Genomic DNA, 57671 nt, shown 5'->3' on the forward strand with positions numbered 1-57671 from the left:
TTACAAGTAGGACATCCACCAGGAGCACCATTATTTCAAATGTTTGGAGCTTTTTTCTCCATGTTTGCTCTAGAACCTTCGCAGATTGGAGCCATAATGAACATGATGAGTGGTGTTGCAAGTGCATTTACCATTCTTTTTATGTTTTGGACAATTACTCTATTGCTTGTAAAACTTACCAAATACAACGAAGACAAAAACACGAGCAAAGCTTATGCTATTTTAGGAAGTGCTTTAGTAGGCAGTTTAGCTTTTACCTTTACCGATTCGTTTTGGTTTAATGCTGTAGAAACAGAAGTGTATGCTATGGCAACCTTAATAATGGCAGTTTTATTCTATTTAGGATTACGCTGGGAACAAGACATGAATGAGCCACGAGGTAACCGTTGGTTAATCCTAATTGCTTTTGTTATTGGTTTATCCTTTGGAGTTCATTTTATGGGATTATTAACTATTCCTGCAATTGGTCTGCTTTATTATTTTAAGAATTATAAAACTATTACGGTTAAGAATTTCATTATTGCAAATATTGCCTCAGCCGCAATTCTACTTTTTATATTTAAATTACTATTGCCTTCAACCCTAAAGCTTTTTGGTTATTTAGAAGTGTTTTTTGTAAATTCTATAGGATTACCGTTTAATTCCGGAACTATTATTACCGGTTTAATGGTTATCGCCTTATTTTATTTTGGTCTGAATTACACGCGTAAAAAAGGCATGAAGCATACCAACACATTAGTGTTATGTCTAATGTTTATTTTTATAGGTTTCTCATCTTGGATGATGCTTCCTATTCGTGCGAATGCCCAGGTTGTTATTAATGAAAATAACCCTTCGGATGCTAGAGAACTTTTAGCGTATTACAACTTAGAACAATATCCTGAAACGCATTTATTCTATGGCCCATTTTTTACAGAAGTATATTCTGGTGCAGATAAAGATGAACCATTTATTGATGATAAAAAGAATTATGAACGCGATGATGAAGCTGGCAAATACGTTATTATAAACGATTGGGAGAAAAGCAAGCAGAATTACAATCATGAACATGCGTCTGTATTGCCACGTATGTGGAGCTCAGAGCATGCTGAAAACTACATGATGTTTACCGGATTAATAGACTTTAAAGTTGATCCAAGTTTACAAACACGCGCATACAATGAAGCACTTAATGCAGGTTTAACAGAAGAGCAATCTGCACAATATGCCCTTGGTGAAAAGCAACAATTTGACCAACTAGTCAACGAATTTAGAAGAAGTGTTGCTAATGGAGAAGTAGACTATAACGGTTATAATCAATTTTTAAAGCGTTATGGCCAACAGTATCTGATTATAGAGAAACCTACCTTTATGGACAATATTATGTACATGTTCCAATACCAATTTGGTTATATGTACTGGCGTTATTTTATGTGGAATTTTACGGGACGACAAGATGACATCCAAGGAAGATACACTCATAAAAACGGAAATTGGATTTCAGGAATTAACCTTATAGACTCAATGCACTTAGGTGTATCTCAAGATAATTTACCAACTGATGTTTTAGACAATAAAGCCAGAAACACCTATTACTTCTTACCCTTATTATTAGGATTAGCAGGTTTCTTTTCTTAATGTATTCGGATTTAAAGCGTTTTTGGGTACTATTAGTATTCTTTTTGCTGACAGGTTTAGCCATTCAGTTTTACACTAATGTAAGACCTTTTGAACCTAGAGAACGTGATTATTCTGTTGTAGGCTCGTTTTATGTTTTTGCTATCTGGATTGGTTTTGGAGTGTACGCTATTTATGATCTCTTACAATCGCGCATAAAAACAAAACTTTTAGCTCCTGTAGTAACATTAGCTTGTCTTATAATTGTCCCTGGCGTTTTAGCAGCAAACAATTGGGACGATCATGATCGTTCTGGTAAGTACACCACAAACTCTATGGCTCGTAAATATTTAGAGTCTTGCGCACCAAACGCTATTCTATTTACCATTGGAGACAACGATACCTTCCCTTTGTGGTATTTGCAAGAGATAGAAGGTGTGCGTACAGACGTGCGTGTTGTTAATACTAGTTTGTTTCAAACAGATTGGTACATTGACCAAATGAAACGTAAAGCTTACGAAAGTGATCCGATTCCTTCACAGCTTACACACAATCAATATAGAGGTGGTACGAGAGATGTTATTATTAGAAGAGAAATCACTAAAGATACGTTACCTATTAAGGATTTTATGGATTTCGTTTCCAGTGAAAGACCTGACACCAAATTTAAGTATGTAGCAGAAAAACAAGGTGAAGATTCTAGTCAGTACCCAAAGCATTTATTGAATTCTAATTATTTCCCTACACGCAGTATCAGTATTCCTGTGAATAAGGAAATGGTTCTAAAAAATGGAGTTGTAAAGCAAAAAGATGCCGATAAAATAGAAGATAACCTCTACACTCAAATTGAAGGTAGTTATATCTATAAAAACCGTCTTTTAATGTTAGATATCATTGCTAACAATAATTGGGAGCGTCCTATTTATTTTACCGGAGGAGCATTTGGATCGGAAGACTACATTTGGCTAAAAGATTATTTACAGCTCGATGGCATGTGCTACAAATTAGTACCAATTAAAACAGCCGTAAATAAGGCAAATCCTTATGATATGGGACGTGTTGATCCAGATCTTATGTACGATATGGTTAAGAACTGGGAATGGGGAGGCAGTGGAGAAGACATGTACTACGATATTGAAACCAGAAGAAATGGGATTACTTATAGAGGTAATTTAGCACGTTTAATAGAGCAACTTATCAATGATAAAAAACTAGATAAAGCTGAAGAAATAGCAGATATCGCTATGGCGAAAATGCCAGTAGATAAATTTGGTTTTTACTCGTTATTGGAACCGTATGTTAGTGCGTATTACGAAATAGGAAACGTTGAAAAAGGCCGTGCCCTATACAAAGATGTTGCGAAGAAGTACCAAGAAAATTTAGTGTACTATAGTAGCCTTTCAATAGAGAATCAAGATCGTATGGTTGGTGAGGATATTTACTTAGATATACAGCGTTACAGAGCATTGATTGATCTTTTAGTCATCTACAACGATGAAGAATTTGCTTTACAAGAAACAAAAACATTTAATAGTTATTTGAGCTTGTTTGATGAACTTATGAATCGTTATAGTCAAGATGAGTTACCAGAAATACCAACTGATTTAGATTTTAATGAAGCTATTAAGGATACTATAGACCGAATAGCACCAGAGAATTAATAAGGTATGCAGATTATTCCAGCTAAAACGCCAGACTTTGTAAAAACAGTGTTCCCTAATTTTATCTGGAATATCAATACCAAAAGTAAAGAACTCTATTTAACCTTTGATGACGGCCCAACTCCTGAGGTTACGGATTGGGTACTTTCAACGTTAAATGATTACAACGCAAAAGCTACTTTTTTTTGCATTGGTAATAATATTGAAAAATATCCTGAGATCTTTCAAACTATTATTAATGAAGGCCATGCTATCGGTAATCATACTTACAATCATTTAAAAGGCTGGAAATATAAAGCCAAGGATTATCTCGATGATGTTGAAAAAACACAAGATCTTATAAATTCCAAATTCCAAAAATATCACACCGAGCGCAGTCAAAGTGCCTGTGATAACAATTCTAGTTTGAAATTATTCCGTCCTCCCTACGGCAAGTTTAAATCTAAGCAAAGCAAACAACTTCAAGAATTAGGTTATAAGATTGTTTTATGGGATGTTTTACCCTATGATTGGGATAATTCAGTAACTGAAGGTACGTGTCTTAACAATGTAACTTCTACTGCTGAGGAAGGAAGTATTATTGTATTTCATGATAGCATAAAAGCCGCCCGAAACTTAAAATATGTGCTCCCTAAAGTTTTAGAATATTACAGTAAGAGAGGTTTTGAATTTAAAAGTATAAATTAACATCTATTAGATTCTAATTAAAAATACAAAGAAGCACTTAGATATACTCTTGAATAATATTAATCAAAGTATTAGCATCTTGCTCTCCGCTATGACGCCATTTCATTTCCCCATTTTTATAGATAATTAAGGTTGGCAAACCTTTAACGCGTAATGCTTCTGCGAGTTCTTTGTTTTTCTCTACATCAATCTTAATCACTTTAGCTTTATCGCCTAATGCAGCCGCAACATCTCTAAGTATAGGATGCATAGCTATAGATTGATCTTCTCGGTCGGTGTAAAAATCCAGAAGTACTGGAATTTCAACATCTATTAATTCCCCAAATTTTGACATATGTTTTAGTTTTAGTCAAATATATAAGTACTTCAAACTTGCCTTCGTTTAATCCGTATCCACTGCAAGTAAGATACTCATATCATAAAAATAAGCAATTCTTTACAATTACGCACTTTTCGACCCCTTTTTGAGTTCAATCACTGTAATTTCTGGCCAAATACCAACGCGTCCAGGATATCCTAAATAGCCAAAACCTCTATTTACATTGATGTGCTGACCTAACTCTGTATAGATTCCGGCCCATTGCTTATAACGCCATTTTGCAGGACTCCATTTTATCCAACCCGGAATTTCAATCCCAAATTGCATACCATGTGTGTGTCCACTCAATGTTAAATGATAGTGATAAGGGTCCTTTAGTACCTTTGCTTCCCAATGACTAGGATCGTGTGTCATTAATATTTTAAAATCATCTGCCTGAATTTGAGATGCGGCTTTACCTAAGTCTCCTACTTTTATAAAACCTCCCTTTCCCCAATTCTCTACTCCAACTAATGCTATGCGTTCGCCATTCTTTTCAATGTAGCGACTTTCATTTAATAATAAATCGAATCCTATATCTTTTTGAATCACTTTTAAATCTTTAAGATTTTGTGCTTTTTCTTCAGGTGAATTCCAATCGACATAATCTCCATAATCATGATTTCCTAAAACAGAAAATTTACCATCCTTAGCTTTCAATCTTCCGAAGGTCTCCAACCAAGGCAACATTTCAGAGGCTTTATTATTCACCATATCACCTGTAAATAATAACACATCAGAGTTTTGTTCATTGATTAAATCTACAGCATATTCAACCTTTTCACGATTATCAAAACTACCAGAATGAATATCACTAATTTGAGTTATTCTATAACCATCAAAAGCTTTTGGCAAGTCTTCATAATACAATGTATACTTAAGGACTCTAAAGTTATATTTACCTTGGAACATACCATAAAGTAGGGATGAAAACGGAATTGCCGCTAAACCTAAGGCAACTTGACTCACAAATTTTCGACGTGACGGCACATAAAATGTATCGTTTTTAGTAACAAACTTATCATATAAACCAATGATGCCTCTAATAAAATCTTCACCTATTAAAAACGGCAACAGCACCATATTAAAAGCCATAAACGCCAATAAAAATCCGAAGGCAAAACTTTTACCTGTTGTTAATACACGACCTTCACTAGCCATTGCAAACTGGTAAATAAAATTACCAACAACAAGAATTGCAATACCAAAGAACAGATAATAAACCCAAGTTTGTTTAGTTACAGTCCTTACAGCTTGAAAACCATAAAGAGTAAGTATGACAAATAAAATAGCAAATAGTAGCCAACGAATCATTTTGTATTTTTTGAGTTTACAAATTTAATAGATATGACGAGCGACTTATCTTATGAAAGTGTTAAAGGTTTTTCTTTAAGGACTTTAAACTCATCTAAACTTTGCTATTTTAAATTTACACTAACAAGATCTATAATGCAAAAAGGAATATTGTAAGAACGTTCTTGGCCTGTATTTTACTATATTAGATGTATTGAAATAAGATTTTTTTTGATGAACTTTAAACTAAACGCCTTTTTATATGCTTTTATTTTTGTAATAGTTTGCTATAGTTATAACTTTTGGTATGGTAACAGGAATTCTAAAAGATTAAAATATGAAGCGTAGAAAGTTTATAAAAACAGCGTCTATAACTAGTGTTGGTTTAGCTGTAGGAGGTTCATTGATGAGTTGTAACGAAGCAATTTCTAAAGAATCAACAGAACTAAACAAAGTTGTTATTACTGATGTAAAAGGACTACCACTGGTCGTTGCTACATGGCATGTTAAAGCTGCTACTGCCAAAGCAATGGAAATTCTCCAAGGCGGAGGAAACGCTCTAGATGCTGTAGAACAAGGTTGCAGAGCTGAAGAAGCCAATGAAAAAAATCAAACCGTTGCCAAAGGTGGCTTACCCGATAGAGATGGTAACGTTACTTTAGATGCCTCTATAATGGATAAGCATGGTAATTGTGGCTCGGTGGTGTACCTTCAAAATATTACACATGCCGTTTCAGTTGCGAGAAAGGTGATGGAAGACACTCCACACGTCATGCTTGCGGGTGAAGGAGCCAAACAATTTGCCATTTCAAAAGGTTTTGAACCCGAAGACTTATTAACGGAAGCTTCAAAAAAAGCGTGGGAAAAATGGAAAATTGAAGCCAAATACAAACCCATAATTAACATAGAAAACCACGATACTATAGGAATGCTTGCCATGGATAAAAATGGAGATATTTCTGGTGCTTGTACAACTAGTGGTTTAGCCTATAAGCTCGAAGGACGAGTTGGTGATTCTGCTATTATTGGCTCCGGATTATTTATAGATAATGACATTGGAGGTTGCGTAGCCACAGGATTAGGAGAAGAGGTTGTAAAAACTGTTGGCAGCTTTTTAGTTGTGGAATTAATGCGACAAGGCAAATCACCTCAACAAGCTTGTGAAGAAGCGATTGGCAGAATTGTAAATAAACCTAATAGTAATTTTAAGGACTTCCAAGTGGGTTATGTTGCCGTTAATAAAAAAGGCGAAACGGGATGCTACTCAATTCACCAGTGGTTTAGCATCACCAAATTTCAAGATGGAAAAAACGAGCAAATTCAATCGGATTATTTTAATAAAGCCTAAAACCACTTTATAGTCAGTTGCGCCAACTTCTCCTTAAACCCAGTATAAGGCGGAAACAACAACTCCGTAACTCCAAACGTATGTTGTTTCATTACAGATCGTGCATTACTAAACGCTTGAAATCCATAGAATCCATGGCTTTTACCAATACCACTATTATTAACCCCTCCAAAAGGTAGATTGTGGTTGGTATAATGCAGTACACTATTATTAATACAGGTTCCTCCTGCTCTAGAGTTATTTAAAATCTTATTAATATTGGCCTTATTTTTACTATAGATATACAGCGCTAATGGTCTTGGTTTTGAGTTAACATAAGCAATTGCCATATCTAAACTTTCATAAGTTACAATCGGCAAAATAGGTCCGAATATTTCATCCTCCAGCAATTGCGCTTCTGGTTTTAAATCTGAAATTATAGTCGGTTCTATATATTTTGAATCACTATCAGTTTCTCCACCCACTTCAAATTTAGCATCTAATTTTTTTGCATTTTCGAGATGAGAACTTAAACGCTCAAAATGTTTATCAGTAACTATTCTACCATAAGAATCTGATGCTTTTGGATTATCGTTGTAAAACGTTTGGAGCCATTTTTTACAAGCGTCTATAAATTGAGTTTTTACGCTTTCATCAATCAACACATAATCTGGTGACACGCAAATTTGACCACAGTTTAAAAACTTAGCCCACATGATTTTCTTTGCGGCTTTGTCAATATTTGCTGTTTTATCAATTAGGGTTGGCGACTTACCTCCCAATTCTAAGGTTACAGAAGCCAAATGTTCGGATGCGGCTTTCATTACAACCTTACCAACATTTGGAGAGCCTGTAAAAAAGATATGATTAAAAGGTAATTTTAATAATTGGGTAGAGACTTCAACTTCACCTTGTATTACTGCAACTTCATCTTCAGAAAATAGATCCGCAATAATTTTAGCCATGAGTTCTGACGCATTAGGCGTCATCTCAGAAGGCTTAATAATAACGGTATTTCCTGCTGCAATAGCCGAAACTAATGGTCCAAAGGTGAGATTGAAAGGGAAATTCCATGGCGAAATAATTAAACACACTCCTTTAGGTTCGTATTTTATATAAGAACTAGAACCCAACATCGCTATTGGTGTGTCTACCGTTTGTTTTCGTATCCATTTGTGCAAATTCTGCTTAGCAAATTTTATATCTCCAATAATAGCATAAATTTCTGTGAGCTCTGTTTCTACAACTGGCTTTCCTAAATCTTTTTGCAAGGCCACCTGAATTTGAGTTCTATAAGTAACCTCAATTGCTTGCTGAAGTTTATTTAAAATTTTGAGTCGTTCTTTATAAGTACGATTACCTACGGCATACTGATTTATGCTTTGTTTCGAAAACAATTCATAATATGGACTACTACTAAAATCATTCATAATTAATTGTCTATTTATAGGTGCTTCAAGCTCATTTTAAGCACTTCATCGATCTTTTTTAGCTAGAAGTGTTTTTCATCTAACAAATCACATCGTTTAACTTAAAACGCAACGCATTTAAAGGGACACAAGCGCACATAGTGTATTTCATCGATATTTTTTACGAGCGTTTTCCACTTAACAGTTTATCGACCTATTTCATCTAAAAATTTCAATCACACTAAATATGTTGCGTTTCTTTGACTCGAAGTTAAAACAAATATAGCTTCCTACGATTATGAAAAAAGGTTTATTCATCATATTATTTTTAACAATGTCTCTAACAAGTTTTGCACAACAAGATGTAAAAGCTAATAACGAAACTACAATTGTTGAAACTACTAAAACTGAAAAGCCTGAAACTAATGAAGCTGCTATTTCTCCTGAAATTAAAGCTAAGGTTTTAAAAATGAATCGTAAAAAGAATAACGAAATCATCAGTATCAAAGCTTTCAGAAAAAGTCTTCAAATTAGAGTAAAGACTGTAAAGCTTTGTTAATACATAACAAAAAACGCTATTAACCATATTAAAAAAGCCGAGACTCACGTTTCGGCTTTTTTATGTTTATATCATTACTAATGAATTAATCTGCATAGTTTAATTCACCATTCGCTTCTTGCTCTTTAAATTTCTTTACCAATTCTAAAGCATCAGGTATCACATCACTACATAATATAATCAATGAACCTTTGACTGCGTTTCTAACGGCAAATTTAATCGCTTCTTTTTCTGATGGAATTATAGTCGTTTTCTTATTAGGATCTCGTTGCTTAATCCCATCATCTAGCATCTTAATTAATTCTTGCTCTGTTTTACCTCTTAAACGTTTATCTTGTCTAATAATAATTTCATCAAACATGTCGGCTGCAATCGCTCCCATTTCATTATTATCTTCTACACGTCTGTCTCCAATACCTGCAATGATGCCAACTTTTACGGTGGCTTCTAGTTCATTTGTAAACGCTTGCAAGGCTCTCATTCCTGCAGGATTGTGCGCGTAATCTAAAAGAATAGTAAAATCTTTAAATTCAAATAAATTTAAGCGTCCAGGTGTTTGTGAAGCCGAAGGAATAAACGTTTCCAAGCCAGCTTTCATATCTTCAATACTAATACCTTGTACATGTGCCCCTAAAACTGCTGCTAGCACGTTCTGAATCATGAATTTTGCTTTCCCACCATAAGTCAACGGAATATTTTCAGCCTTCATTAAGCGCATTTTCCATTCTCCTCTACAAATAGTAACATAGCCATTTTCATAAACTGCAGTAATACCATTTAAGCGCTGTAAAGCTTTAATATGAGGATTATTCTCATCCATAGAAAATAAAGCGACATTACAATCTAAACTACGTCGCATATCGTAAACCAAATCGTCATCAGCATTTAAAATCGCATAGCCATCTGGTAAAACCGTTTCTGGCACTACTCCTTTTACTTTTGCTAATTGCTCAATAGTGTGAATTCCTTTTAAACCTAAATGATCTGCAGCCACATTAGTTACAATAGCGACATCACATTTTTTAAAGCCCAAACCTGCCCTAAGCAAACCACCGCGTGCACATTCTAAAACGGCAAAATTCACTGTAGGATCTTTCAACACAAATTCTGCACTTGCAGGACCTGTACAATCACCCGTCATTAATAAGCGATTCTGAATATAAACACCATCACTAGTGGTATAACCCACGCGATAGCCATTCATTTTGGCAATATGAGCCATTAATCTAGACGTCGTTGTTTTTCCGTTAGTTCCTGTAATGGCAATAATAGGAATACGACCTGTGTCTCCCTTGTTTGGAAATAATTTATCAATTACTGGAGCGGCTACATTTCTTGGCAATCCGGATGTTGGTGCTAAGTGCATTCTAAATCCAGGACCAGCATTTACTTCTAACACCGCTCCACCTGTTTCGGATAAAGGCTGTGAAATATCAGTGGTCATAATATCAATTCCACAGATATCTAAATCAATAATTTTAGAAATGCGCTCTGCCATACTCACGTTTGCAGGATGTATAATATCCGTAATATCTTCAGCGGTTCCTCCTGTACTTAAATTGGCGGTGTCTTTTAATATTAAACGTTCACCTTCTGCAATAATAGATTCTAAAGTATAACCAGCATCTTTTATAATGGTTAGTGTTAATTCGTTCGTAGTGATTTTTGTCAATACATTTTCATGACCAAATCCACGACGTGGATCGCTATTCACTTTATCTATTAATTCTTGAACTGTAGATTTTCCATCTCCAATCACATGTGCAGGAGTCCTAATCGCCCCAGCGACCAATCTATTATTAATAACTAATAATCTATAATCTTGACCGACAATAAACTTTTCAACGATAATCGCTCCACTTTTAGAACTTTCTTTTGCATGGTAAAAAGCCGCTAGTGCATCCTCATAATTTTGAATATCAACAGTAATCCCACGACCATGATTACCATCAATGGGCTTAATTACCAAAGGATAACCAACATAATCACAAGCCTCTTGTAAACTGCGTTCACGACGAATAATATCTCCACGTGGCACTTCAACCTCAGCTTGCTCTAATAAAAATTTAGTATCTTCTTTATCACAGGCCAATTCTACACCTATACTACTCGTTTCAGAAGTAACCGTTGCTTGAATTCGTTTCTGATTCGCACCGTAACCCAACTGACAAAGCGAATATTTATTTAGTCGTATCCAAGGAATACCTCGCGCTTCCGCTTCTTCAACAATAGACCCTGTACTTGGTCCTAAACGATCGGCTTCACGCAATTCTCTCATTTCCTGAATATCATCAGTCATATCGTAATCCTCTCCAGCGATTAAAGCTTCACAAATTCTTACGGCGGACTTCGCAGCAAACCGTCCAACAGATTCTTCCATATAAGAAAAAACCACACTATAAACGCCATGCTCTCCGTAACCTCTAGTTCTTCCAAAGCCCGTATCCATTCCTGCAAGGGTCTGAATCTCTAAAGCAATATGCTCTATAATATGACCCATCCAGGTGCCTTCATCAACACGCATAAAAAAACCACCTTCGCAACCTTCAGAACAGCGGTGCGAATACATTGTAGGAAACATAGTTTTTAATCGCTCCGGGAAACCTTCAATTTTATTAGAAGGTAATTCTTCCATCTCTTCAAGATCGAGAACCATTACAATTAATTTATGTCGTCTTACAGACCAGTAATTAGGTCCTCTCATCGCATTAATTTCGCGTATTTTCATGTTCGTTGGTTTGTTTTAGTTATTGAAAGATTCTAAATATAGTATTTTTCACTAAAAAAATTGGCTTATTTTTGCCCAATATTTTTAGATACAAATTATGCAGAAGATAAAGGGAACTTTAATACCTATTGGAGGAAATGAAGATAAAGGGATTGAAGAAAGCGAAATCTATACACTAGAGTTTATTGACGAAGGTATTTTGTACCACGTTGTTAAAGAAGCTGGAGGGGTTGACGCCAAAATTGTGGTGATACCAACAGCATCTAGTATTCCTGTTGAAGTTGGCGAAAATTATTTAACCGCATTTACGACTTTAGGTTGTAAAAACGTTACCGTTTTAGACATTCGTTCTAAAGAAGATTCTGAAACGGAACATGCTATTGAACTTATAAAAAGTGCGAACTGCGTTATGTTTTCTGGTGGTGATCAATCTAAGATTACCGATAAAATTGGCGGGACTATAATACACACCATTCTGGCGGAACGCTTCGTTAATGAAGCTGGTTTTGTTATTGCGGGCACAAGTGCTGGCGCCATGGCAATGGCTAATGAAATGATTGCTGGCGGAAGTGCTTCGGAATCGTTTATTAAAGGTGCTGTGAATATGTATAAAGGTTTAGGCTTGATCCCTGAATTGATTATAGACACCCATTTTATTCGTCGTGGTCGCTTTGGAAGACAATCGGAAGCTGTTGCAAAATTCCCGAATCTTATTGGGTTTGGACTCGCTGAAGATACAGGCATGATTATTAAAAACGGAAATGATTGTACTGTAATCGGCTCTGGAATGGTCATTGTTTTTGACGGAAGCACGTTAACACATAATAATGAAAAAATATTAGAAGAAGGGACGCCGATGACTATGGCAAACCTTACCATTCATGTATTATCGAATGGTGATGAGTACAGTATTAAAACTCGAAAAGTAAAAGTGTTGCCTATTGAAGCTCCTTTTATCTAACACACACACATCCCTTTGAAAAAAGGGATCTCATTACTATATACTAGATCTTACTGAGTTGTAAAAACGTTTTGCATAATTATACTTTGCGTCTTAGCGTCTTTGCGAGAACATTTCACAGAGATAAACAGAGATTTCACAGAGATACACAAAGAGAAAGATCTCAACATAAAACAAACTTCACAAACCTTTTAGACAATCACACTTTGCGCCTTAGCTCCTTTGCGAGAATATAACACAGAGATAAACAGAGGTTTCACAGAGATACGCAGAGAGAAAGACCTCAACAAAAACAAATTAACAAATAACTAAATATCAATTTTCAAAAACCTGTTGAACAACCAAACTTTCCTCCTTTGCGTCTTTGCGTCTTTGCGTCTTTGCGAGAAAACCATACAGATATCATTAACTTACCCAAATACCCATTGGAAGCAATATCTTAATCGTTTTCAACTCTGAAACTTTGAAACTTTGAAACTTTGAGACTTTGAAACCTTGAGACTTTAAAACCTCACAAACCTATCCATAAATAGAAACATCATCAATCCCATTCGAAGATTTCTGCCCTCTGTACATTCCTTCAGTATTAAATGGCATCGCAATGTTTCCGTTAGTATCCACAGCAATTAAGCCACCATCTCCACCAATGTCTAGAATACGTTTATGAATGACTTCACTTGAAGCGTCTTTTACCGACATGCCTTTGTGCTCCATTAAACAAGCCACATCATAAGCCACAACTCCTCTAATAAAAAACTCACCGCTTCCGGTGCAACTGATGGCGCAAGTTTTATTGTTGGCATAATTCCCAGCTCCTATCATTGGCGAATCACCAACACGCCCCCATTTTTTATTGGTCATACCACCAGTAGATGTTGCTGCAGCAATATTGCCATCTTGGTCGCAGGCTACCGCGCCAACGGTTCCGAATTTAGAATCTTTCTGACTTCGACTACGCTCAGCCACCGATTTTTCATTTTTATCTGATGCATGATCTAACTGAAAACTATCGGTATCCTTAATGTCTAACCATTGTTTATGCCTGAATTCATCATAAAAATAAGACGCATCTTTCAACTTATAATTGAGTTCTTTCGCAAACTGCATCGCTCCGTCTCCCGCTAAAAACACATGTTCACTTTTTTCCATCACGTCTCTCGAAAGCTTCACCGGGTTTTTTATACCTGTAATTAAACTCACCGCACCGGCATTTAACGTTTTGCCATCCATAATAGAGGCATCCATTTCATGTGTTTCTGTAGCCGTAAATACAGCTCCTTTTCCGGCATTAAATAAAGGTGAATCTTCTAAGACGCTCACCGCTTCTTCAACCGCATCAACAGCCGTTTTACCATCTTCTAAAAGCGCATAACCAGCATCTAAAGCATTTTGTAATGCTAATTTATATTGGGCTTCTAACTCTGGAGTCATCATCCCTTTTACTAAAGTACCTGCCCCTCCGTGAATGGCGATTGAAAATGTTTTCATTTGTCTAAATTATGTGTTTCAAAGATACATCTAGAATCATAAAAACAGAGACCTTTTAAGGTTTTAAAACATTGAAATGTACTTAAAAAAACAAATACGGAGTATCTCTGAAGTATCCATAAAGGCATATCTATTAATGACCCGTTCTAAAATAACTATACAGGTTATTGAATAAATCTTGATATAATTATGCAAATCCCTTTTCCAAATTAATGGAAGTGAAGCACCCAAAAGACATATTCGATATGATAACTTTTTCGTAGCTTTGATCTCCTTACAAAAACAATCCAATGTCAGACCAAAAACGCCTATTTCTCGTTGATGCTTACGCCCTTATTTTTCGTGGGTATTACGCTTTTATAAAAAACCCAAGAATCAATTCAAAAGGGGAAGATACTTCTGCCATTATGGGCTTTATGAATTCCCTTTTAGATGTGATTAAACGCGAACGACCAGATCATTTAGCCGTTTGTTTTGATAAAGGAGGTAGCGCAGACCGTGTGGAAATGTTCGAAGCTTACAAAGCCAACAGAGACGCAACACCAGAAGGCATTAAAACGGCCATTCCTCATATTTGTAATATTCTTGAAGCCATGCACATTCCAATTATGGTAAAAGAAGGATACGAGGCTGATGATGTCATTGGTACCTTAGCTAAAAAAGCTGAAAAAGAAGGTTATAAAACCTTTATGGTGACTCCAGATAAGGATTTTGCACAACTCGTTTCTGAAAACATATTTATGTACCGACCAGTTTTTGGTGGTGGTTACGAAACTTGGGGAATCCCAGAAGTCCAAAAGAAATTTGAAGTTACAGATCCATTACAAGTCATTGACTTTTTAGGGATGATGGGAGATGCCTCTGATAATATTCCTGGATTGCCTGGTGTTGGTGAAAAAACAGCTAAGAAATTTTTAGCGGCTTACGGCAGTATGGAAAACCTTTTTGCGAATTCGCATGAGCTAAAAGGGAAAATGAAGGAGAAAATTGAAGCCAATCAAGAACTCGGTTTGTTATCAAAGCAATTGGCGACCATTATGCTCGACGTGCCTGTAGAGTTTAATGCTGAAGATTTTGAAATGTCAGAACCCGATATTCCAAAAGTGACTGAAATTTTCCAAGAGTTAGAATTTAGACGTTTAATTGATAATTTTAATAAAACCTTTACTGCTGAAGCCATGCAGTCTGCCGGAACTTCTACTCCAACTTCAGATAAAAAGGAAGCACCGAAAACCACTCCTACGGAAGAAAAATCAGCAGGAGCTGGTCAATTCTCTTTATTTGGAGGTGGTGAACCATCAACCACTGAAACTATTTCACAAAATACTAGAAAAACCTCAGCCACTTATTCACATTTTTATCAAAGCGTCGCACCTGGTATGGCAACCAAATTGTTTGTCAAAAATCTAATGAGCCAAACCTCAGTGTGTTTTGATACGGAAACGACTGGACTAAATCCATTAACCGCAGAACTCGTTGGCATCGCCTTTTCATGGGAAGTCGGCAAAGGATTCTATGTGCCATTTCCAGAAGATAAAACAGAAGCACAAGAACTTATAGAAACCTTTAGACCTTTTTTTGAAGACGAGAACATCGAAAAAATCGGTCAGAATTTAAAATACGACATCAAGGTTTTAGCCAAATACAATATTGAGGTAAAAGGCAAACTTTTCGATACCATGTTAGCGCATTATTTGATCAATGCAGACATGCGTCACAATATGGATGTCTTAGCTGAAACCTATTTAAACTACACCCCAATTTCTATCACAGAACTCATTGGTAAAAAAGGAAAGAATCAATTATCTATGCGCGATGTGCCCTTAGAAAAGCTCACCGAATACGCCGTTGAAGATGCTGATATTACCTTACAATTAAAAGAACATTTCACAACCGAATTAGGAGAAGCTAATACCCAAAAATTATTCGATGAGATTGAAATTCCGTTACTACGTGTGTTAGCAGCTATGGAATTAGAAGGTATTAATCTCGATAAAGACTTTCTATACTCTTTATCTGAAGATTTGAATAACGACATCGCAACACTCGAACAAGAAATTTATGCCACAGCAGGCGAGGAATTCAACATTGCCTCTCCAAAACAGTTAGGTATTGTGTTGTTCGAAAACATGAAATTGGTCGATAAACCAAAGAAAACCAAAACAGGTCAATATGCAACTGGCGAAGATATCTTATCCTATTTAGCAAAAGACCATGATATCATTCAGAAAATATTAGATTTTAGAGGCCTTTCAAAATTAAAGAGCACCTATGTAGATGCCTTGCCTTTACAAGTAGAATCATCCACAGGTCGTGTGCATACTGATTATATGCAAACCGTTGCAGCAACTGGGCGTTTAAGTAGTAACAATCCTAATTTACAAAATATTCCAATTCGTACCGAACGTGGTCGTCAAGTACGAAAAGCCTTTGTACCAAGAAACGAAGACTACACCTTACTGGCTGCCGATTATTCGCAAATAGAATTACGAATCATTGCCGCATTAAGTGAAGAAGAAACCATGATTGAAGCCTTTAAAAATGGCGAAGATATTCATGCTTCAACCGCATCCAAAGTATTTAACGTGCCATTGACTGAAGTCACCAGAGAACAACGTAGCAATGCTAAAACCGTTAATTTCGGAATCATCTATGGGGTGTCTGCCTTCGGATTAAGTAACCAAACCGATTTATCACGTGGTGAAGCCAAAGAACTTATTGACACCTATTACGAAACCTATCCAAAATTAAAAGCCTACATGAGTAAGCAAGTCGATTTTGCAAGAGATCATGGCTATGTGCAAACCGTTTTGGGCCGTCGTCGTTATTTAAAAGACATCAACTCGCGTAACGCTGTGGTGAGAGGTGCTGCAGAACGAAATGCTGTTAACGCACCCATACAAGGAAGCGCTGCCGATATTATTAAAATTGCGATGATTAATATTTATAACAAGCTAGAAGCCGGACACTATAAATCGAAGATGCTCTTACAAGTACATGATGAATTGGTCTTTGACATCTACAAGCCAGAACTCGAAGAACTCACTACCTTAATTAAAACCGAAATGGAAAGTGCATTTATTATGGATGTGCCTTTAGATGTTGAGGTGGATACAGGTTTGAATTGGTTGGAGGCGCATTAGGATGAACAAAATGATGTTAGTGGGAGTAAGTTACAAAAAGACTCTCTTTAAGTAAATTTATTAACATCTTTTTAAGCTATGCCTATTTTCTAAAAACACAGTCTCTATGGTATTCTAAATAAGGCTTATGCTCTTCATTAAGTTCAATTTTCATATCTGAATTTATTCCTAGATCCAATGGGTTGTTAAACAAAGTAGACGTAATAATTGTTCCATCACTTTTAAATGTAATTAAACCGTTATCAAATACTTTGTCAATGTTTGGGATCAGAAGCAGCCCATTGAATACATCTAATTTTTCAAAGTTATTAGATTTTCTCCATGGTTTTATATGCGAAGCTATAAGAAGTGGAACTTCTGGATATTTAGTAACCGAACAACATCTCCAATATTCAATCAGTCTTTTACGATATTTTCCTTGTCCAATTCTACTTAAAATTAAATTTTGTTTTTCAGTTTCTGAATCTTGCGACTGATTATAAATGTTTATAATGTCATCTGTAATAGACTCAGATTTATAGGTATCATTTAAAAACTCAATATATAAATCAAAAGCCCGACTATACATGTTATTACCCTTGATATTCTTTTGTAATAATTTTGAGTTTTCAAAATATAACTCTTTAAGTTTTCTTGATTCACTAGGACTGTCTATTAAAAACAGATCTGTTTGACTTATATCGTTTTTCTTTAAATGATTACTGAGCGTTGTTATTACTTTAACATACTTATCCGGAGCAGATATTTGTGTGTGGTTTTTTGTAAGCCAAGATTTGAATATAAGTTCTTTAATAATCAAAATATAGGTTTCTAATTATGATAAATGAGGAAGATCAATTCCGACTCTGTAACCTTGGCCAAAGGAATTATTTGAAATTCGCTGAGCATAATTCTCTTTTAAACTACATACAAACTCAAGATCATATGTTATACCCGAATATGAAATTGATTTATCATTAGATTCATTCATTTTATTAGGAATATGTGAAGTAAAAGGTTTGCACGCCCATTCTATTGCTTCTGTTTTTTTACCATTTGAGATGAAAGTATAAAAACCTTGTTCAGCATTTTTTAAAGCTACAGCTAGCTTTGTTATAGAATCAGTTTTTTTTATAAAACTAAACTCATTATTGATTTTACTTGGTGTAAAACAGTCGCAATGTGGTGTTATACATAAAAAATATTCATTACCAGATTTAAAAACATCTCCAAATCCTAACTTTTTATTGGTCTTATTCGCTAAATGAACACAAGAAACCATAGATGCGTATTTAGCAAGTGAAATCTCAAGTTCACTACCTTCTTTTGGTATATATATAGAAAGCTCTTTTTCAATTAGTTTAAAAGAATCTAAATTAAGGTCTAAATTTTTTTGAAGTAACTCGTGAATCCAAGATCGTACAACAAAATTCTTGAAAGATGTCTTTTGAAATACTTCAACACCATCCTCTGCGTCTTTCTTATAGTAATTTTTCCCATGATGCAAAAATGCATTTTTTTCGATAGTATTGAATTTAGTGCCAATTTTAGAGAAATCTTCTCTAAATTTATCTTTTAACTCAATACTTATTAAATTAATAATACTATGAGGATTATTAGTGATACTTTGACTAAACACATCAAATAGTTTATCTGGTTTTACTCCGCCAGTTCTATCTTCTTTATGAAGAATAAGCACTACTGTACCGTTTATAGAATAACATAAACGTTCGATATTTATTCTTTCATTTTTAAAAATTAATTTGCTTCTCCTATCTTTTGATAAACAAATATTACTCAACAATAATACTGCATCTTCTATCGATTCGACATTATTAAAATATTTCATCCCAGAAATAATTTTCTTTGGAAATTTTTCAAGGTGTTTAGTTTCAATTTCTAAAAAAGAATAGAATGAATCTAAAATCTCTTTTCTAATGTCATTTCTTCTCGATGGAAATAATATATATTCATGAAATCTATTAATTTGTGTATCATCTTCAAAATAATTATATATTTCTTCACAATTAGTAGACATACGCGAAAATTTCGCTTTAAACTCCTCAATCATTATTTCAAAGTCCTCAGAATTATGTGCGTTGAAATTATTTAACAGAACCTTAGATACATCAGATAAATCTTCTCTATTTGTATAAATAACAATAAATGGAACTATATTATTCTCAAATATATCTTTTATAATAGTTAGAGTATAATCATATTTCGTTTCACCAGCTCCAGGTTTGGAATTTAACTCCCAATCTTGAATTAATAAATCTTTATTATGTAACAAATACTTATGTTTTTCCCATTCTACATTATCAGTAAATTGGTAAATATCTAAATCACAATGACCATCCTTTCTAAAAGAATAGAAAAGTTCTTTAGGATCATCAAAATTTAAACCTTCAGTAGCAAGAGAATAAGGTGCAGCATATGCATCATCAATACAAATAGCACTTCTAATAGAACTCTGAATTATTCCTTTAGCAACATCATCTGTTCCTTCAAGTATTTCTACAGTTTTAACTGAAACTTTATTTTCTTTTTCCAAATCTTCCATTTTACTTGAGCTTAGAAATAACGAAGCACGCTCCTGCCAACTTATTATATTCTTTTTCATTTGTTGCATAAATGTCATAACCTATAGCATTCAGGTTCTTCTTAGCTAGGTATAACCCAATGCCTCTTCCATCTCTTTTTCTTGTATAAAACAATGTGAATATATCATCTAATTGAGAGTCATCAATACGCTCACCAGAATTCATTATTCTTATTTCATGATTAATAAGTTCAATTTTAATTTTCTATCGGAGGCTGGTATTAGCCAATAATTGGCATTATTGATTAAATTTAAAAAACTGGTTTTACAATGGAATCAAATGAGAAAAATTCATACTCTCTAAAAGGATCATTTACAATAAATTCTATTTTATATCTTTTGAATTCGTTTTCAAAAAATTCTCGAATGTATTTTTCTATTTGATAACCTGTTATTACTTCTCTAGTTCTTCTACTTGTTCTATATAAGGGTTTTAATAACTTATAATTTCCTTCAAGATGCTGAAAAGCATTTTCTAATTGCTTAAAACTAAATTCTATTCCTGGATTCTGTCGAGAATATGTTTTAATTTCATTTACTGCATCGTTCATTTGAGAATACATCACATTAAATTGATGATCAATTATTTCAATAGCCATTCCTAATTGAGCTAATTCCTCGTAATCACCAAGTCTTTTCTCTAAATTTTCATTCTGTTCTTGATACCATCCTCTTAGAAAATCATCGTCAACATCAATTTGCAAATTTGATATATGCTTAATAAAACCTTCAAAAGAATTCTCTATTTCTTTTTTATGCTCTTCTATTAAGCTAGAAAGACCAATGATTTTTGAAGATATGTCTTTTTTAGAATCGGATTCTGTAACCTTATGTGGTTCCGATTGATTTATGAAAGAATCAGTTTGAGTTTCTTTTTCTTCTCCTAATAGATCATTTATTCTATTAAATGAAGTTTTTGAGACTGATTGGAAATCAGAAAACTGTTTCTCTATATATTTAATGTGAGATCTAAATTTATCATTAAATTCGAGTTTGAGGTTTTCTAAATTTATTCGCTCTCTAGTTTTATCAACTAAGGCAACTATATCACGGACTTTTGAATCAGCCGCAAAATACTTTTTTTGATAACTTGTATATTCTTCTTCTTGTTTTTTTGTAATACGTACTGCCTGAGGCTTTTGTATTCTTATTTCTCTTAACTTACTTTTTTTGAAATCTAATTTATCTAAAAGTTTATTATAGTCATTATAATTGATTTCGATTTGATCAGCCTCTTTTTTTAATTCTACTTCTAAAAGATTAATTTCAGTACTTAATCCATCTATCAATAACTTACTTTCTTTTAAGTTTTCTAAAAAAGCCTTTTTGTTTTTGAATTTTTACGCTTTGCAGCTGTAAGCTGCCTGTCATATTTAGCTTGGATTTCTTTTAATTGAGTTCCTCTAAATGTATCATACTTACCTTCATCTTTAGAATAACGCATATATCGCTTAGCGATATCAACAAAAAACTCAACTAAATCATCTTTAAATTCTCTAAATGCTTTGTTTTGAATAAATCCTTCACGCCCAGCTTTATCTATAAGACTAGTATTCCTTTCTCGAGATAAATCTATATATCCAATAAATCTTCTGTGACTAAAAAAATACTGTCCTGCACTCAATGATCTTCTCTTTTCAAACTCTAAAAAGTCATACTCAGTTCTGCCGTATGGTAATACTCTAAAATCATCTCTATATATATATAAACCCCCAAACGATTCTAATTTAGAATTTATATTATTATACTCTTCTTTATTTAAAGTTGAGCTTTTCTGTTCTCCTTCAAACGCTCCCCATTCAATTACAAAAGGTCCATATCCTGTTTTTCCAGGTGGTCGATTAGGTTTGAAAGTGTACTTCTCCCTTTTATCAAAAACTTTGATTTCCCCAGAGAAAAATCCGTTTTCATCAAATTCTCCCTTTAACCAATGATCTGCATTACGCATCTCATCTTGAGTAAAAAAATCATCTATTAAGTTATATTTACCAGACGCATCATATATAAAGAATCTAGTTTCAAAATCTTTTCTAGTTGTCTTTAAATCATTGTGTAAGCCACTTAGTGATGTCCTTAAATAAGTTAATGAATCATCTTTTTTAAGAGCTATTCGATCCTTATCAGATAATTCTAATAATTGATCATGTGGTGTGAAAATTATAAATGATGTACCATGGGAATCTTCTTCACAATATTTTTCAATTACTTCTTCTTTTATAAAATTAGGAATTTTTAACGACGCTAAATCGTTATGTATAGCATTTCGAAGTTGAGATTGTTCTCCCCATTTTTTCTCGTCAAGGTTAGATTGAAATTCTGTTTTCGCTGATTCAATATACTCTTTAAATAAATCAACACTATCAAAGGAAAACAAAGGAATATTTAAATCTTCAAGGAAAAAATCATAATTATCTAGAACACGCCAATCTATTAAAAAAGCATTTGCTTTTTCTCCCTTTTGCTTGGAAATCATTAACATTTGAGACCCTAAATAGGAAACCGAAAGGCGACCTATTCCTTTTTCTCCCATTGGAATCCTCCGGTTAAGATCAAACTGCGGATTTATTTTCCCCCCTCTTGCTTTAGAGTCCGTACCTAGTACAAACCACTTATTTAATATATCATCTTCAGACATACCAAAACCATCATCTGATAGTAAAAAAACTGGCTTACTATTATCCTTATATGTGTCTAGAAATAATTTACACTCTAAGTTTTCAGCATATGCATCATAGCCATTTTTCCATAATTCTGAAATTGCAGTTGGTAAATCTGCTATTTGTCCTTTCCCTAATAATTCAATCGCTCTCGCTTTTGCTCTGAATTTAGCCATTTATATGGTTTTTAGTTATTGCTAATCCTATTCGCTTAGCATACTCAGGTGGGACAGCATTTCCAATTAGTCTAGCTATTGAAGCATGGCTTGTTCCTATAAATTTATAATCTTTGGGAAAAGACTGTAAAGTTGCACCCTCCCTAATTGATAACGCTCTATTTTCTTCTGGATGAACAAAACGTCCATTAGAAACACTAAAAAATTTAGTGGTAATTGTTGGTGATGGTTTATCCCACCATAATCTTCCAAATGTATCTTTATGAGAAGAATCTCTTCCTATAAAGCAGTTTAATTGTAATTCAGGGTCATTTGCGAAAATCAACCTATTTCCTCCATCACTTTTTACTTTTTTATTCTTCTTAATGTAATATCGGTAATCCCTGCTGCCGTATGATTAAAATCTGAATAATCTTTATGTCCAGCTTTAATTTTTGAAAAGCCATTTTCTTCTCCAAGAACATCTCTTACAGTTAATTTTTTATTTGCTTTAATAGGTTCTAATTTATTATCGGTGATTCTATTGGCAATTAAAGTAAAACGTTTTCTATTTTGTGGCACACCATAATCGGAAGTATTATGGACTTTAAAATGCACAGTATATTTATTTGATTCAAGCCAATTGATGAATTTTTCTAAACCACTTTCTCCTTTTTTACGAAGTACTCCTGGAACATTTTCAACAACCACATAACCAGGATTAAAATACTTAACAAACCGTTCGAATTCGACTAGTAAATTTTTTGATTTTTGAGATTTATTTTTGTCAGTATTTATAATACTCCAAAATTGACATGGACTACAACCAATTAGCAATAATTCGTCATCATTACGCTTTAGTTTCAGAGTTTTTTCTAACTCTTCTTCTTTCAATTCAAAAACATCTGCTTTAACGAATTTGTCCTTACCGATGTTTGCATTATAAGTTGCTCTGCAGTTCTCTTCATAATCAACTCCTGCTAAAACCTGAATACCAGCCTTTTGCATACCAAAACTCATTCCTCCACCGCCACAAAAGAAATCTACAGCTTTAATACTATTTGTATTTTTTATTTTCAAGAGATAATGTATAGAAGTTTAAATTCAAAAATACCAAATTATATGTATTTTACTCTAAAAACAAGAGGGATAAGTTTATATTAAACTAAATTTTACTTTACGTTTTAAGTACGTTTTCCAATTTAAATCTTTCTACCTTAAATAGTTTTTCCCTATAGGATGTTCTAAAAAATCCTAACAACTTATCTTCTGATTCTAAAACTCACCTTTTCATTAAACTTACGTTTATTAAAAGACATAGTATAATCAAAGGTGTTTAAATGTCAATTGTATACCACACCCCTAAAGTCCCCTCAAGGGGACAACCCTAACCGAGAAACATAAATATAAAAAATGAATTTTGTGTACCCAATATAAAATCTAAAAATCCTATGAGTATTGTTTTTTCCTTTATCAAATGTCCCCTTGAGGGGACCTTAGGGGTGTTTAGGAATATTTTGAGATGTTCTCCCTAGTTAATCACGCAATTCCCCAACCGTCTCTTCAATAACCAACAACACACTAAACATATTCTTTTTAACCTCGTCGTTAGAAAACCTCAAAAAGGTAACACCATAAGCCTCTAGTTCACCTTGCCGTTTTGTATCGTATAAAAAACTATGGTCGTGACTATCTCCATCAATTTCAATAACCAAACCTATTTCATGACAATAAAAATCTGCGATATAATTTAGCATTGGCACTTGCCTATGAAACTGAACATCGTAAGCACGTTGTTTTATATGTTGCCAAAGTAATACTTCAGGTAAAGTGCTATTTTTTCTTAGTTGTCTGGCGAGTTGCTTTAGTTCTGGATTGTATGGAATGATTTTGTTTTTCATTTTACTAATTTATCACTCTTCTTTTTACACCCCTAAAGTCCCCTCTAGGGGACAATCTAGACCAAGAAACTTTTATATAAAAATTAGTTTTTATTGATACCATTCATAATATACAATTTTATGAATAACATGTTTTCCTTAAACAAATTTCCCCTTGAGGATTATTAAGGTGAAAGAATTCTTTTATCAAAAATACCGAGCATAACTCTTTAAGGGGGTTATCCAACCAATCCCCTAACATTCTCTTCAAGAATAAACAACACACTAAATTAGCAAAAACATCAAACAAAAAAAAGCCTCAACTATATAATAATCAAGGCCATTTATTAAAGTTAATGCTTAACTCTATTTTTTCAAAAGCTTATCTGTATGTGTTTTACCATCTGCTGTTACAATATTCAACATATAAACGCCGCCAGAAAGACTACTAACATCTAATGCATCTACAGAAGTACGTTCCATTAATTGTTGTCCATTTAAGTTATAAATAGACACCAGTGCAATCTGTTCGTTCTGAATGCCTGTAATTTTTAATTCATCAGCAACCGGATTTGGATAAATACGCAACACTGATGCATCCGCAAAGTCTTCAGTACCTAAGGTGCCGCTTTCAAAACTAAAATTATCGTAAAAAGCATCACCACCATAATTGTTATGTAGCATATTAAAACCTACAATATCTACAGACGTAAAATTGCTACGTGTATGTACCAAAACATCATTTAAGTAATACTTTAATTCTGTGGCAGTGACTTCAATTTTAACATGTAACCAGGTATTTGGAGTCCAATCGGCACCTTCAAGATCAACAGTTCCATAATTTATATCATCTATGACATAAATAGATTCTCCATATTCCATAATAACGCCTGCAACAGGAACAAAATCATCATTGGCATCAATACCAAAAAGCGTCATTTCAAAATCAGATCCATCACTTTCTGTTATCATAACGTCATACGAAAATGTAAAATCTTCAAATGATTTTGGAGCGTTAAAGTTTTTTGCAGCACCAAAAATTGAGTAAAATTGAGGATTAAAACTCGACTCATAAGAATTTTTAAAGGCATAAATTCCATCAGTAGCTTCTTCATCTGACACCACTTGATTTTGAAGAAAGACACCTTCGCTATCTACCGAAACTTCCCAAACATTTTGGTTGTTTAGTGTTCCTAAAGTGTAAGATTCACTGGTTTCAAAGGAAATTGTTTCCTGACTAAATACGCCACCTGTAAGTAGCAACATGAGGGCAATTGTGTAATTTTTTATCATTTTTATTTATTGTTTAGGGCAATAAAATTAATATAACACAAACGATAAAACGAAATAATTAACACTTGAAAAAGCGCCTATTCAGTAGTCAATTGAGTTACTGATATCTATCGTTTTTGAGCATTTAAGAAAGTAAGAACGCTAATGCGTTTTAACAGTAGTTAAGGATGGATTAATAGCTATTTTTGAACGAGTCATCATAAAGGTTCACCAGTCACTACTCCGTATGTAAGCCGTATCTACTCCGTTTCTAAGTCGTGCAATCCTCGGATATACATCAACTGAACCTAAGATGTAACTCTAGACCTAAACAATACAATAAACTAATGAGATTGAAGTAAATTACCTAAGACGAACGTCGCTTCTTCTTATGACGCTTCTTACCATTAAATCGCACCTTATCCTCAGCCGTACGTTGATTAAAAGGCACTGCATCATTAAAGGTGTTTTTAGCATCACCTGTAGGTTTGTTTTTACGCCACTTTTCAGTTTTCTCAGGCAATAAAACGCTTAGTAAATCTTCACGACCTAATTTATTTAAGGTCTTCTTAATCCACGCTTTGTTTTCATCCTTGTACCAAAAGAAAAAACGATGTTGCTCGTCCTTTTCCTTTTTAGTAATAGGAGTATTTACCTTCTTTAAGGTGTAAGGATGGTAACCACTATAATAAATTACGGTAGCAACGGTCATTGGTGTTGGTGTAAAACCTTGTACTTGCTCTAACTGGAAACCCATATCTTTAGTTTCAGCAGCAAGATTAGCCATATCTTCCACTTCACAAGCTGGGTGATTCGATATAAAATAAGGTATCAATTGAAGCTTCAACCCTTTCTTAATATTTATCTTATCAAAACGTTCTTTAAACTTATGGAAGTATTTAAACGACGGCTTACGCATCAATTTTAATACAGGATCACTGGTATGTTCTGGAGCTACTTTCAAACGGCCAGAAACGTGCTTCGTCATCACTTCTTCGGTATAAGCATCTAGTTCTTTAGGATCGGCATTTTTATTAAATTCTGGCACCAACATATCATGTCTAATTCCCGAACCAATAAATGATTTCTTAACCTTTGGATGGTTATCAACTGCCTGGTATAATTCGGTTAATGGTTTGTGAGACGTATCTAAATTACTACAAATCACGGGCGAAATACAACTCGGCGAAATACACTTGTCGCAAATAGATTGTACTTTTCCTTTCATTTGATACATGTTGGCACTTGGCCCACCAATATCAGATAAATAACCTTTAAAATCTGGCATATTAGCCACCGTGTCTACTTCTTTCAAAATAGATTCTTGACTACGAGACGCAATAAATTTCCCTTGGTGCGCAGAAATGGTACAAAAGCTACAACCACCAAAACACCCACGGTGAATATTAATGGAAAACTTAATCATTTCAAACGCAGGAATTGGGCCTCGCTTATTATACTTTGGATGTGGTAATCGGGTATAAGGATAATCGAAAGACGCATCAATTTCGGCTTCCGTCATGGTTGGGTACGGCGGATTAATCATCAAGGTCTTGTCCCCTATTTTCTGAAAAATACGTCGTGCTGCTAGCTTATTAGATTCTTGCTCAATGACCTTAAAATTAGAAGCATACTTCTTCTTGTCTTTTAAACAAACTTCATGCGAAGAAATCTCAATATCTTCCCAATTACTATTCTTCGGAATCTTTTCATCTTTATTTAAAAGAACTGCCGTTTGTAAAACCGTATTGATGCTATTAAAAGGCACTCCTTTTTCCAACAAACGCACCACTTCACGCAAAGGCTGCTCACCCATACCATAAACCAACATATCGGCTTTAGAGGTTTCTAAAATAGACGGCATTAACTTATCACTCCAAAAATCGTAGTGCGTTACACGACGCAATGATGCTTCAATACCACCGATTAAAACCGGGGTATTTGGCCATTTTTCTTTTAGAATATTAGTATAAACAGTAGTCGCATAATCTGGTCTAAACCCAATATCTCCATTGGGTGTATACGCATCCTTATCACGACGTTTTTTATTCGCATTATAATTGCTAATCATAGGATCCATACAGCCACCTGTTACACCAAAAAACATTTTTGGGGCACCAAGTTTCACAAAATCCTGAAGATTATCATTCACATTAGGTTGCGGCACGATAGCGACGCGTAACCCAAAACTTTCTAACATACGTCCTATTACTGCAGGACCAAACGTTGGATGATCTACATAAGCATCTCCGCTAAACAGGATCACATCGAGTGCTTCCCATCCGCGAATCTTCACCTCTTTGTTTGTGGTAGGTAACCAATCTGAAAGTTGTAATTCGTTCTTCACGTTGCAAAAGTAGTTAAAATATTGCCGCTTAGGCAGTACAAAAAGTTAAGGTGTATAATTTGGGCGTTACCCAAGGGTCGTGCTTTCGGCAGTCGCTTTTTGTGTTGTTGCATATACGCAACAACACAAAAAGAGCTTCAACAAAGGCCTCAATCACTAACGCGGGCGTATTTGCTCGCGTTCGCGCCTAAGTATAAAGCTATAGTTTACTTATAAATCTAAACCTTTTAAGCTCTCTACACGGTTTCTAATTAAGAAATCATCAATGGTTTCAAAATGCTCAATCACGCGTTTTTCTTTAAACTCAAAGACTTTCTTAGACAAGCCTTGTAAGAAATCACGATCGTGAGACACTAAAATCAGAGTACCATCAAAATTCTGAAGCGCTTCCTTTAAAACATCTTTAGATTTTAAATCTAAGTGATTTGTAGGTTCATCGAGAATTAATAAGTTCACAGGTTCTAATAATAACTTCACCATAGCTAATCTGGTTTTTTCACCACCAGACAACACACTGACTTTTTTATCAATATCATCGCCTCTAAACATAAAACCACCCAAAATACTTTTAATTTGAGTTCTTACGTCACCTTGTGCTACTTCATCAACCGTTTGAAAAATTGTTAAACTTTCATCCAACAAAGCCGCTTGGTTCTGCGCAAAATAGCCAACCTTCACATTGTGACCTAAACTACAAGTCCCCTCTACATCAATCTCACCTAAAATCGCTTTAATCATAGTGGACTTCCCTTCTCCATTTCGACCTACAAAGCAAACCTTCTCTCCTCTAGCGATAGACATGTTAGCATTGTTAAACACCACATGATCATCATAAGATTTAGAAACGTCTTTAACCGTCACCGGATAATCACCAGAACGTTGTGTTGCAGGAAAACGTAATTTTAAGGCCGACGTGTCTACATCATCAATCTCAATGATCTGTAATTTCTCAAGCATACGCTCTCGAGACGTCACTTGATTTGTTTTAGAATATGTGCCTTTAAAACGTTCAATAAACTGCATATTATCTGCAATAAACTTCTGCTGTTCTTGGTAAGCCTTTACCTGATGCACACGTCGATCTTCTCGTAATTGTAAATAGTGCGTATAATTTGCTTTATAATCGTAAATACGACCCATCGTCACTTCAATAGTCCGATTGGTAATATTATCTACAAACGCGCGATCGTGAGAAATAACCACAACGGCATTCGCTTTATTCAATAAAAAATCCTCTAACCAAATCACCGATTCTATATCAATATGGTTAGTTGGCTCATCCAGTAAAATTAAATCAGGCTTTTGCAATAAAATCTTAGCCAATTCAATTCGCATACGGAAACCACCAGAAAATTCATTGGTAAGTCTTGTAAAATCCTCCTGTTTAAACCCTAAACCTTTTAATGCTTTTTCTACTTCAGCATCATAATTCACATCTTCTAAAGCGTAGTATTTCTCCCCTAAATCAGACACACGCTCAATAATTTTCATGTACTCATCAGATTCGTAATCGGTTCTAGTTTCCAATTGTTTGTTGAGTGCTTCCATTTCGTCACGCATTTCGTACACATGCTTAAATGCTTTAGACGCTTCATCAAAAACAGTGGTATCATCTTCGGTTAACAAATGCTGTGGTAAATAAGCGATCACAGCATCTTTAGGACACCTCACATTACCACGCGTTCCACTCTGAACACCTGCAATAATTTTCATCATGGTAGATTTTCCTGCTCCATTTTTGCCCATTAAGGCAATCTTATCGTTGGCATTAATAGTAAACGACACATCGCTAAAAAGGGTGTGTCCACTAAATTCTACCGCCAAATTATCTACTGAAATCATAATCAAAATTTTGAAGCTGCAAAACTACTAAATGGAAAGTCAATATTTTTAATTGTGCATAAAATAATATGAATAGGCTTTTCAGTTAATTCTAATAGTGATTACGTCAAGTACACAACTCACAATCATTTAATTTTATAAAAGATTTTACACTAACAATAAATAAACCCATATGATTATCACCAAAGTATTAGGATTAACAAGCGCACTCACTAGAAGTAAAAAAGCCAAAATTGCAATTTTAGGTCTAGAGATGGCCGTATTAGGCTATGCACTTTACCAACAAAATCAGGAAAAGAAAAATAAGCGTCTTAAATCTTAGTCGTATGAGTTTTTGAAGTAATTTTGTAGTCGGATTTTTAAGATTATGAGTATTATTTCAAAAGACATATCAAAAGCGATTCAACTCTTAACAGCTGAGGATATTGTTGCTATTCCAACTGAAACAGTTTATGGATTAGCAGGAAATATTTATAGCGAAAAAGCGATAACAGCTATTTTTGAAACGAAGAAGCGTCCGTTTTTTAATCCGCTTATTGTTCATATTCCTTCTATAGATGAGCTTTCTAGTATTGTGGAGTACATCCCAGCAAAAGCACAACTCCTAGCCGAAGCCTTTTGGCCAGGACCAATAACGTTGGTTTTAAAAAAGAAAGCGATTATTCCAGATTTAATAACAGGAGGAAAAGATACCGTTGCCGTGCGTGTGCCTAATCACCCAACAACGTTAGAATTATTACACCGCTTAGACTTTCCATTAGCAGCACCAAGTGCCAATCCTTTTAGTAGTATTAGCCCAACTACAGCGCAACATGTAGAAACGTATTTTAAAGATGATATTAAAATGGTTTTAGATGGTGGAGCGTGCACAAGTGGTATTGAATCTACTATTATTGGTTTCGAAAATGACGAACCTATTATATATAGACTAGGTTCAAAATCACTAGAAGATATTGAAGCCATAGTTGGAACGATTGAAATTAAAAATTCGGTTAAAAGTCAAACGGAAGCTATTCCGGATGCACCAGGCATGTTAGAACGTCACTACGCACCAAAAACAAAAACCGTCTTAACAAATAATATTTTAGAAGCAGTAAATCTTCATAAAAACAAACGTATTGGACTATTAACGTTTCAGTATGAAATTGAGCATCCTAATATTGAGGTTCAAATAGCACTTTCAACATCTGGTGATTTAGTTGAATCGGCTTCAAATTTATATGATGTGCTTCATCAGTTAGATAAGATGCATCTTGATATTATTATTGCTGAAGAATTCCCAGATTACGGCTTAGGAAAATCTATAAACGACCGACTCACTAGAGCCACAAAACACTAAACTAAAAAGACATTTTTTAAACACGCTGATTTTCATCACAAAAATATTTCAATCAAGGTTTGGTAAATCAATACTTTATCGTAAATTTGCAAACTCTTTTTTAAAGAGAAATGTTTAATCTATTGTGTCATTTAAGACACAATTATAAATCAAATTAGTGTGGATACATTAAGCTACAAAACAGTTTCAGCAAACAAAGCTACCGTTAATAAGGAGTGGGTTTTAGTTGACGCTGAAGGACAAACTTTAGGTCGCTTAGCTTCGAGAGTAGCAATACTTTTAAGAGGTAAGCACAAGCCTAATTTCACGCCACACGTTGATTGCGGTGACAACGTAGTTGTTGTTAATGCCGAAAAAATCAACTTAACTGGAAACAAATGGACGGAAAAAAGTTACATCCGTCACACAGGTTATCCAGGTGGACAAAAAAGTCTGACGGCTACTGAATTGTTTGAGAAAGACCCAAGCAGATTAGTAGAAAAGTCAGTGAAAGGAATGTTGCCTAAAAACAAATTAGGAGCAGCCCTTTTTAGAAACTTAACTGTTGTTTCAGGTACAAAGCATGCTCACGCAGCTCAAAAACCTAAAACAATGACATTAAACGAAATTAACTAAATGGAAGTAATTCACAAAATTGGCCGTAGAAAGACGGCTGTTGCTCGTGTGTACGTTGCCGAAGGTAGTGGCAAAATCACAGTGAACAAAAAAGACATGGCGGATTATTTTACTACTGCAACGTTGCAGTATAAAGTAAACCAACCTTTAGCCTTGACTAACAATGATGGCAACTTTGATATTACTGTTAACGTATATGGAGGTGGTATCACCGGCCAGGCAGAAGCAATACGTTTAGGCCTTTCTCGCGTTATGTGCGAGTTAGATCCTGAAAACAGATTAGTATTAAAGCCAGAAGGTCTATTAACGAGAGATCCAAGAATGGTAGAAAGAAAGAAATTCGGACAAAAGAAAGCTCGAAAGAAATTCCAATTCTCGAAACGTTAATATCCAACAATTATTTTTTATTCAGAATCTGCTTCGGCAGATTCTGGATTATTATTTTTTATTGAAATTAAAAAAATCCTGAAACTAGTTCAGGATTAAAGTTTAGCATCTAAATGAAGCCAACAGGCAATAGCTAATAGCTAATAGCTAATAGCTAAAAAACCTACGGAACATTGCTAATTTAACAGAACGTAAACTATTACAAAATGGAAAAAGTAGAAGTAACAGAATTACTTGAAGCAGGTGTACACTTCGGTCACCTTACACGTAAGTGGAACCCAAACATGGCTCCTTACATTTATATGGAACGTAACGGTATCCATATTATCAACCTATACAAAACAGCAGCAAAAATTGAAGAAACTTCTGAAGCATTAGCTAAAATAGCAGCATCAGGAAAGAAAATCTTATTCGTTGCTACAAAAAAACAAGCTAAGGACATCGTTGCTGAAAAAGCTGGTGCAGTTAACCAACCTTACATTACTGAGCGTTGGCCTGGTGGAATGCTAACTAACTTTGTTACAATCAGAAAAGCCGTTAAAAAAATGGCTACCATTGATAGAATGAAGAAAGATGGTACATTCAACTCTTTATCTAAAAAAGAGCGTTTACAAGTAGATCGTTTACGTGCAAAATTAGAAAAGAATTTAGGTTCTATTTCTGACATGACACGTTTACCAGGTGCTTTATTTGTTGTAGATATTATGCGTGAGCATATTGCAATTAAAGAAGCTCAAAAATTGAATATTCCAATTTTTGCAATGGTAGATACAAACTCTGATCCACGTGAAGTAGATTATTTAATCCCTTCAAATGATGATGCTTCTAAATCTATAGACAAAATCTTATCTATCGTAACTTCTGCAATAGCAGACGGTTTAAACGAAAGAAAAGCTGAACGTTCAGATAAAGAAGGTAAAGCTCAAAAAGGAGAAGCTAAAGCTAAGCCTGCTGCAAAAGCAGAAAAAGCAGCTGTATCTGAAGAAGAAGAATAAATAACATTTATACACTACTAAAAGTCATTTGGTTCTTTTCTTTTTGAAAATTAATTAAATGACTTTTTAAATTTAAAAACTATGGAAAATACTGTAAAAATTACAGCAGCAGAGGTAAACAAGCTAAGACAAGCAACTGGTGCTGGGATGATGGATTGTAAAAAAGCTTTAGTTGAAGCTGGTGGTGATTTTGATAAAGCCATCGACGTTTTACGTAAAAAAGGACAAAAAGTTGCAGAAAAAAGAGCTGACAGAGATTCTTCTGAAGGTGCTGCTGTTGCTAAAATAAATGCAGATAATACATCTGGAGTTGCTATCGTTTTAGGTTGTGAAACTGATTTCGTTGGTAAAAACGAAACTTTTGTAGCATTAGCTAACGAATTAGCTGATATCGCATTAAACCATGACACAAAAGAAGCATTTTTAGCTGCGGATTTTGGTGGTATGACCGTTGCAGAAAAATTAGTAGAGCAAACTGGAGTTATCGGCGAGAAATTAGACATCACGGCTTTCGAAAAATTAGATGCTCCGTATGTTGGACAATATGTACACATCAACAAAATTGCTGCTTTAGTAGGTTTATCTGCTAAAGTTGATAACGTTGAAACTTTAGTTAAAGATGTTGCAATGCAAGTTGCTTCTATGGGAGCGTCATCATTATCTTACAAAGATTTTGATCCAGCTTTTATAGCTTCTGAAACTGAAGCGCGTATCGCTGTAATTGAAAAAGACAATATCGAATTAGGACGTTTAGGTAAAACCTTAAAGAATGTACCAAGTTACATCTCTATGGCTCAATTAACTCCTGAAGTTATTGCTGAAGCTGAAGAAACTGCAAAAGCAGAATTAAAAGCTGAAGGTAAGCCAGAACAAATCTGGGATAGAATCTTACCTGGTAAAATGGAGCGTTTCATTTCTGATAACACCACTTTAGATCAAGAACAATGTTTATTAGACCAGAAGTTTATTAAAGACGAAAAGCAAACTGTTGCTGATTACGTTGCAACTTATGGTGACGTTGCTGTTACTAGTTTTAAACGTGCTACAGTAGGATAATAAAGATGCTTTAATAGCAAATTAAAATAATTAAAAACCACTATTCTTTACTGAATAGTGGTTTTTTGATTTCTAGAGTTAGTGTTTACTAATGTTTTGCCGTGAAGTATCATTTTTTAATAAAATATGGTTTTGCCTTTTTTTTCACTTTTACAGATGCTAATAATTACGTAGCTTTGCTCAACTTTTAAATCATCTATTGAAATAAGCCATGATGATACTAATTTCAAAATAGTTGTTACATGGCATATTTCATACAGACTAAAAATAGCAACAGAAACTATCTAATGAAATATAAAAGAATATTACTAAAATTATCTGGAGAAGCCTTAATGGGAAATCGTCAATATGGTATAGATCCAGAACGACTTTCAGAATATGCTAAAGATATTAAAGAAATAACTGAATTAGGTGTACAAGTAGCTATAGTTATAGGTGGTGGAAACATTTTTAGAGGCGTTGCAGGTGCTATGCAAGGTATGGATCGTGTTCAAGGTGACCATATGGGTATGCTCGCAACAGTAATCAATGGTTTAGCATTACAAAACGCACTAGAAGATACAGGTATCAAAACACGTTTACAGACAGCTATTAAGATTAATGAAGTTGCTGAACCGTTTATAAGACGAAAAGCAATGAGTCATCTTAATAAAGGTCGTGTTGTAATTTTTGGTGGTGGAACAGGAAATCCTTATTTCACTACAGATTCTGCAGCCGTATTACGTGCCATAGAAATTGAAGCAGATGTGATATTAAAAGGAACTCGTGTTGATGGTATTTATTCAGCCGATCCAGAAAAAGATAGCACAGCTGTTAAGTTTGATCAAATATCTTTTAAAGATGTTCTACTTAAAGGCTTAAAAGTTATGGATACAACGGCATTCACGCTTAGTCAAGAAAATGAATTGCCAATTATAGTTTTTGATATGAATAAAAAAGGAAATTTATTAAAAGTAGTTTCTGGAGAAAATATAGGAACTGAGGTAAACGTTTAAACTTTGGCTTAAACTTTGATCTCACGCATTTAAAACGTTAATACTATGAACGAAGACATTAAATTTATAATAGACTCAGCTAAAGAATCTATGGATTCTGCAATGAAGCATTTAGAAAAGCAGTTTGTAAATATTAGAGCTGGTAAGGCTAGTCCTGCAATGTTAGGTAGCGTTATGGTCGATTATTATGGGTCTCAAACGCCATTGAGTCAAGTGGCCAATGTGAATACTCCTGATGGTAGAACGATTACTGTTCAGCCTTGGGAAAAATCAATGCTTCAAGAAATAGAACGAAGTATTATGATTGCTAATCTAGGTTTTAATCCAATGAACAATGGGGACACTATTATTATTAATGTTCCACCATTAACAGAAGAACGCAGACGCGATTTAGCAAAGCAAGCGAAATCTGAAGCTGAAGATGCCAAAATTGGTATTAGAAGTGCACGTAAGGAAGCTAACCATGATATTAAGGATTCAGATGTATCTGAAGATTTACAAAAAAATGCTGAGGTAGATATTCAAAAACTAACCGATATCTACGTTAAGAAAATAGACGACACCTTAGAAGTTAAGGAAAAAGAAATTATGACTGTATAATTTCAACGTTCAAAACATATAACATCCCAACACGCTTGGGATGTTTTTTTAAAATCACAATTGAAACATTCTAAATGCGAAAGCTCCTGTTTGTCGTTTTACTTCTAACGCTTACATCGTTTTGTAATGCGCAGCAACCACTTGTAAATAAAACAGATTCTACTAAAATTGCGCAAGATTCGATTAAGAAAACAGAATTCTTAAAACATATTGGCAATGGATTTCTTCCTTTTAATTATTTCAATTTAGATTTAAAATATCTTATTAAGTTCAATCAATACGAAGGTGTAAGAAGTGGATTAGGTGGCGTTACCAATAACCGATTTTCTAAACGTTATCGTATCGATGGCTATTTGGTTTATGGGTTTAAGGATAAAGAAATTAAATACAAAGTTGGTGGAGGATTCAGAGTTAATGAAGCAACAGACACGTGGATCAACCTTGCTTATGTTGATGATTTACAAGAAACAGGAAGTTCAAAATTTTTAACCGATAAGCGCTTTTTTACCTTTTTTGAACCACGTTTACTAAACATTGATCTGTTTCATAAACACATTACAAAATCGGTTTCAATACAACACAAAATATCTAATCATTTACTTTCGGAAACGCAATTGGCGACTTCAAAAATAGACCCAACCTATTATTACAATTTTTTAATAAATAACAAAACCTACTCTACTTTTGATTTAAGTACTGTTAAAGCGAGTTTACAATGGAGTCCCTTTAGCACTTATACCACCGAAAATGATAAATTGAAAGAGACCAAGGATGGTTTTCCAAAATTTACGCTTCAGTATACAAAAGCCTTCAAATCTATTTTAGGTAGTGATTTTAATTTTTCTAAAATCGATTTTAGAACCGTACAACAATTCAAACATAAAAATGATGCTATTACAAGTATTACACTTGTTGCAGGTATTGCAGAAGGCAACACTCCAATAACACATTTGTATCACGCTTATCCAAATAACATTAAAAAAGAAACCATATTACAGCGTTTTTCTGTTGCTGGTTTAAATAGTTTTGAGACCATGTATTTCAATGAGTTTTTTAGCGATCGGTTTTCAACATTACAACTAAAGCACACTTTTAATCGTTTTAATGTTTCAGATCGTTTTAAACCACAACTGGTTTTAATATCGCGCTATGCTGTCGGAAATATGTCTAATATTAGTAGACACCAAGGCATACAGTTCAATACTCTCGACAAACTCTACTCAGAATCTGGTTTTGAAATTAACAAATTGCTCTTCGGCTTCGGACTCAGTTTTGCCTATAGATATGGTGGTTATCACTTACCTAATTTTGAGGATAACATTGCCTTTAAGTTTACCTTCAATATTTCACTTTAGTCTAAATTATATTACTGTTAATTAACCTACAAATCCTTAGGTTTTTTCTACCTTTGCCGCTCATTTCTCTCGCTAGACGAGATTTATGTATAGTGATGGTTTCATCAAAACAATAATGTTTATTTCAATCAATATCTTATGAGCTTGCTCTAAGGCAGTTTTACTACAGCATGTTTAAACTTTTTACCACAGGATTTTGGGAAGCTATTGCAAGACTTATTCTTCGTAATAAAATCTTTATTCTTATTGCTATTATCTTAGCAACTATATTTTTTAGCTCTCAATGGAAACACATGCGTTTTTCATCTACAGAAGCGAATTTATTACCAGATGACCACGCAGTAAACCTTGTTTATAACGAATTTTTAGAGATTTTTGGTGAAGAAGGCAACCTTGTTGTACTTGGTGTTAAAGATTCTACACTATTCTCTGTAAAACAATTGAATGCTTGGAATAAACTCGCAGATTCCTTTAAAGGCTATGATGAAGTTGAAGCTGTTCTATCTATAAAAGATCTTAAAAAACTAGTTAAAAACACTGAAAAAGTACAGTTTGAATTAGAACCTTTTATAAAGGATTCCATAAGCAGTATTGAAGAGGTTAACAAACTTCAAGATGAACTTTTTAATCAATACCCTTTTTACGATAATTTCTTATTTAATGCAGAGACCAAAACCATTAGAACGGCACTCTACTTAAAGAAAGATATTATTAACACACCTGCTAGGAAAGCATTTATTTTAAATAACCTTCAGGAAAAAGTTGATGCGTTTGAAGCCCAAACCGGACTTGATGTTAGAGTTTCGGGAATGCCTTATATCCGAACTTTAAGTTCGCAGAGTATTATAGATGAAATTCCTATTTTTATTGGAGGAGCACTATTTGTAACCTCTTTAATTTTCTTCCTATTCTTTAGATCATTTAGAGCGACTTTTATTTCGCTTGTGGTAGTTTGTATTGGGGTAATGTGGACCTTTGGAATCTTAGGTATACTAGGCTATGAAATTACAGTATTAACGGCTTTAATTCCTCCTTTAATCATCGTTATTGGAATCCCAAATTGTATTTTTTTAATCAATAAATTTCAACATGAAGTAAAATCTCATGGAAATAAAGTAAAATCATTACAACGTGTCATTACTAAAGTTGGTAACGCTACTTTAATGACTAATGTCACAACGGCTTCTGGTTTTGCTACATTTATACTTACAGAAAGTACATTACTTAAAGAGTTTGGTATTGTAGCTTCATTGAGCATTCTTGCAATTTTCACATTGTGTTTACTCATTATTCCTATAATGTACACGTTCTTGCCTTATCCTAAAGAACGCCATTTAGAACATTTAAATAAACGTTGGATTGGTGCCTTTGTAAATTGGATGGAATCCATGGTGAAGAACAAAAAATAACAATTTATATTACAACGCTTATTCTAATTGTTGTTAGTATTATTGGTATTCACCAAATTAAAATTTCTGGTAGTCTCATTGAAGATATGCCTCAAAACACAGAGTTCTTTAAGGATATTCGGTTTTTTGAGTCTGAATTTAATGGTATTATGCCATTAGAAATTATGATAGATACCAAACGTAAAAAAGGAGTTATGAAATTAGCGACTTTAAAACGTATGGATGAGCTTGAAGAATTAATTACGGATATTCCCGAATTATCTCGACCAATTTCAGTGGTAAGCTTAGTGAAATATAGTAAACAAGCCTATTACAACGGTAATCCTAAATATTACCAATTACCTACGAGTCAAGAAAATAGTTTCATCTTATCCTATGCTAAAAACTCGACCTCAAATGTTGACATGCTTAACAATTTTGTAGATAGCACAGGCCAATACGCCCGTATTACTACGTTTATGAAGGATATTGGTACTGATAAAATGGAGCGTATTCAAGAAGACCTTCAAGCTGAAATCGACAAGTTATTTCCTAAAGAACGTTATAATGTAATCATTACAGGTAAAGCCTTAGTTTTCCAAAAAGGAACTAAATATCTGGTTAAAAATTTAGCGATTTCGCTCACACTTGCCATAGTACTTATTGCGTTATTTATGGCGTATTTGTTCCGTTCTTTTAAAATGATAATTGTATCATTAATTCCTAATTTACTACCACTTTTAGTGACCGCAGGTATCATGGGTTACATTGGTGTACCAATAAAGCCTTCAACTATTTTAGTGTTTAGTATCGCTTTTGGTATTTCGGTAGATGATACTATTCACTTTTTAGCAAAATACAGACAAGAGTTACAAGCCAACAATTGGAAAATTAAAAAATCTGTTTATGCAGCACTTAGAGAAACTGGCGTTAGTATGATTTATACTTCAATTGTATTATTCTTTGGGTTCTCGGTATTTACCATTTCTAGCTTTGGTGGCACCGTAGCTTTAGGAGCTTTAGTTTCTATAACCTTACTATTTGCCATGCTGTCTAACTTACTGTTATTACCTTCGTTATTACTATCTTTAGAGCGCAATATTGCCAATAAAGAAGTCTTAAGAAAACCTTCCATCAATGTTATTGCTTTGGAAGATGATAACGAAGACGACAAATTAAACTAAGAATATCACTATATTTTAGCCTTAAAAAATTATTTAAAAAATGACTTCAAAAACTGTAGCACAATTATTATCACAAGATGTCACCTTACAAGATGTTACCATCAAAGGGTGGGTAAGAACTTTTAGAGCCAATCGATTTATAGCTTTGAATGATGGTTCTACTATAAATAATATTCAATGTGTTGTTGATTTTGAAAATTTTGACGAAGCCCTTTTAAAGCGTGTCACTACAGGTGCTGCGATTCATATCACAGGAGAGTTAGTAGAGAGTCAAGGAAAAGGTCAATCGGTTGAAATTGTTGTAAAAACATTAGAGATTCTAGGTGATTCTGACCCGGAAACCTACCCTATTCAACCTAAAAAACACTCGTTTGAATTTTTAAGAGAAAACGCTCATTTACGTACAAGAACAAATACGTTTAGTGCTGTAATGCGTTTAAGATCTTCATTATCTTTTGCTGTTCATAAATACTTTAACGAAAATGGCTTTAACTATATGCACACACCTATTATTACGGGTAGTGATGCAGAAGGTGCAGGTGAAATGTTTAAAGTTTCCAACTTAGATTCGAAAAATCCACCGTTAAATGACGATGGTTCTGTAAATTATAAAGAAGATTTCTTCGGAAAAGAAACTAATTTAACGGTTTCTGGTCAGCTTGAAGCTGAAACCTATGCAATGTCTTTAGGCAAAGTTTATACGTTTGGACCAACATTTAGAGCAGAAAACTCTAATACGTCGCGCCACTTAGCAGAATTCTGGATGATTGAACCTGAAGTTGCTTTTATGGATTTAGCGGGGAATATGGATTTAGCTGAAGATTTCATGAAATCTGTATTAAGCTATGTTTTAGAAAACAATAAAGAAGATTTAGAGTTTTTAGATAAGCGCCTTTTAGATGAAGAAAAACAAAACCTCAAGCAGAACGAAGTGATATGAGCTTAATTGAAAAAATTAAGTTTGTCGTAGATAACAACTTTAAGCGTGTAAGCTATACCGAAGCTATTGATATTCTAAGAAATTCTAAGCCAAACAAAAAAAGAAATTCAACTATATCATTGAAGAGTGGGGTGCAGATCTACAATCTGAGCACGAGCGTTTCTTGGTTGAAAAGCACTTTAAATGTCCTGTAATTTTATTTGATTACCCAGCAAACATTAAAGCATTTTACATGCGTTTAAATGAGCCAGATAGTGAAGGAAGAGAAACAGTAAGAGCTATGGATATTTTATTTCCAGGTATTGGTGAAATGGTCGGAGGATCGCAACGTGAAGAGCGCTTAGATGTTTTAAAAGAAAAAATGAAAGCTTTAGATATTTCTGAAGAAGAGCTATGGTGGTACTTAGACTTACGTAAATATGGTTCGGCAGTACATTCTGGTTTCGGATTAGGATTTGAACGTTTGGTAATGTTTGCTACTGGAATGGGAAATATTAGAGATGTTATTCCTTTTCCTAGAACACCTCAAAATGCAGAATTTTAATCACTATATTTAAACCTGTTAGGTTTTAAAACCTGACGGGTTTTTTATTATTTATATAATCAATTAGAATTTATGTCTTTAAAGCAGTTTTTACAGTTTAAACTCTCTCAAAAGTTGTCTCCACAGCAGATTCAACTTATGAAGTTGATTCAATTGCCTACACAAGCCTTTGAGCAACGCTTAAAACAAGAGTTAGAAGAAAACCCTGCCTTAGATACTGGAAAAGAATCAGAGACGTCTGAAGATGAGTTTGACGAATTTGATAATTCTGAAACGGACTATGATGACAATGAAACTATTGAAGCTGATGATATTAATATCGACGAATATCTAAGCGACGACGAAATTCCGGAATACCGTACACAAGCCAATAATTACAGTGCTGATGATGAAGATAAGACGATGCCTTATGCTGCTGGAACTTCATTTACGCAACATTTAATAAATCAGTTAAACACCTTTAGATTAACAGAACAAGAGGAAGAAATAGCCTATTTCCTGGTAGGTAGCGTTGATGAAAGTGGCTACATACGTCGCTCACTAGCTGATATTACAGACGACTTAGCTTTTACACAAAATGTATATACGACTGAAGACGAAGTTGAAAAGGTTCTAAATATTGTGCATCTATTAGATCCTGCAGGTGTTGGAGCTCGTAATCTTCAAGAATGTTTAAGCATTCAATTACATAGAAAAGAACAGCATCCAGATGTTGAATTGGCAACAACTATTATAGATAAAGGCTTTGAGCAATTCACTAAAAAGCACTATAAGAAGTTAATGCAAAAATTTAACATTGACGAAGCACAACTTAAAGACGCTATAGAAGAAGTTGAAAGACTGAATCCTAAACCTGGTGGTTCTTATGCTGGTAATAACAAAATTGTAGAACATATTGTACCCGATTTTGCTATAAAGATTGTAGATGGCGAATTGGAACTTACCCTAAATGGTAGAAATGCACCAGAATTGCATGTCTCAAGAGAATACAATAACATGCTTAAAGGTTATAAGGAGACTAAAGAAAAATCTAGAGCCCAAAAGGATGCGGTAATGTTTATAAAGCAAAAATTAGATGCTGCTAAATGGTTTATTGAAGCGGTAAGACAACGTCAGCAAACTTTATTTGTTACTATGAGTTCGATTATGCATTACCAAAAAGAATACTTCTTATCTGGTGATGAGCGCAATTTGCGCCCTATGATTTTAAAAGATATTGCAGACGAAATTGAAATGGATGTTTCAACCATATCTCGTGTTGCTAATAGTAAGTATGTTGACACTCCCTATGGAACCAAATTAATTAAGGAATTCTTTTCAGAATCTATGACTAATGATCAAGGTGAAGAAGTTTCAACAAGAGAAATTAAAAAGATTCTAGAAACAGTTATCGAAGAAGAAAGTAAAAAGAAGCCTTTAACTGATGAAGCGCTTTCTAAAATCTTAAAAGAAAAAGGCTACCCTATTGCGCGACGTACTGTTGCTAAATATAGAGAGCAATTAGATATTCCTGTGGCGCGATTAAGAAAGGAACTTTAAGCGTTTAATTAGTACAACTTTCGCAATAACTTTGGCGCAAATCATTGTTTGCTAATAGCTGAAACGTTACTCCGCCATCTTCAACAGCATTAAATATCTTGCAATATCTGCTACTATTAAGGTTTATGGCATTTAGCATAATTGCTCTATAATCATCTGTCTTAGTAAGCTCGTTATCGGTAAGAGTTAGGTTTAAATAGTAAAACAGTAAATCCTCATCAACATCTATTGAACGTGCCTTTTTTGTTAATAATTCAGCCGCTTTATCCGTATTTGCATAATACACTAAATATTGTGCTAAACTAAAATAGTCAAAATCTGAAAGTGACACTTTCTTGTAGGCGTTAGTAATATAATTTACCGACTTATCTTTGTTTTTATAATCGCGCTCACGCATATACTTTTCACTTTTAATAATGTGATAATTTATCATCATCCTATCGATAAGCTGCTTGTCAATGCCAAAACTTTTTAGAGCATAAATTTCTGATTTAAACTTAATGTCATTTACAGATTCAATATTATGACGCCAAATTAAAAATTTTAGGGCTACTAAATTATAACGTACTCTAGGATTCTTGGGTTCTAGTTTTTTAAGATTTTCTAGTTCATTCCTAACGATGATCATTTGCTTTTGATCTAATTGATATTTAATCGCACTATTGTTATTTAAGAAATTAATGAATTTCAACTGCAAAGGAATTTCCATATTTTTTAAAATATCTGGTGATACTTCTTTATTCTTTAGTTTTTCAAAAATAGAATTCTGAATTTGAGCTGCTTCATCTAAATTACCATCCTTCATAGACGAATTAAAGAGACCTACGAGTTCTGTCGCAGATTTCACTTTATAAATATCTTTTCGTTCTAATTCTAATGTAATCACTGCTTTTCTATGATTTTTTAAGTAAGGCTCCATGTCTTGAGAAAAAGAACCTACAAGCTTAGATTTTAACTCACTTTTACTTAAAGCCTTTAAGTTCTCGTGTTTTGTACCTTCAATATCATTTAAAAATTCAACCCAATTTTCGGAAGACGAAATACTTGTTTTGATATTAGGTTTTTGATACGATTGAATGGCCTTGGCGATACTATTCGCTCTATCTTGTTGCAATTCAATATTACGTTCTAAACTCCCCTCAATAGATGAATACGCTTTGATGTTTATCGTCTTTATATTGAAATTTGTTAAGTTTAATGAATCGTAAACCGGTTTTATATCCTCTGATGAGTATTGTGTCTTATTCTTCTCAAATGGTATTTTAAATCGAAGTGTTTTATATTTTATCTGAAAGGATTCATCTTCAGTATCTCCAACTTTTACATTTTTAAAACTTATGGAATCTAAATACATTCCCATATCTAGCAAGTCCCACTTATAGGCTTCAATGTCATAGATGATTTGATAACGACACAACGTTTTATTACCTACGAAAAGCATATTGTATTCTACATCTTTATTTTTAAGATTTTCAGGTAATTTACCTACTAATACACGATAAGAATTTTCACCAATAGATTTTAAGCCACTTTTAAGTCGGGATGCATATACAGGTCTTAATAATTCACCTCTAATCTGATCCGTTTTTATGTTTTCTATTGCGCAATCATAAATATCCTTAGAAACCAAATCAATAGCTATACCATCAGTATCATTTGCAAATAAACTATTAAACCACGTTTTATCATTAGTATGAAAATACAAGTTACCATTGTCATTTTTAATGGTAAAATTTACTTCTTTGGGTTTTTGTTGAAATGCCGAAAAACAATTCCTACATGCTTGATTTCTTTCAGATTCTGATTTGGGAAAAATAATTCTGTAATTACCTTGAGCCAAAGCATAATTTACACTTAGTAAAATGAGTAAACTTAGAGTGATGTATTTTTTAATCATTCGATGGTTTTTTATAAAATAAAAATATATAATCTACTTATAAAGTATAGCATGATTATTTTGAAGATAAAACTTTACATTTGTTATTACACATGAAAGAATTTATTTTAAAAGGTATATCGTTTGTTTTTCACCCATTAATAATGCCATTATTGGGTATATTATTTTACTTTTCTAAAACTCCACGTTACATTCCAGAACCTGTAAGAAATGCTAAAATATTTTCGATTGTAATCCTTACGATCATTTTACCGATTCTTTTATTCTTTCTACTAAAAACAATCAATAAGGTTAATTCTATCTACCTAAAAAGCACCAAAGATCGCTTAATACCACTATTTATCAATTGTATTATTATTGTGTTGATTCTAATACGTGTATTAACACCAGATGAAATTATAGAATTATACTACTTCTTTTTAGGTATTCTATTTTCTACTTTAACATGTTTTATTTTGGCTGTTTTTAGAATAAAAGCAAGTATTCACATGATAGCTGCTTCTGGCTTTTTTATGTTCGCTGTTGCATTAAGTTTGCACTATCATATAAATATTATTGGTACAATTGCACTAATGATGATTATTCTAGGTGCCATTGCCACATCGCGTTTACATCTAAAAGCGCACACCCCTCAAGAATTGATAATAGGTATTTTTACAGGATTACTTCCACAGTTTATCCTTCTAAATTATTGGTTATAAAACATAAAACATCAATCCTATTTTTAAGGATTTCATATCTATACTTTCACCTTCGAACTGTATGTTATTATCAAAAATTGAATTTAAACCATAATATACATGAAAATTCCAAGTACTGTAACCAGCACTCAAGGTTAAACCATATTGAATTTTATTAAAGCTATCTATATTAGTGAGTTTCTCATTAGCCACTTCACTCCTAAAAGTTGTTGTATTATAGAGTAAATACCCTATTTTAAATCCAGTGTAAATACGCCAAAAATTATAATCCTCTGGATTAGACGTTCTCCATCTAAATTCCAAAGGAACTTCTACGAGGTACGTAGCAAACTTATTCTTAGATACATTATAGTCACTTTCGTCGATTTTACTAAAGGATATAGTCTTATTAATTTCTTCAATTAATACGTTTTTTTGATTATATGAATTTGTAGAAATTCCCAAACCTAAGCCTATGGCAACATTACGTTTTTCGTTAATTGGCATATCTCGGATAAAACCAAAATGAAACCCTGATGAAAAACCAGATTGAGAAACTCCACTCGGCTTTTCATTAAGTATATTATAAGTTACTGACGCATAGAATTGATCCTCTCTGTAATCTTTATACAGTTTGGATGCATCAGTATAATCGTTTTGTGAAAACCCCACAAAACCTATTAATACAATTAAGAGTAAAAAATAACTTTTCATATGTTGATGCATATACTTTTTAGACGGTGATATGTTATCACTATACTCTTTTATTTTAGAGACAACATATTTAACATGCTTGATAAATATTGATAAAGCTACAAAATCTTTAATATCATTTAAACAAAAAACGTCCTGAGATTGTTTCTCAGGACGTTTTATTTATAAAATTAAGAATTTATTATAACTTATCAGTTTTTGTATTAGCTATATACATTACTTTTAACGCATTAGCCTTACGCAATTCTTGCTTAATATCTGATACTAAACCTGCATTGGTTTCTTTATCGATTTTAAGTCCAATTACGACTCTACTTTGTAAGTCTTCATTTAAATCGTTTATACCCTGAATAACTGATGATTGCACATCCTCTACCGTAATATAAGCGTCATTAAATTGAATTCTTGGTTCTTTACCAAATTGCTTGTACAAATCGCTTGGTTTCCCTGCATAAATAAAGATTGTTCTGTCTTTTTTAAGTTTTTCAACCTGATCAGCACTAGGCAATCTGTTTTCAATCATCAAAGTACTGTCTCTCATTACAGTTGCAACCATAAAAAAGAAAAGCAACATAAATACAATATCTGGAAGTGATGCCGTTGAAATTGCGGGCAATCCACCTTTATCTTTTTTTCTAAACTTAGACATAATTGTTACTTTTTATTATTTTTCAGGTTCTGCTTCAGACAATTTCATTGGGAATAATAACTTAACGGTCTCAATTCGCTCATTAAGTACTTCATCCTTACTAAATTGATTCTTCTCTTTCTCTTCGAGCATAGCGGTAAACACCTTGTCAGCATTTGGATAATACTTTTTGTATAGTCTTTCTGCTTCTCGCTCTCTTAAGAAGTTATAAGCTGCAACCAACTCATTTTGTACATCGATGTACTTTTCATAAGTGGTTTCTCTATCGTGCTTCATTGAGATAATTGCTTTATCAGGATGGTCTGAGGAATCCTCTAAACGCTTTCCTTTACAATAATCACAAGACTCACCTTCTGGGTTAGTTCCGCCACCATTATCTAAAAAATCAATAGCTGCTTGTCTTAATTCACTAATCGGAATTTCCTTCTCTTCTACTAAGAGTTGGTTATTACGGTTAATATTAACAGTAAATAGATTTTTTTGTCTAATAATTGGTGGTTCAACTTCAGTGTCATCAATAGGTGGCAAACTTCTTAATAATCCTTTGTCCTTTTCAATAGTAGTTGTTACTAAGAAAAAGATAAGTAATAAGAAGGCAATGTCAGCCATTGATCCTGCATTTACTTCGGGTGCTGCTCTTTTTGCCATGTTATATTATTTACTAATTACTTTTTTAACTCCTGAGAAAACCATAGTTATTGCAGCAATTGCTAATAATACATAGAATGCAATTAAACCGGCACCAACCATGTGAGACTGCCCTTCTGTTGCTAAATCATCTCCACTTTTGTATACTGTTGGATCTCCACCAGATAACGCATAAGAAATAGCTAATACAGCTACAAACGCACCAACACCAATTAAAGTACTTTTAAGAGAAGCTGTATTTGTAATTAGATTTTGTAAAACAAAAACAATACAAATGCAACAACTAATCCTAATATCACGTAAGCACTGTAGGCCATAGGCTCAAACAAACCTGCTTCACCTCCTGTTTCCATAGCTTCGTCACCAGCAGCAATAATTCTCACAAGAGAAATGATACCAAACAAACTAAGAACAGCGGCAATAATTTTAAATATTTTGTGCATAATTAATTTTTATTTTTTGTGTCTTACTAATAAATCCATCAAAGTAATTGATGCATCTTCCATATCATTTACAATACTGTCTATTTTCGCAATGATGTAATTATAAAAGATTTGGAGTATAATCGCTACAATAAGACCAAATACCGTTGTTAACAGTGCTACTTTAATACCACCTGCTACTAATGATGGGTTCATATCACCTGCAGCTTCAATCTTATCAAATGCAGAAATCATACCAATTACCGTACCCATGAAACCAAGCATTGGTGCCAAAGCGATAAATAATGAAATCCAAGACACATTCTTTTCTAATTGTCCCATTTGTACACCACCATAAGCTACAACAGCTTTTTCAGCAGCATCGATATCTTCATCGGCTCTGTCTAAACCTTGATAGAATATAGAGGCAACAGGTCCTTTTGTATTTCTACAAACTTCCTTTGCTGCTTCGATACCACCAGAATTTAGTGCATCTTCTACATTTTGAGTTAATTTTTTAGTGTTTGTAGTCGAAAGATTTAAAAAGATAATTCTCTCAATAGCAATTGCCAAACCAAGAATTAAACATAATAGTACAATACCCATAAAGCCTGCACCCCCTTCAATAAAACGCTTTTTTAATACTTGATGGAAACTCAAATCTTCTTCTGCCGCAGCATCATCACTTTGAGTTACACTTGTTACAGTTGCTGTTGCACTTGCAAAGGCTGTTGTTGCATTGGCATTAACAGTTCCGATAGCCATTAAACATGTTATGGCAAGGATAGAAAATAATCTTTTCATTGTTCTGAATCTTAATTTTATTAGTTAAAGTGTTAAAGATAAAAAAAATTATGTAATTCTAACGATAAATATCAGCAGAGAGGAAGGGATTCGAACCCTCGATACCCTTTTGAGGTATACACACTTTCCAGGCGTGCGCCTTCGACCACTCGGCCACCTCTCTCTAAATTTATTTAAAATTACATTGTGCCAAATAACGAAAAAATCTTCAAACACTAAAATTTATAGTGTTATTTTCTGTTATTTTTAGGACATTTCGCCTCTTAAGGACGTTTCGAAAATAGTTTTGAATTCTTTTCCTTCAATTTTAGCTCCCAAAAGGTACATTAATTTGGCAACTGCTGCTTCTGTAGTTATATCTTTTCCTGAGATAATACCTATTAATTTCAACTGTGAACTGGTTTCATATTGGCCCATATTTACACTTCCTCCTGCACATTGGGTTACATTAACGATATGAAGTCCTCTTGCAACTGCATTTTTTAATAATTTTAAAAACCAATCTTCGGTTGTAGCATTCCCAGAACCATAAGTTTCTATAATAAGTCCCTTAATTAATTTGCTTGTAAGAATGGCTTCACAAATTGGTCTAGAAATACCAGGAAATAATTTTAGCACTCCTATATTGGTATCCATAGCTGTACGCAAAACTAAATCAGTATTTGGTTTTGGTCTCCATAAATGCTCTGAATTAACATTTAAATGCACTCCAGATTCTGCTAAATGCGGATAATTAAGCGACTCAAAGGCTTCAAAATGTTCGGCATTTAACTTAGTGGTTCTATTTCCTCTATATAATTTGTATTCAAAATATAAACCTACCTCTCTAATTACTGGCAATCCTTCAATATTTAAAGATGCCATTTGTATCGATGTAATTAGGTTTTCCTTTGCATCTGTACGTAAATCTCCAATTGGCAATTGCGAGCCTGTAAATATTACGGGCTTTGCTAAGTTTTCTAACATAAAACTAAGCGCAGATGCCGAGTAGCTCATCGTATCACTACCGTGTAAAACCACAAAACCATCGTACATTAAATAATTCTCTCCTATAATAGTCGCAATATCTCCCCAATATTTAGGATTCATATTGGATGAATCTATAGGTTCTTCAAAAGAAATGGTATCAATTGTACAATCTAATAATCGTAATTCTGGAATCTTAACAAGCAGACTGTTGAAATCGAATGCTTTTAGCGCACCAGTCTCAACATCTTTAATCATACCAATGGTGCCACCTGTATATATTAATAGAATATGTGGTTGTTTTGTCATTTAAATTCCGAATATAGCTTTTGAATTTTCTGTAGTAATGGTAGCGATTTCTTCTTCGCTTATTTCATAAAGTTCCGACAATTTTTCTAATACCTTATTAATATGAGCACTTTCATTTCGTTTTCCTCTGAACGGCTTAGGCGCTAAATACGGTGAATCTGTTTCTAAAACAATGTGCTTGAGGTCTATTTGATTAATGAATTGATCAATTTTACCATTCTTGAAGGTGACAACTCCTCCTATTCCTAATTTCATGTTATAAGAAATTGCTTTCTGAGCCTGTTCCAAATTCCCTGTAAAACAATGGAAAATTCCGTATAAATCATCGGACTTCTCTTGTTCTAAAACTTCAAAAATTTCATCGAAAGCGTCCCTACAATGAATAACTATTGGTAGCTTATATTGTTTTGCAAGATTTATTTGATGCCTGAAGGCTTCAATTTGGATATCTAAAGTAGATTTATCCCAATATAAATCGATTCCGATTTCTCCAATAGCAAAAAATTTTCGTTTTGCTAATAAATCGTCAACAAGACGCAATTCTTCTTTATAATTATCTTTTACAGACGTAGGATGTAAACCCATCATTAAAAAGACATGTTCAGGGAAATCTTTTTCTAGTTGAAGCATCGCTTCTGTATAAGAGGAATCTATTGCAGGAATAAAAAACCGTGTAACATTAGCCTCTATGGCTCGTTCTATCATTTCCGCTCTATCTTCATCAAAAGCATCACTGTACAAATGGGTATGTGTATCTGTAATAATCATTTTGCAAAAGTAAAAAAGTCATCTTGGATTTGATGACTTTCGTTTTAGTATTTATTTTAAAGAATATTGCGCTATATCACTAAGAGTTTATAGCTTAGTCTAATTTCTTCATTAATTCTTGAGCCGTTTTGTAATCTTCTGCATCTTGAGGGATGGTTTTAAGAACATTAATACATTCTGACTCTTTATTTTGTTTTAAATAATTTAAAGCTAAAATCCATTTTGCTTTGTTTTTATAAGCGGAATTCCCATTAGATAATTTGTTAAGTAACACCTCTGCTTCTTCAAACTGATTCGTTTCAACCAAAGCGATACTCTTATATAATTGTATTTCTAAATTAGAAAAATCGGCTTCTAAAATCGTATTGAATACCACAATGGCGTCATCGTAATTTTGAGAATTAAAATTTTGCTCTGCTTTGCTAAAGCTATCATCTTCAGCACTTCTAACCGTTAAACTAATAGCGTCGAAATTATTATAATCATCATAACTAGGACTTCCAAATTGATTAAAAACAAAGAAACCTAGAAGAATGACCACAGAAGCCGCAACAGCATACTTATAGAAATTAGATGTCGGAGATGGTTTAATTATGAGGTCCTCATCGTGAATGGCATTAAAATGTTGACTAGATATAACATCTAAATTGGCTTTAAAATCGAAAATCTCGCGTTCGTTTGCAATTTGATGTTCTAGATTTGAAGTGAGGTCTTTATAAATCTCAAAAGACTTATTAAATTCAGGATCTGATTCTAATCGCATATTAAATGCTAATAAATCCTCCTCAGACAAATCTCCAACAAGGTAAGCTTCAAACTGTATATAATCTTGTTCTTCCATAATATTAATAATTAAGTCGGTTAAATTTAGGGGATGCTTTCACAAGTTTTGTTAATTGTCCTATGCATAACGATTTTTTCTTTCGTGCATAAGCATAAGTGATGTCGAGACTTTTAGCAACTTCTTCCATAGATTTTATTTTAAAAGTCGCTTTCAGCAAATCTTTACAAGCATCTCCTAATTGTTGAAACATCTCATTAAACAGGGCTTGTTTATTTTCGAAAATTGAAGTTTCAAAAGACAATACTTGTGCATCATCATCCTTAGATAACACCTCTTCATTAATTGTTACCTCTTTCCCCTTACTTTTCTTTAATTGATTTAACCACTTTCGTTTACAGAGCAAGAAAAAATAAGCATCAAACGGACATGTTAATTGTAGCTTCTTTTGTTTCGCTTGGTTATATATGGTTATAATAGTTTCTTGAATAACATCTTGTGCATCATATGCATCTCCACTATTCTGCTTGATATAATTAATCACCTTGGGAGCAAACTTATCATAGATCGCCTGAATAATAAAGGCATTGTTTTCGGCTAATCCATCAATATACTTTTGGTCTTCGTGTAATTTTTTATCGCTCATGAACCCTTTATTTTCAACGAATTTAAAGAAAACTTTGAAATATTGAGGTAACAAATTTCAAAAGCTTTTGATGTATTAGTAGATGGATAGAGAATCCATTTACTAATCACTAAAATTTTTAATATGAAAAATTCTATTCAAAAAATCATTATGCTACTGCTGCTGTCCTTTTACGGACTTGCACATGCTCAGGGAGAGTTAACTCCCGGAGTACAAACGAGCTCCATAACTGCATCTATAAGCAGTTGGGTAAGCTCAACCTCTGACAAAAACAAAGAGTTTTATGCCTCTGCCTATTGGGTAAGTGGTGAAGATTGTGGAAATTATTTAAAAATCTACGATGGCACCACGTTTGCTTCTACATCTCCACAAGTCCTCATCTCTAGTTACCACGGATTTACAAGGGTACGATTGGATCAAAACAATAATGTTTACGTGCTATACGTAGACCGAACTGCTCCCGGAAGTACTACATTTAGAACCTATCTAAAAAAGTATAATACTGCTGGTACATTAATTGGATCTCGAATTGAAGTCGCTAATAATACTAATGCTACAGATATTGAAGTGGCTCCTAACGGTGACGTTCTTATTGGATGTGTTGAAAGTAATTTAGCCAAGGTTAAAGTTTTTAGAAACATGGTTTATAAAGGGTTTTTACCAATAAGTAATATCCCTGCAATTACGAACAGTAGTCCATTTTCTATACAGATGGATATGAAAGACTCTAAATTTGTAGTTGGATATTCGATGGGTAGCATAACGTCCTCACAATTACACCTTAAGCGTTTTACCTACAGCCCAAGCTTTAGTGCATTCTTTAACATCAATTCGTCTTCTCAATATTCTCATTATTCAGAATCGGGTAGTCGTTTTGAAAGAACCAATAATCAAATTGCATTACGCTCTAATTGGGAAGTGTTTTATAACGTAAATACATCTACATCATACCCGTTTACAGATTTTAGAGTTAAACATTTACATTCTGGAGGTAGTAATATGTTTCAGTATTCAAATGGTTTTGTCGATGTAGATATAAATGACAGATTATTAATTAGTAAAAACTACGGAAGTATTAATTACCCAGATTATAAAGTACAACTGTTTGACACAAGTAACAGTTTAATACATGAATTTGCTATCAGTAATAAAATTAAGAATCATTTAGAAAGTATAGCTATATATGATTGCGAATTTGTAATTACTGGAATTGACAGAAAGCTAGGTGCCAATCCGTTACTACACACCTACCAAAGTTTTCATCAATTATTTAACTGCCAAGATTGTAGACCAAAAATGGGAGCCACTGCAGTCGCAAAATTTAGATTTCCAAATGCAGTCAATCAATACCCTTCTAAGTATGGTCCTTTAGATGTTACTGAATTGTGTTTAGTTGACAATTTACTAGTCGATGGATCTCTGAGTAGTTGTGAAAATAGCTACTATGTTGAATTAAGTGAGTTTAACCCTGTAAGCTGGACGAATACATTAGTATTACATTCAGACTGGGTAACGCCATTAATTCAAGCTCCTAATAATATTAATATTGTCGATTTCTTACCACCTGGTTATCATTTAAGACCTGGTAAAATTTACAGATTTAAATTAGCTGTAGGTTCACCTTGGGATTCTACAGAAATATTTTTTGAAGTCACTTGTTGTAAACGCGACATCGTTGTGGTTGGTAATCCTTCAGAGGTAGATAAAGCTTATAAATACAGCTTAACTTTTGGAGAAGACCATACAGATATTAAAGATGAAGAAGCTGTTAACTTTTCAACGTTTCCTAATCCTGCCAAAGAAATTTTGACTCTAGATTTTAGCAACTTCGATACAGAAGCAACAAAAGTTGTAAGTATTAAAAACATACAAGGCATAGCGGTTTTTTCTAAGAAAACGACATTAGAAAAGGAGACGATTTCTGTAAAACAATGGCCTACTGGCATCTATATTACTACAGTTATAATTGATGGAAAACCCTATCAAAAGAAAATAATTAAAAAATAATTATCCGATGTAAACTACTAATTAATAAGCTACTTCAGTCCTAAAGTAGCTTATTATTAAAAAACCTCATAAGAAGGGGTAACAAAAATAGTTTTCAGTTTATATAAAAGCAGATAACCATAAATTCAACTATTATGAAAACAATTAAAAACATTCACATCAGAACGCATACAAAACGAATTTTAAGTAAAAATTTATTCAGCCTTTTTGCCCTATTATTAATGACCTCAATACTTGCTACTAGCTGCGATCCTACTGACGATTCCGATAGCGGATCACAAAATGAAGAGCCGCCTACAGCTCAAGAATTTAAAAACATTAGAGATATTGCACTAAATAACCATACTCAACTATTTAATTTTAATACAGAGGATGTTTACATTTCATTAATCTCAGAAAATGGCGTTCAAATTAATTTAAATGCAAATTGCCTTACCGACAATGGCAACCCCGTTTCTGGAGACATAACTTTAGAATACATTGAAATTTTTGAAAAAGGCAGCATGTTAACGACCAACAAACCTACTATGGGAAAATTACCAAATGGTGATAAAGCCTTAATAATTACAGGAGGTGAATTCTTTATAGAAGTAACTCAGAATGGTACCATATTAGATACAAACTGTGGCTTGCAATTAGTTATTCCTACAAGCCTAACAGGAGGTTCTGATCCAGATATGAGTCTTTGGACTGGAGAAATGGATGCTGATGGCAACTTAGCTTGGGATGAAGTTGAAGATAACACCAATGGAGATGGAGGCCTATTCTTAGAAGGGGAAAATTATTATGGCATTTTAGAAGGATTTGGCTGGACCAATGTAGATAAATTCTACAATGATCCAAGACCTAAAACAACACTTCAAGTACAACCACCAGCGGGTTACAACAATCAAAACAGCGCAATTTACTTGTCTTACGACGGTGAACTACCAGCCTTAGCACAATTAGATACTTATGATGAAACTCTGAATCTTTTTAGTGAGCATTACGGACAAATACCAATTGGTTTAGAATGTCATGTCATTTTCGTTTCTGAATCCGATGGTGAATGGAGGTATTCTATAAAACCAGTAACTATAGTTGCAAATGAAATTATAACGTTTTATTTAGGGGAAACTACAGTAAGAACAGAAGCTTCATTAACAGCTTTGATAAATGATTTACCATAAATCATTGTTACCTACTTAGTTAATAAAAGTCAGAAATTAATTTTTCTGACTTTTTCTGCTATCTATAAACAACCATAAATTCTTTTTACTTGATAATTAGAACCCTATTAGTTATTAATTGTTAAATTTAATCACAATAAATTCACCTCCATGAAACCTATAACTCTATTTTATTTCGTTTTTAGCTTTTCAGTTTTTAGTTTTGCACAGCAAGACATTGCAAAAGATACGACGCGAAGAACGGCAAATATTGAATACAAAAAACTTGGCAACCAAATTGATTTTAAGGCAAACGCACCAGAACTGAATCAAATTGCAGGTGCACCAAAAGCTTTTTACACCAATTTCTGGGAGTTTGGAGATGGTACATTTAGCAAAGAAAAAGAACTTAAAAAAACCTATAAAAGAAATGGAGACTACACCGTTAGGTTATGGGCAACCAATAATTACGATACCGGAAAACCGCCATTAACACGCCCTAAAAAAATAACCGTTGATAATGCAACTGATGACTACAAAGACGAAGCTTCAATGGATAATGCTCTAAACCTTCAACGGAATAGAGAACCCATGCCAGATGAGGATATCGTCATTGTTTTAAGTTATAAAAACACAAAATCATATACTACCAATGGAAAGTTCTTTTTGTTTTACAATGAAGCGAAATACAAAGCAGACAACTTCGACCTTATTGAAACCAGACCATATCACGATGAAAAAGAAATAAATGATGCTATTGTGTATGCCTCAAAATTTGATTCTGATGTGTATTATGCCTCTGCTGAGGATAATCTACTATCTCTAAAAGCGAAACCTCAAGACACAACGGTACAGAAAAATCTACCTCAAACTTTAGACGATGCTAAATTCGCGTATAGAAACTCAAGTCAACTTCGTTTTGACAATATGGAACCTAACGAAGAACGCCATGTGTTTTACAGCTTAAAGACTACCAAGGAAATGCTAAAAGACACTTCTGCGATTATTTCTGTTAGAGGTGTCTATGTACCAGATAACAGTTATGACAATCACCATGTAAAAGATATGGAAATGGAAATTGTAACATCTCACGACCCTAATAAAATGTCCTCTAATGCCTCATTTCTAAATTATAGGTTAGTACGATATAAACGTCCAAAATTTAAAATTAGATTTCAGAATAATGGTGAAGGTCCGGCTACAACGATTCGTTTAGAAACGGATATCCCAGACATGTTTGATAAATCGAGTATTGAAGTTTTAGACATGTATCCTAAAGTAAAAATTTGTCCGAAATACGATGTCAAATACAGTTGTCTCGACACGACTTATACTGCTAAACAAGCGATTTTCACATTCAAAAACATCTATCTACCCGGAAGCGAACAGAAAAATGTAAAAGCATACGATTCAACAAAAGGCTTTGTAAAATACAGATTAAAGTTCTCAGATGATTTTCATAAAAAGAAAACCAAATCGCGAACAGCCATAATCTTTGATAAAAATGAACCGATAATCACCAATTATTCTACAACACGCTTTTTACCAGGTATTTCTATAGGTGTAAAAGCCGGTTACAACTCATTTTCGGATTTAAAAAATTCAGAGAGTTACTTTTTAGGAGCTACTATTTCACCTTATAAATCCCATCGTTGGTATTGGCAAGTTGAATTATTAAACAGTATTCATAAATATGACACTAATACAGAAATAAGAGAAGAATTTATAGATGATGCCGCCGTCGGTATTCCATACACCCAACGCACAACAACAAGCAGAAGTTACAGCAATATAGATTGGGAAATCCCAGTATTAGTTCGGTATAATGTGAATAATTATATCGGTTTAGGTGCCGGAATTATTGGTACTATATCGGTAAACGAAAAACAAGAACAATCTGTTTTAACTGAACAATTTGAAGGGCAAGGTGCCGATTTATTTCTTTTTGATAGTCGCACTACTAATGAAGAAGTCACAGAGTCCTTCACTAATTTCAGAAAAGGATTTTTAGTAGAAGCCACAGCTGGTTTTGCTCGTATTGGCCCAAGTCTTGGTGCGCGTTATGTATTTAATTTAGAAGACGATTATAATTATTTGCAACTTTATGCTATTTGGAAATTCTAGTTTAAAAACGGTGCCATTATAAATGAAAAAAGGATTCATTTTAATTTTTATGTTGGTCTTCGGAACTTGTTTTGCTCAAGATTTGGAAGAAGCCATTTATGTGGCTACGGAAACGTTTAGTCAACATCAAACAGATGAAGGCTTGGAGGTCCTAAATAAAAATAGTCTTCAATTTGAAACACAGATTAATACAAAAGATGAGTACTATGCTTTTATAAATCTATTAG

Annotated in this window: 46 protein-coding genes, 1 tRNA gene and 3 pseudogenes (2 of these 50 cut by a window edge); 23 read left to right on the forward strand and 27 right to left on the reverse strand. The window is 33.7% G+C overall.

Going from position 1 to position 57671, the window contains the following annotated elements:
* Both ADIWIN_RS10165 and ADIWIN_RS10170 read left to right on the forward strand, forming a co-directional pair.
* A pseudogene (locus ADIWIN_RS10165) lies at window positions 1–3257 on the forward strand (glycosyltransferase family 117 protein); it begins 141 nt to the left of the window's first position.
* A 6-nt stretch (window positions 3258–3263) separates the two neighbouring features.
* The gene (locus ADIWIN_RS10170; RefSeq protein WP_020894686.1) at window positions 3264–3944 is read left to right on the forward strand and encodes a polysaccharide deacetylase family protein; all 681 of its coding nucleotides are present in this window, start codon (window positions 3264–3266) and stop codon (window positions 3942–3944) included.
* A 37-nt stretch (window positions 3945–3981) separates the two neighbouring features.
* Here the strand turns inward: ADIWIN_RS10170 and ADIWIN_RS10175 are convergent, their stop codons facing one another.
* Together ADIWIN_RS10175 and ADIWIN_RS10180 are read right to left on the reverse strand one after the other, a co-directional pair.
* Complete coding sequence (locus ADIWIN_RS10175; RefSeq protein WP_020894687.1) at window positions 3982–4278, reverse strand: thioredoxin family protein; 297 nt, start codon at window positions 4276–4278, stop codon at window positions 3982–3984.
* 108 nt (window positions 4279–4386) lie between these two features.
* Window positions 4387–5616, reverse strand: a complete 1230-nt coding sequence (locus tag ADIWIN_RS10180) for a metallophosphoesterase (protein WP_020894688.1) — start codon at window positions 5614–5616, stop codon at window positions 4387–4389.
* Window positions 5617–5932: 316 nt separating this feature from the next.
* On the opposite strand from ADIWIN_RS10180, the gene ADIWIN_RS10185 reads away from it, so the two are divergent.
* Window positions 5933–6943, forward strand: a complete 1011-nt coding sequence (locus ADIWIN_RS10185; RefSeq protein WP_020894689.1) for an isoaspartyl peptidase/L-asparaginase family protein — start codon at window positions 5933–5935, stop codon at window positions 6941–6943.
* Here ADIWIN_RS10185 and ADIWIN_RS10190 read toward each other — a convergent pair.
* The gene (locus ADIWIN_RS10190) at window positions 6940–8352 is read right to left on the reverse strand and encodes an aldehyde dehydrogenase family protein (protein WP_020894690.1); all 1413 of its coding nucleotides are present in this window, start codon (window positions 8350–8352) and stop codon (window positions 6940–6942) included. The two genes, ADIWIN_RS10185 and ADIWIN_RS10190, sit on opposite strands and share 4 nt — an antisense overlap.
* 277 nt (window positions 8353–8629) lie before the next feature.
* Between ADIWIN_RS10190 and ADIWIN_RS10195 the strand changes: the two genes are divergently transcribed.
* Window positions 8630–8890 (forward strand): hypothetical protein, encoded by a 261-nt coding sequence (locus ADIWIN_RS10195; RefSeq protein ID WP_020894691.1) that lies wholly within the window; start codon window positions 8630–8632, stop codon window positions 8888–8890.
* An 85-nt stretch (window positions 8891–8975) separates the two neighbouring features.
* On the opposite strand, the gene cphA is transcribed toward ADIWIN_RS10195, so the two are convergent.
* On the reverse strand, window positions 8976–11618 hold the full coding sequence (cphA, locus tag ADIWIN_RS10200; protein ID WP_020894692.1) for a cyanophycin synthetase: 2643 nt from the start codon (window positions 11616–11618) through the stop codon (window positions 8976–8978).
* A gap of 97 nt (window positions 11619–11715) precedes the next feature.
* Here cphA and ADIWIN_RS10205 point away from each other — a divergent pair, with 97 nt between their 5' ends.
* Window positions 11716–12579: a cyanophycinase gene (locus ADIWIN_RS10205; protein ID WP_020894693.1), complete on the forward strand. Its 864-nt coding sequence runs from the start codon at window positions 11716–11718 to the stop codon at window positions 12577–12579.
* Window positions 12580–13098: 519 nt separating this feature from the next.
* On the opposite strand, the gene ADIWIN_RS10210 is transcribed toward ADIWIN_RS10205, so the two are convergent.
* The gene (locus ADIWIN_RS10210) at window positions 13099–14067 is read right to left on the reverse strand and encodes an isoaspartyl peptidase/L-asparaginase family protein (protein ID WP_020894694.1); all 969 of its coding nucleotides are present in this window, start codon (window positions 14065–14067) and stop codon (window positions 13099–13101) included.
* A 290-nt stretch (window positions 14068–14357) separates the two neighbouring features.
* Here ADIWIN_RS10210 and polA point away from each other — a divergent pair, with 290 nt between their 5' ends.
* Window positions 14358–17210: a DNA polymerase I gene (gene polA, locus ADIWIN_RS10215; RefSeq protein ID WP_020894695.1), complete on the forward strand. Its 2853-nt coding sequence runs from the start codon at window positions 14358–14360 to the stop codon at window positions 17208–17210.
* Between the two features lie 82 nt (window positions 17211–17292).
* On the opposite strand, the gene ADIWIN_RS10220 is transcribed toward polA, so the two are convergent.
* From ADIWIN_RS10220 to ADIWIN_RS10260, 11 genes are all read right to left on the reverse strand, one after another.
* Window positions 17293–18009 (reverse strand): HNH endonuclease, encoded by a 717-nt coding sequence (locus ADIWIN_RS10220; RefSeq protein ID WP_020894696.1) that lies wholly within the window; start codon window positions 18007–18009, stop codon window positions 17293–17295.
* Window positions 18010–18024: 15 nt separating this feature from the next.
* The gene (locus ADIWIN_RS10225; protein ID WP_235047086.1) at window positions 18025–19812 is read right to left on the reverse strand and encodes a response regulator receiver domain; all 1788 of its coding nucleotides are present in this window, start codon (window positions 19810–19812) and stop codon (window positions 18025–18027) included.
* Window positions 19754–19957, reverse strand: coding sequence for an ATP-binding protein (locus ADIWIN_RS22185; protein WP_020894698.1), 204 nt, complete (start codon window positions 19955–19957; stop codon window positions 19754–19756). Before ADIWIN_RS22185 ends, ADIWIN_RS10225 begins: the two co-directional genes overlap by 59 nt.
* An 85-nt stretch (window positions 19958–20042) precedes the next feature.
* Entirely contained in the window at window positions 20043–21080 is a 1038-nt protein-coding gene (locus ADIWIN_RS20050; protein ID WP_020894699.1) for a hypothetical protein, read from the reverse strand.
* A 23-nt stretch (window positions 21081–21103) separates the two neighbouring features.
* Window positions 21104–22624: an ATP-binding protein gene (locus ADIWIN_RS20055; RefSeq protein WP_020894700.1), complete on the reverse strand. Its 1521-nt coding sequence runs from the start codon at window positions 22622–22624 to the stop codon at window positions 21104–21106.
* Window positions 22617–22949, reverse strand: a complete 333-nt coding sequence (locus ADIWIN_RS20855; RefSeq protein ID WP_020894701.1) for a DNA cytosine methyltransferase — start codon at window positions 22947–22949, stop codon at window positions 22617–22619. Before ADIWIN_RS20855 ends, ADIWIN_RS20055 begins: the two co-directional genes overlap by 8 nt.
* A 20-nt stretch (window positions 22950–22969) precedes the next feature.
* Window positions 22970–23683 (reverse strand): DNA cytosine methyltransferase, encoded by a 714-nt coding sequence (locus ADIWIN_RS20860; RefSeq protein WP_020894702.1) that lies wholly within the window; start codon window positions 23681–23683, stop codon window positions 22970–22972.
* Between the two features lie 455 nt (window positions 23684–24138).
* A complete protein-coding gene (locus ADIWIN_RS10245; RefSeq protein WP_020894703.1) occupies window positions 24139–24504 on the reverse strand; it encodes an endonuclease domain-containing protein in 366 nt (121 codons plus the stop codon).
* Window positions 24505–24849: 345 nt separating this feature from the next.
* Window positions 24850–25776, reverse strand: a complete 927-nt coding sequence (locus tag ADIWIN_RS10250) for a T9SS type A sorting domain-containing protein (RefSeq protein ID WP_040756930.1) — start codon at window positions 25774–25776, stop codon at window positions 24850–24852.
* Window positions 25777–26122: 346 nt separating this feature from the next.
* On the reverse strand, window positions 26123–28102 hold the full coding sequence (locus ADIWIN_RS10255; protein WP_020894705.1) for a YgiQ family radical SAM protein: 1980 nt from the start codon (window positions 28100–28102) through the stop codon (window positions 26123–26125).
* Window positions 28103–28312: 210 nt separating this feature from the next.
* A complete protein-coding gene (locus ADIWIN_RS10260; RefSeq protein ID WP_020894706.1) occupies window positions 28313–29944 on the reverse strand; it encodes an ABC-F family ATP-binding cassette domain-containing protein in 1632 nt (543 codons plus the stop codon).
* Window positions 29945–30116: 172 nt separating this feature from the next.
* Between ADIWIN_RS10260 and ADIWIN_RS20515 the strand changes: the two genes are divergently transcribed.
* The 12 genes and pseudogenes from ADIWIN_RS20515 to rpoN all read left to right on the forward strand — a co-directional run bounded on the left by ADIWIN_RS20515 (window position 30117) and on the right by rpoN (window position 42881).
* A complete protein-coding gene (locus ADIWIN_RS20515) occupies window positions 30117–30266 on the forward strand; it encodes a hypothetical protein (RefSeq protein ID WP_020894707.1) in 150 nt (49 codons plus the stop codon).
* A 45-nt stretch (window positions 30267–30311) separates the two neighbouring features.
* The gene (locus ADIWIN_RS10265) at window positions 30312–31283 is read left to right on the forward strand and encodes an L-threonylcarbamoyladenylate synthase (protein WP_020894708.1); all 972 of its coding nucleotides are present in this window, start codon (window positions 30312–30314) and stop codon (window positions 31281–31283) included.
* Between the two features lie 159 nt (window positions 31284–31442).
* A complete protein-coding gene (gene rplM, locus ADIWIN_RS10270) occupies window positions 31443–31898 on the forward strand; it encodes a 50S ribosomal protein L13 (RefSeq protein WP_020894709.1) in 456 nt (151 codons plus the stop codon).
* The gene (gene rpsI / locus ADIWIN_RS10275) at window positions 31899–32285 is read left to right on the forward strand and encodes a 30S ribosomal protein S9 (protein ID WP_020894710.1); all 387 of its coding nucleotides are present in this window, start codon (window positions 31899–31901) and stop codon (window positions 32283–32285) included.
* A 206-nt stretch (window positions 32286–32491) separates the two neighbouring features.
* A complete protein-coding gene (rpsB, locus tag ADIWIN_RS10280; RefSeq protein ID WP_020894711.1) occupies window positions 32492–33280 on the forward strand; it encodes a 30S ribosomal protein S2 in 789 nt (262 codons plus the stop codon).
* A gap of 81 nt (window positions 33281–33361) precedes the next feature.
* Window positions 33362–34336, forward strand: a complete 975-nt coding sequence (gene tsf, locus ADIWIN_RS10285; RefSeq protein WP_020894712.1) for a translation elongation factor Ts — start codon at window positions 33362–33364, stop codon at window positions 34334–34336.
* 287 nt (window positions 34337–34623) lie between these two features.
* Window positions 34624–35331, forward strand: coding sequence for a UMP kinase (gene pyrH, locus ADIWIN_RS10290; RefSeq protein WP_020894714.1), 708 nt, complete (start codon window positions 34624–34626; stop codon window positions 35329–35331).
* A gap of 45 nt (window positions 35332–35376) precedes the next feature.
* A complete protein-coding gene (gene frr / locus ADIWIN_RS10295; RefSeq protein ID WP_020894715.1) occupies window positions 35377–35931 on the forward strand; it encodes a ribosome recycling factor in 555 nt (184 codons plus the stop codon).
* Window positions 35932–36005: 74 nt separating this feature from the next.
* A complete protein-coding gene (locus ADIWIN_RS10300) occupies window positions 36006–37286 on the forward strand; it encodes a DUF5686 family C-terminal domain-containing protein (protein ID WP_020894716.1) in 1281 nt (426 codons plus the stop codon).
* 170 nt (window positions 37287–37456) lie between these two features.
* A pseudogene (locus tag ADIWIN_RS10305) lies at window positions 37457–39858 on the forward strand (efflux RND transporter permease subunit).
* A gap of 40 nt (window positions 39859–39898) precedes the next feature.
* Window positions 39899–41342 (forward strand): annotated as a pseudogene (asnS, locus tag ADIWIN_RS10310) (asparagine--tRNA ligase).
* Window positions 41343–41414: 72 nt separating this feature from the next.
* Window positions 41415–42881: an RNA polymerase factor sigma-54 gene (gene rpoN / locus ADIWIN_RS10315; RefSeq protein WP_020894721.1), complete on the forward strand. Its 1467-nt coding sequence runs from the start codon at window positions 41415–41417 to the stop codon at window positions 42879–42881.
* Between the two features lie 4 nt (window positions 42882–42885).
* On the opposite strand, the gene ADIWIN_RS10320 is transcribed toward rpoN, so the two are convergent.
* Complete coding sequence (locus tag ADIWIN_RS10320; protein ID WP_020894722.1) at window positions 42886–44778, reverse strand: hypothetical protein; 1893 nt, start codon at window positions 44776–44778, stop codon at window positions 42886–42888.
* 92 nt (window positions 44779–44870) lie between these two features.
* Between ADIWIN_RS10320 and ADIWIN_RS10325 the strand changes: the two genes are divergently transcribed.
* Complete coding sequence (locus ADIWIN_RS10325; RefSeq protein ID WP_040756935.1) at window positions 44871–45479, forward strand: hypothetical protein; 609 nt, start codon at window positions 44871–44873, stop codon at window positions 45477–45479.
* Here the strand turns inward: ADIWIN_RS10325 and ADIWIN_RS10330 are convergent.
* The 10 genes from ADIWIN_RS10330 to ADIWIN_RS10375 form a co-directional block, all read right to left on the reverse strand.
* The gene (locus tag ADIWIN_RS10330; RefSeq protein ID WP_040756936.1) at window positions 45474–46172 is read right to left on the reverse strand and encodes a porin family protein; all 699 of its coding nucleotides are present in this window, start codon (window positions 46170–46172) and stop codon (window positions 45474–45476) included. The two genes, ADIWIN_RS10325 and ADIWIN_RS10330, sit on opposite strands and share 6 nt — an antisense overlap.
* A 181-nt stretch (window positions 46173–46353) precedes the next feature.
* Entirely contained in the window at window positions 46354–46821 is a 468-nt protein-coding gene (locus ADIWIN_RS10335; RefSeq protein ID WP_020894725.1) for an ExbD/TolR family protein, read from the reverse strand.
* A gap of 15 nt (window positions 46822–46836) precedes the next feature.
* A complete protein-coding gene (locus ADIWIN_RS10340; protein WP_040756941.1) occupies window positions 46837–47469 on the reverse strand; it encodes an ExbD/TolR family protein in 633 nt (210 codons plus the stop codon).
* A gap of 245 nt (window positions 47470–47714) precedes the next feature.
* On the reverse strand, window positions 47715–47912 hold the full coding sequence (locus ADIWIN_RS19600; RefSeq protein WP_020894728.1) for a hypothetical protein: 198 nt from the start codon (window positions 47910–47912) through the stop codon (window positions 47715–47717).
* A 9-nt stretch (window positions 47913–47921) separates the two neighbouring features.
* Window positions 47922–48695 (reverse strand): MotA/TolQ/ExbB proton channel family protein, encoded by a 774-nt coding sequence (locus ADIWIN_RS10350; protein WP_040756945.1) that lies wholly within the window; start codon window positions 48693–48695, stop codon window positions 47922–47924.
* Between the two features lie 75 nt (window positions 48696–48770).
* Window positions 48771–48858, reverse strand: a tRNA-Ser gene (locus ADIWIN_RS10355).
* 83 nt (window positions 48859–48941) lie between these two features.
* Entirely contained in the window at window positions 48942–49970 is a 1029-nt protein-coding gene (locus ADIWIN_RS10360) for an asparaginase (RefSeq protein ID WP_020894730.1), read from the reverse strand.
* Window positions 49971–50738, reverse strand: a complete 768-nt coding sequence (locus ADIWIN_RS10365; RefSeq protein ID WP_020894731.1) for a TatD family hydrolase — start codon at window positions 50736–50738, stop codon at window positions 49971–49973.
* 94 nt (window positions 50739–50832) lie between these two features.
* Entirely contained in the window at window positions 50833–51579 is a 747-nt protein-coding gene (locus ADIWIN_RS10370; protein WP_020894732.1) for a tetratricopeptide repeat protein, read from the reverse strand.
* Window positions 51580–51583: 4 nt separating this feature from the next.
* Window positions 51584–52165: an RNA polymerase sigma factor gene (locus ADIWIN_RS10375; RefSeq protein ID WP_020894733.1), complete on the reverse strand. Its 582-nt coding sequence runs from the start codon at window positions 52163–52165 to the stop codon at window positions 51584–51586.
* A 123-nt stretch (window positions 52166–52288) separates the two neighbouring features.
* On the opposite strand from ADIWIN_RS10375, the gene ADIWIN_RS10380 reads away from it, so the two are divergent.
* The 4 genes from ADIWIN_RS10380 to ADIWIN_RS10395 all read left to right on the forward strand — a co-directional run.
* Window positions 52289–54172: a T9SS type A sorting domain-containing protein gene (locus ADIWIN_RS10380; RefSeq protein ID WP_040756947.1), complete on the forward strand. Its 1884-nt coding sequence runs from the start codon at window positions 52289–52291 to the stop codon at window positions 54170–54172.
* Between the two features lie 134 nt (window positions 54173–54306).
* Window positions 54307–55341 (forward strand): hypothetical protein, encoded by a 1035-nt coding sequence (locus ADIWIN_RS10385; RefSeq protein WP_020894735.1) that lies wholly within the window; start codon window positions 54307–54309, stop codon window positions 55339–55341.
* A 150-nt stretch (window positions 55342–55491) separates the two neighbouring features.
* Window positions 55492–57444 (forward strand): PKD domain-containing protein, encoded by a 1953-nt coding sequence (locus ADIWIN_RS10390; protein WP_020894736.1) that lies wholly within the window; start codon window positions 55492–55494, stop codon window positions 57442–57444.
* Window positions 57445–57466: 22 nt separating this feature from the next.
* Window positions 57467–57671 carry the 5' end (the start) of a CHAT domain-containing protein gene (locus tag ADIWIN_RS10395; protein ID WP_040756949.1) on the forward strand. 2387 nt of this gene lie beyond the right edge of the window, so the window shows 205 of its 2592 coding nt (coding positions 1–205); it begins with the start codon at window positions 57467–57469; its stop codon lies beyond the right edge, outside the window.

The organism is Winogradskyella psychrotolerans RS-3 (assembly GCF_000427335.1).
Lineage (GTDB): Bacteria > Bacteroidota > Bacteroidia > Flavobacteriales > Flavobacteriaceae > Winogradskyella > Winogradskyella psychrotolerans.

Bases quoted from the DNA above. Each gene is read 5' to 3' on its own strand.
- ADIWIN_RS10170 (WP_020894686.1), top strand. From the start codon at position 3,264: ATGCAGATTATTCCAGCTAAAACGCCAGACTTTGTAAAAACAGTGTTC.
- ADIWIN_RS10175 (WP_020894687.1), bottom strand. From the start codon at position 4,278: ATGTCAAAATTTGGGGAATTAATAGATGTTGAAATTCCAGTACTTCTG.
- ADIWIN_RS10180 (WP_020894688.1), bottom strand. From the start codon at position 5,616: ATGATTCGTTGGCTACTATTTGCTATTTTATTTGTCATACTTACTCTT.
- ADIWIN_RS10185 (WP_020894689.1), top strand. From the start codon at position 5,933: ATGAAGCGTAGAAAGTTTATAAAAACAGCGTCTATAACTAGTGTTGGT.
- ADIWIN_RS10190 (WP_020894690.1), bottom strand. From the start codon at position 8,352: ATGAATGATTTTAGTAGTAGTCCATATTATGAATTGTTTTCGAAACAA.
- ADIWIN_RS10195 (WP_020894691.1), top strand. From the start codon at position 8,630: ATGAAAAAAGGTTTATTCATCATATTATTTTTAACAATGTCTCTAACA.
- cphA (WP_020894692.1), bottom strand. From the start codon at position 11,618: ATGAAAATACGCGAAATTAATGCGATGAGAGGACCTAATTACTGGTCT.
- ADIWIN_RS10205 (WP_020894693.1), top strand. From the start codon at position 11,716: ATGCAGAAGATAAAGGGAACTTTAATACCTATTGGAGGAAATGAAGAT.
- ADIWIN_RS10210 (WP_020894694.1), bottom strand. From the start codon at position 14,067: ATGAAAACATTTTCAATCGCCATTCACGGAGGGGCAGGTACTTTAGTA.
- polA (WP_020894695.1), top strand. From the start codon at position 14,358: ATGTCAGACCAAAAACGCCTATTTCTCGTTGATGCTTACGCCCTTATT.
- ADIWIN_RS10225 (WP_235047086.1), bottom strand. From the start codon at position 19,812: ATGAAAAAGAATATAATAAGTTGGCAGGAGCGTGCTTCGTTATTTCTA.
- ADIWIN_RS22185 (WP_020894698.1), bottom strand. From the start codon at position 19,957: ATGAATTCTGGTGAGCGTATTGATGACTCTCAATTAGATGATATATTC.
- ADIWIN_RS20055 (WP_020894700.1), bottom strand. From the start codon at position 22,624: ATGGCTAAATTCAGAGCAAAAGCGAGAGCGATTGAATTATTAGGGAAA.
- ADIWIN_RS10245 (WP_020894703.1), bottom strand. From the start codon at position 24,504: ATGAAAAACAAAATCATTCCATACAATCCAGAACTAAAGCAACTCGCC.
- ADIWIN_RS10250 (WP_040756930.1), bottom strand. From the start codon at position 25,776: ATGATAAAAAATTACACAATTGCCCTCATGTTGCTACTTACAGGTGGC.
- ADIWIN_RS10260 (WP_020894706.1), bottom strand. From the start codon at position 29,944: ATGATTTCAGTAGATAATTTGGCGGTAGAATTTAGTGGACACACCCTT.
- ADIWIN_RS20515 (WP_020894707.1), top strand. From the start codon at position 30,117: ATGATTATCACCAAAGTATTAGGATTAACAAGCGCACTCACTAGAAGT.
- ADIWIN_RS10265 (WP_020894708.1), top strand. From the start codon at position 30,312: ATGAGTATTATTTCAAAAGACATATCAAAAGCGATTCAACTCTTAACA.
- rpsI (WP_020894710.1), top strand. From the start codon at position 31,899: ATGGAAGTAATTCACAAAATTGGCCGTAGAAAGACGGCTGTTGCTCGT.
- rpsB (WP_020894711.1), top strand. From the start codon at position 32,492: ATGGAAAAAGTAGAAGTAACAGAATTACTTGAAGCAGGTGTACACTTC.
- tsf (WP_020894712.1), top strand. From the start codon at position 33,362: ATGGAAAATACTGTAAAAATTACAGCAGCAGAGGTAAACAAGCTAAGA.
- pyrH (WP_020894714.1), top strand. From the start codon at position 34,624: ATGAAATATAAAAGAATATTACTAAAATTATCTGGAGAAGCCTTAATG.
- frr (WP_020894715.1), top strand. From the start codon at position 35,377: ATGAACGAAGACATTAAATTTATAATAGACTCAGCTAAAGAATCTATG.
- ADIWIN_RS10300 (WP_020894716.1), top strand. From the start codon at position 36,006: ATGCGAAAGCTCCTGTTTGTCGTTTTACTTCTAACGCTTACATCGTTT.
- rpoN (WP_020894721.1), top strand. From the start codon at position 41,415: ATGTCTTTAAAGCAGTTTTTACAGTTTAAACTCTCTCAAAAGTTGTCT.
- ADIWIN_RS10320 (WP_020894722.1), bottom strand. From the start codon at position 44,778: ATGATTAAAAAATACATCACTCTAAGTTTACTCATTTTACTAAGTGTA.
- ADIWIN_RS10325 (WP_040756935.1), top strand. From the start codon at position 44,871: ATGAAAGAATTTATTTTAAAAGGTATATCGTTTGTTTTTCACCCATTA.
- ADIWIN_RS10330 (WP_040756936.1), bottom strand. From the start codon at position 46,172: ATGAAAAGTTATTTTTTACTCTTAATTGTATTAATAGGTTTTGTGGGG.
- ADIWIN_RS10335 (WP_020894725.1), bottom strand. From the start codon at position 46,821: ATGTCTAAGTTTAGAAAAAAAGATAAAGGTGGATTGCCCGCAATTTCA.
- ADIWIN_RS10340 (WP_040756941.1), bottom strand. From the start codon at position 47,469: ATGGCAAAAAGAGCAGCACCCGAAGTAAATGCAGGATCAATGGCTGAC.
- ADIWIN_RS19600 (WP_020894728.1), bottom strand. From the start codon at position 47,912: ATGCACAAAATATTTAAAATTATTGCCGCTGTTCTTAGTTTGTTTGGT.
- ADIWIN_RS10350 (WP_040756945.1), bottom strand. From the start codon at position 48,695: ATGAAAAGATTATTTTCTATCCTTGCCATAACATGTTTAATGGCTATC.
- ADIWIN_RS10360 (WP_020894730.1), bottom strand. From the start codon at position 49,970: ATGACAAAACAACCACATATTCTATTAATATATACAGGTGGCACCATT.
- ADIWIN_RS10365 (WP_020894731.1), bottom strand. From the start codon at position 50,738: ATGATTATTACAGATACACATACCCATTTGTACAGTGATGCTTTTGAT.
- ADIWIN_RS10370 (WP_020894732.1), bottom strand. From the start codon at position 51,579: ATGGAAGAACAAGATTATATACAGTTTGAAGCTTACCTTGTTGGAGAT.
- ADIWIN_RS10375 (WP_020894733.1), bottom strand. From the start codon at position 52,165: ATGAGCGATAAAAAATTACACGAAGACCAAAAGTATATTGATGGATTA.
- ADIWIN_RS10380 (WP_040756947.1), top strand. From the start codon at position 52,289: ATGAAAAATTCTATTCAAAAAATCATTATGCTACTGCTGCTGTCCTTT.
- ADIWIN_RS10385 (WP_020894735.1), top strand. From the start codon at position 54,307: ATGAAAACAATTAAAAACATTCACATCAGAACGCATACAAAACGAATT.
- ADIWIN_RS10390 (WP_020894736.1), top strand. From the start codon at position 55,492: ATGAAACCTATAACTCTATTTTATTTCGTTTTTAGCTTTTCAGTTTTT.